Raw genomic sequence first — 57671 nt, 5'->3', positions numbered from 1 at the left:
AGATATTAATTCGATTATAGGGTTTTTACTTATTTTCGGAATATTAATGTACATGCTTTGGCAAAATCAGCCAACTCCAGAAGAGCTAGAAGCTCAGGAAAAAGCAAAACAAGAACAGGTTGAGGCAGAGAAAAAAGCTTCAGAACAAAATCAAACAAAAGTAACCACCGCAGAGGATTTTACACCCGGAGAGGTTACAGATTCACTTCAATTAGTCAAATTACAAAACAAACTTGGGGCATTTGCATACTCGGCAGCAAAAGCTTCAGATAAAGAAACTCTGGTTGAAAGTGATTTATTGGCACTGAAATTTAATAATAAAGGGGGATATCTTTCTGAAGTAAAACTAAAAGCCTTTGTAGATTTTAAAGAGTCTCCTATTTATTTGGTAAAGGATAATAACGCATCTTTTAATATTAATTTCGGAACCACAGACAGTAGAATATTAAATACCAAGGATTTATACTTTGAGCCTACCATAACTAAAAATGAAGGTAACACTATTGTTTCTATGAAACTTAAGGTGTCCGAAAGTAAGTTTTTGGAATACCGTTATGAGTTAAAAGATGGTGATTACATGATGGGATTCACCATTCGCTCTCAAGGTTTAAGTGATGTTATTAACAGTTCTCAGGAAGTAAATCTAGATTGGAACCTAAAAGGGTATCGTCATGCCAAAAGTATTTCGTACGAAAACCGTTATACTGATATTCATTATGAATATGATGAAGGAAAAGATGATTACACCGGTATGAGTGATACTGAAGAAACTGTAGAAAATGTAACCTGGATAGGATATAAGCAGCACTTTTTCTCTTCTATTTTATTAACAGATGCGCCTTTTAAAAGTACGAAGTTAGCTTCGAAAAACTTGGTTGAAGATGAAGCGATAGATACTGTGTATACTAAAGATTTTGCTTCAAAAATTCCTTTAGAATTAAAAGGAGGCGAGCTTAATCATAACTTAAATTGGTATTACGGACCAAGTGATTTTAAAATTTTAAATGCTTACGATAGAAATCTAGATGAATTGGTACCTCTAGGCTGGGGGATTTTTGGATGGATTAACCGTTACATTTTTATGCCGCTATTTAGCTTTTTAGGAAGCTTCATGCCTTATGGTATTGCTATTGTAGTCATGACTATTTTAGTTAAAATATTATTGTCGTTTGTACAGTACAAGCAATTCTTGTCTCAGGCGAAAATGAAAATACTTAAGCCGGAGTTAGATGCTATTCGTGAGAAGTATAAAGACAATAAAATGAAAGCGCAACAGGAAACTATGGCATTACAGACCAAAGCAGGGGCCAGTCCGCTGTCAGGTTGTTTGCCGGCATTAATACAGTTACCCGTATTTTATGCCTTGTTCCAGTTTTTCCCATCTGCGTTCGATTTAAGACAAAAGAGTTTCCTATGGGCAGAAGATTTATCATCGTATGATTCTGTCTTAACTTGGGATGTTAATATTCCTTTGATATCTACTTTTTATGGGAACCATATGAGTCTATTCCCAATATTAGCATCCATTGCTATTTTCTTTTACATGCGTTTGACTACTGGGCAACAGGTAAATACACAGCCACAGCAGGAAGGTATGCCAGATATGGGTAAAATGATGAAGTATATGATGTACTTCTCGCCAATCATGATGTTGTTCTTCTTTAATAACTATGCATCAGGATTGAGTTTGTACTACTTTATATCTAACGTAATTAGTATCGGAATTATATTAGTTATTAAGAATTATATTCTTGATGAAGATAAAATTCATGCTCAAATTCAAGAGAAAAAGAAGAAACCTAAAAAACAAAATAGATTCCAAGCTAAGATGCAGGAGATGATGGAGCAGGCAGAAAAACAAAAGCAGGCACAGCAAAAAAGAAAAAAGTAAATATTTCTTTTCAAGAGAAATTGGAGATCTAAAAATTATTAAAAAGTTGAAATGTTACATCGAGCGCAGTCGAGATGTTTTATGAATAAATTCCTTAAAAGTTGTCATGTTATTTAAATATGGCAACTTTTTTGTTATACAATTTGAAAATAATATTTTCGTTTGTATAGTATCATTTCATTAAGTCAGGTAAAAATTAAAGTTTAATATAGTTAGTCTTTAAAAATGAAAAAAGTAATAATAACGCTTCTTGTTTTAGTTGTTTATAATTTAGGTTTTTCGCAAGCTATAAATCAATTAGATGAAAACGGAAAACGTCATGGCATTTGGAAAAAGAAATTTAAAAACACCGATATATTAAGGTATGAAGGTGCTTTTTCCCATGGTAAGGAAATAGGAGTATTCAAATTTTATAAGAATATTAGAAAGAAAGCCGTATTAACTGCCAGCAAGGAATTTAATGAAAGTGATAATAAAGCTAATGTTAAGTTTTTCACAGAACGCGGGACACTTTTAAGTGAAGGCCAAATGGATGGCAAATTATATATTGGTAAATGGAAATATTACAAAGGAGGTCCGGATAAACTAATAACTGTAGAAAACTATAACGATAAGGGTAATTTAGAGGGGGAGCGCATTGTATATTATCCTAACGGGCAAATAGCTGAAAAGAAAAACTATTTAGATGGAAAGTTAGATGGTGTTTCTATTTGGTTTTCCAGAGATAATATTGTTTTAAAAGAATTCACTTATGCTAACGGAGAACTGCACGGGCTAGCAAAGTCTTATAGTCCTAAAGGGGACTTGATTGTAGAAGGAACATACAAACAAGGAAAGAAGCATGGTATATGGAAGTACTATGAAAATGGAAAACTTACAGAGGAAAAAGATTATACGTATAAATCTAAGTACGTTAAAGTAAATAATAAATATGTAAAAAGAAGCTCCTTAAAAAATTAAGGAGCCTCCCTTTTTCATAGGCAATTTTAATCCAAAAAACGACTGCCTACAATCAACAAACCAAACTAATTTGTCAAATTTGGGATTGCAACTTTGTTGATAACATGTATCACACCATTTCCAGCCTGTACATCAACAGCTATTATTCCAATGTCAGACACACCAGACCCATCAGTTAAATACGCAATGTTATCACCGCTACCTGGTAGTGTTATGGTTAAGTTATCACCTTCTAAACTTGGAGCTGTAGTATCTCCCGGATTATTTAAATCACCAGAAGTTACATTCAATCCACCAATAGCATGATGCAATAATACTTGAGTTAATACCGGTTCTGCTGGAACCGTTATGGCAGCAAAAGCATCATTAGTTGGAGCAAACACTGTAAAAGGCGCAGGGTTTGTTCCGTTAGGAGTAGAAAGTGTTGCTACAAAATCTGTAGCAGGGGTTAATATGGTTAGAGCATCTACCAAGGTAGAAAATGTTGGATCTGCAGTGGCAAATGTTACTATGGTAGGTATATCTATTACAGCGTCAACAGCATGAATAACACCATTGGATGCAATAATATCTGGCAGAGCAACAGTAGAAACACCATTAAGGGTTACGCCACTATCAGTATTTATATATAAACTTAAATTGTTTGATGTATCACCAAATGTAGCAGCAGTTTTTACATAGCTGTTAGTTAAACCAGAAGATACGGCTGTAGCACCTGCAACAACGTGATTAGACAAAATATCATTTAAATCATTGCCATTCGGGTTTGTAAACGCTGTAAAGGCATCATTTGTAGGAGCAAATACAGTAAATTCGCCTGGAGTTGATAATAAATCTGTAAATGTTGTGTTGCCACCGTTTGTTAAAGCTCCTACTAAACTTGTTAGATTAGGATTTGCAACGGCATGATCAACAATGTTAGGAAGTCCAATTACGGCATCTACAATATGAATAACGCCATTGGTAGCTTCAATATTTGGTGTGTCAACATTAGAAATACCATTAAAGGTTACACCGCTGGATGTATCAAAAAACAGACTCATTTTATTGCCTCCGGCACCTGTCGCTTCAGTTGAAGTATATCCAGAACCCAGACCTGTTAAATCGGTAGATTTTAATGCCGACCCGGCAATAACATGGTTTAACAATACTTGGGCTAATACATCTGTAGGAACATCACCTAAAGAAGCAAAACCATTATCGGATAAGAAGGCAGTAAAAGCCTCGTTAGTTGGCGCCAGTACTGTAAATGGTCCAACACCATTTAATATACTTACTAAATCACCATCTGCAGCTTGTAATGCTGCAACCAAATTACTGAGTATAGGCGTATCTAAAGCAACACCTACTATATTTTTAGGTAATTCAGGTAAAACAACTTTATTTATTACATGTATAACGCCATTGGCAGCTTGTACATTAGTTACTATAATTTCACTTACTCTACCATTGGCATCAGTTAATGTTGCACCACCTGTTACATTAGCTGTGATATCTCCACCTAATGTAGTTACTGTCATATCATCTGTTAGAGAAGCGGCTAAAACATTAGCTCCAGCAACTGCATGAAGATCTAGGGTGGCTTTTAAGGTAGGCTCGTCTATATCATCTAAAGTAGCCGCACCGAGTTCTGTTAATAGGTCGGTAAATGCAGCATTAGTAGGAGCGAATACTGTAAAAGGAGCAGGATCTGTTCCGTTTGGAGTCGATAATGTCGTTACATAATCGAAGGTTAAATCATTTCTTGTTAGAGCAGAAACCAATGTGGAAAAGGTTTCATCTGCTATTGCAAAATCAACTACTGTTGGTAATCCTATTACTTTATCAACAACGTGAACTACACCATTTGAAGCTTTCAAATTAGGAGCAGATACGCTGGAGTTTCCATTTAGTTTAACGCCAGAAGACGTATTTATATAGATACTTAAGTTATTACTTGTACTACTTTCGGTAGCTAAAGTACTCTTGTATTCTGTAGTAAGACTAGAGGAGTTAAACTCGCCTTCAATAACGTGGTTTAATAATACCTGTTTTAAAACATCAACAGGTACATCATTAAGAGATGCGAATCCATTATCTGATAAAAATGCGTCAAAAGCTGCATTTGTGGGTGCGAATACGGTAAATGTATCAGTTTGTAAAGCACTAACTAAATCTGCACGTTGTAAAGCTGCGACTAAGTTAGAGAGGTCGGGTGACGATATTGCCAGTTCAACAATATTTAATGTGCCTACATCAGGAATGTTAGCATCATCATCATTACTACATGAGAATGCTAATATTAAACCTAAAGTAAAGAACATTGATTTTCTGAAAAAATTTAATGATTTCATGCTCTGAATATTTTTTTAGTTATACTTTGTTTAACAAATGTATTAAAAAGTTAAACAAAAATCCAAATTTTGTTTAACTTTTTTTAAAAATAAGTAAACAAATTGTTTTTTGACGATATATTCATTAGCATACTTGTCTATAAAAAATACACTAAATTATATGTATCTTTGTACCCTAATTTTTTTAAATGAAACGTGTTATAATTGGACTTTCAGGAGGAGTAGACTCCAGTGTTGCCGCTTATTTGTTAAAGCAGCAAGGGTATGAAGTTATTGGCTTGTTTATGAAAAACTGGCATGACGATTCTGTAACTATATCGAACGAATGTCCTTGGTTAGATGATAGTAACGATGCTATGTTGGTTGCCGAAAAATTAGGAATACCTTTTCAAACGGTCGATTTAAGCGAGCAGTATAAAGAACGTATTGTAGATTATATGTTCCATGAATACGAAAAAGGTAGAACACCTAACCCAGATGTGCTATGTAATAGAGAAATTAAGTTTGATGTCTTTATGAATATAGCTTTGGAGCTAGGGGCAGACTATGTAGCTACCGGTCATTATTGCAGAAAAGGAACGATTCAAAAAGACGGAAAGGAAATTTACCAGTTACTTGCTGGTGTAGACGGTAATAAAGATCAGTCTTATTTTTTATGTCAGTTATCTCAAGATCAATTGGCTAAATCGTTATTTCCTATTGGGGAATTAACAAAGCCGGAAGTGCGGGAGATAGCAACAGAATTGGATTTGGTTACTGCCGAAAAGAAAGATTCCCAAGGGTTGTGTTTTATAGGTAAGGTAAAATTACCGGATTTTCTTCAGCAGCAATTGAAGCCCAAAGAAGGGGTTATTGTTGAAATTCCAAAAGAGCAAAACGTTTTTAATCATGTTGAGACCGAATTTAGTTCAGAAGAAGAAAAACTAAAGTATTTATCGCGTAAAATAGATTATAAAGTTGACTACGGCAAAATAGTAGGGAAGCATCAAGGGGCTCATTATTTCACAAAAGGCCAACGTAAAGGACTTGCTGTTGGTGGTACTGCAGAACCATTATTTGTTATTGATACGGATGTGGACGAAAATGTTATTTACACAGGACAGGGCAAGGAACATCCTGGTCTTTTAAAGAAAGCACTATTCGTTACCAATGAAGAATTGCATTGGATTCGTGAGGATTTAGAGCTAGGCTTAGACGAAACCATGGAGGTTATGGCAAGAATTAGGTACCGACAACCGCTTCAAAAAGCCGTATTACATAAAGTTGAAAGTGGTTTATATGTTGAATTTAAAGCTTATCAGTCTGCAATCACAGAAGGACAGTTTGTAGCCTGGTATTTAGAAGATGAGTTAGTAGGTTCGGGAGTAATTTCTTAAATTGCCATAACTTAATCTTTTGGCTATGAAGAAACCTCTACTAGTTTTGGTGCTATTGAGTTATCTGTTTAATGCGTCTGCGCAAGAAGATGCATGGGTGTATTTTAAAGATAAACCAAATGTTGCCGCTTCAATAGCTAATCCTATTTCTATACTAACTCAAAAAGCGATAGATAGAAAAAATTCCCATAATGTTTTAATTGATGAAAGGGATGTGCCTGTTAATGAGAATTATATTTCTCAACTTAAAGGAGCAACAGGTATAACGGTAATGGCAAAATCGAAATGGTTTAATGCAGTCCATGTAAGAGGAAGCGAAACAGATATTAATAGTTTGTCTGCCACATTTTCCTTTATAGACCGTATAGACTTTGCTAATAAAAGTTTAAACACGATTAAACTTGTCAAGAGAAAAAGTAAATCTAAATTAGAAAGCGCCTTTACAATATTTACATATGGCAACGCAGCCAACCAAATAGAAATGTTTAATGGACATGAATTGCATTTGGCAAATTATACGGGTACGGGAATGACGGTTGCTGTTTTAGATGCCGGTTTTCCGAATGTAAATACCATGACATCATTCCAAAGACTAAGAGATGCCGGAAATATTCTGGATGATTACGATTTTGTTAATAGAGATGCCGATGTTTATACTAGTACAGCTAGCAATCATGGTACTTTGGTATTAAGTACTATGGCTGGTTATGTTGAAAATCAATACGTTGGTACGGCGCCAGATGCGTCCTATTACTTATTTATTACAGAAGATGCCTCAAGCGAAAATCCCGTAGAAGAAAGTTATTGGGTAGAAGCGGCAGAACGCGCCGATAGTTTGGGGGTAGATGTTATAAATACGTCGTTAGGATATACTACATACGATAATGTTAATTATAGTCATACAACTGCTAACATGGATGGCAATACCACTTTTATAACCAAAGGTGCGAATATTGCTTTTGAAAAAGGGATGTTGTTGGTAAATTCTGCAGGAAACTCAGGTGGTGGTAGTTGGGGTATAGTTGGCGCACCGGCAGATGCTGCTGGCGTTTTAAGTATAGGTGCTGTAAAGGCAGATGGTACATATGCAGCGTTTAGCTCACGGGGAAATAGTACACAGCCCACCCAAAAACCGGATGTTGTTGCTCAAGGTCAGGCTAGTTATGTTATAACCGAAAGTGATGTTATAGGAACATCAAACGGTACCTCGTTTAGTTCTCCCATTTTGGCAGGAGGTGTTGTGTGCCTATGGCAGGCATTACCAGATAAAACCAATGCAGAGATTATGCAGTTGGTTCGAGAGTCTGCATCGAAATACAGTACTCCCGATAATTTTTTGGGGTATGGTATCCCAGATTTGCAAGCAGCGCTTAACACTACTCTTAGCGATGTGGATAATTATGATGAGGATGAAGATTTAAAACTATTTCCGAACCCAACTAACGGAGTGATTCGCTTTAACCAAAGTGAATTATCTGTAACTATTTTTAATATTTTAGGGAAACAAGTGCTTGAAACTACTACAGGTACTAATAACCAAATAGATGTATCTTCATTGTCGAAAGGGGTTTATGTTGCCAGAATTCAATCAGAAAACAAGACAAAAACAATAAAATTTATAACATATTAAATGAGCAATAGCATTACGCAATTATTCAATATTGAATATCCCATTATTCAAGCAGGTATGATTTGGAATAGTGGGTGGCGATTGGCTTCGGCTGCAAGTAATTCAGGTATTTTAGGGTTAATAGGTGCGGGATCTATGTATCCTGATGTTTTACGGGAACACATTCAAAAATGTAAAAAAGCTACCGATAAACCTTTTGGGGTTAATGTTCCTATGCTGTACCCCAATATTGAGGAAATCATGAATATAATTGTAGAAGAAGGCGTTAAGATCGTGTTTACTTCTGCAGGAAATCCAAAAACATGGACTTCGTGGTTACAGGAACGTAACATTACTGTAGTACATGTTGTGAGTAGTGTAAAGTTTGCTATAAAGGCTCAAGAAGCTGGTGTTAATGCTATTGTAGCCGAAGGTTTTGAAGCAGGGGGACATAATGGTAGAGATGAAACGACCACATTAACACTTATTCCAATGGTTAAAGAACATATTAATATTCCTTTAATTGCGGCAGGAGGTATAGCTACAGGAAAAGCCATGTTGGCAACTATGATTTTGGGAGCCGATGGTGTACAAGTGGGAAGTCGGTTTGTTGCCAGTGAAGAAAGCTCTGCACATGATGCGTTTAAAAAAGTAGTGGTTGATGCCAAGGAAGGAGCAACCCAATTAACACTAAAGGAATTAGCGCCTGTACGTTTAATAAAGAATAAGTTTTTTAACGATGTACAAGCATTATACAAAACAGGCCCAACAGTTGAAGAACTTAAAACCTTACTAGGGCGTGCAAGAGCTAAAAAAGGCATGTTTGAAGGCGAATTGGAAGAAGGCGAATTAGAAATTGGACAAATTGCTGGCTTGATTCATGATATTAAACCAGTATCACAAATTGTTAAAGACATGATACAGGAATTTGAAGCAGCTAAAAAAGTGGTTGCTGGTTTGTAAGAGGTCATTTAAAAAATAGAAACTAAGTTATTGAGTCGTTAGCTATAAGGGGGCTTTATTTGTACCATACTCGATAGACTCAGGCTTCCCTTTGTTAATATGAGCTTTTGATAAAACTTAAGTACAGACCAGACCTGTCAGGCTTTAAAACCTGACAGGTCTACAGAACATAAGGTTGCTGGTCTAGCTTCAAAATATAGTCGAATTAATATAAAACGATTATTCATTTTTAGGCAATTCGTTCATAGGAACCTTATACAATCTACTTGAACCGTTATCTGGTTTATCAAACTCTTTTAATAAGGCATCGATTGACAATGGATTTTCAAAATCTACTTTGGTGTTATCCTGTTTGCTAGTAAAGTATAGCGTATTCGTACTGTTGCTAACAAAAGGACAGTAATCCATTTTATTAGTGTTTATGGTATTTCCTAAGTTTTTTGCCGGTGTCCAATTGCCATCAAGATGGTAACTAATATATAAATCGCCACTGCCAAAACCATCTTTTCTTTTATAGCAACCATAAATTATATAGGACTCGTCTGGAGCTATAAAAGCATTGTATTCGTAACCTTCGGAGTTAACGGTATCTGGTAATACTTTAGGTTCGGAATAGTTTCCGTTCGTATATGTACTCATATAAATATCGTCCTTGCGTTTTAAATTTGGATCATCTCTTGTAAAATAAAAATTACCATTATCGGCTATCGAAGGATAAAATTCACCATGTTCTGTATTAATAGGACTGCCCATGTTTATAGGCTGCGACCAATCGCTGTTAAGTGTTTCTCGTTCTGCATACCAAATATCAAAGTCTTTGGGTTTATTCGATGTTGGATCTATGACTCTTGTAGAAGCAAAATAAATTTTTAAACCATCAGGAGAGAAAAAGGGCTCCAAATCAAAATACCGACCAGAAAAGGAAGCAACTTGCGGACTGCTCCAGGTGTTACCCTCTTTTTTCACGGTTATTATAGCAGATAGATTTCCCATAACACTCTGCGCAGTAAACATAATCTCTTTTCCGTTAGGAGAGATTGCTAAATCTCGAACGTTTGGAAATTGTTTAACAACTTCAGGAATAAAAGGTTTTGTGGTTTGTTGCGTAAAGCCTAAAAAAATATTAAAAACAAGAATAAGAGAGCATATGGATTTCATAATTAAATATTTGTTACAAGATAATAAACGAGGCTATTTGGATTTCTAAAAGGAATGTTAATATTAAGTATAGGTTAACAGTATTAAGCTTGTGTTAAACACCTCATAAGAATGATGTAATGATTTAATGGATGTTTTTTGTCTTATCAATTCATTGTGAGGTGTTTGGTTTTAAGTTAGAAAATACATGAAATTAATGTAGCAAAAGTATGTTTCAGAATGAAGTTTAATGCTCCTTTTTTTGGTTTGAAACTTGATGCTCAATAGACTTAATTCTAAAAACTTTTAAAATGAAAAAATTACTGTTTATTGCTGCAATTATTATCAATGGTGTAACATTCGGTCAGGGATCAAATAAAAAAATGGTTATTAAAAAAGGAGCTTTTAATTTAGGGGGGAGGGTTGTTTTAGTTTTTGACAATTATAAAAATAGAGACAATACCTATAAATCTGATCGAAACAGTTTTGAAGTTAATCCTAATTTTGGTTATGCAATTAAAAACAATTTACTTATTGGTTTGGGGATGGGTTATGTGTATTCCAAAAATAAATCTTACGATATCGATGATTTGATAATTGATGAAAGGTCACATTCAACTACAGAAGGTGTAAATATATTTCCTTACGTTAAAAAATATTTTTCTTTGGGATCTAAACTATTAATACATCTACAAGGTGAATTTAAGTATTCGGAATATAAACAAAAGTTAAGTAACACTAATATGCTAAATAATAGTAATAGATTTAGTAACAGCATTTTTGTGGGGCTACGTCCAGGTATCACTTATTTTTTTAGTAAAAACCTAGCCTTTGAAACAAATTTGGGGGCAATAGGTTACACAAGGGGGAAAAACCAATATGCTTCTATTAATAATGGTGGTAATAAATCCAAATCTTTCAGTTTTAATTTAGACTCTTCAAACTTACAATTTGGGTTTTCCTACTTTTTCTAAATAAGTATTTCCAAATACAGTTAAAAATAAAAAGGAGGAATATAATTCCTCCTTTAAACATTAAAACATGTTAGCTATATCAATTTTGTTCTCCCTTTAAAATGAAAAAGCTAAATGTTTCTTGTGCTATTTCTTATTCAGTTTGCCTTTAAGGCGGTGCAAATGTATGAAAATGCTACGCCATATCGTTTAAAATTTGTATATAATTATAAAGAGTTATCAACAACTATTAACATTTGTTAATTTGTGATTAAAATCAAAATAAGATTGAAAAATTCGTAAAAGAATAACCCCTAAAGATTATTTTTGCCAAATGCAATTAAAAGACTATACCAAAGAATTTCAATATAATTGGAAGTTAGCCTCCCCAGTTATGCTTGGTATGTTAGGTCATACCTTCGTAAGTTTTATCGATAACATTATGGTAGGACAGTTGGGAACGGCAGAACTCGCTGCGGTATCTTTAGGTAATAGTTTTATGTTTATAGCCATGTCTTTGGGCATTGGTTTTTCTACGGCTATTACACCTTTAATTGCAGAGGCAGACGCATCGAAAGATTTCATAAAGGGAAAATCTTCCTTTAAACATGGCTTGTTTTTATGTACTGTTTTAGGTGTGTTACTTTTTTTAATGGTGTTTTTTGCAAAACCACTCATGTATTTAATGAAACAACCGGTAGAGGTTGTAGAACTAGCAATACCATATTTAGATTTAGTAGCTTTTTCGTTAATTCCTTTAATTATTTTCCAAGCATTTAAACAATTTAGCGATGGGTTGTCTATGACTAGATACCCGATGTATTCTACATTATTGGCAAATATTGTAAATGTAGTTTTAAACTATGTATTAATTTTTGGAAAATTTGGGTTTCCCGAACTCGGTATAGTAGGAGCAGCTTATGGTACTTTGGCGTCGCGTATTATTATGGTCTGGCACTTATGGTTCTTGCTTAAAGGAAAAGAAAAATCTAAAGCATTTGTAACCAACATTAAGTTTTTTGTATTAGATAAACTGATGCTTAATAAAATAATCAACCTAGGGGCACCAAGTGCGATGCAGATGTTTTTTGAAGTAGCCATTTTTACAGCAGCCATATGGTTAAGCGGTTTATTGGGTAAAAATCCGCAAGCAGCAAACCAGATTGCCCTTAATTTATCGTCTATGACATTTATGGTAGCCATGGGATTAAGCGTCGCGTCTATGATTCGTGTTGGAAACCAAAAAGGATTAAAGGCTTATTTTGAATTGCGCCGCATTGCGTTTTCTTTATTTTTAATGGGAACATTGCTCGCCTTTGGGTTTGCTTTACTGTTTTTTATATTTCATAACCAGTTACCTAAGCTATATGTAGATTATGATGATGCAAAGAATTTAATCGATAATACCGAAGTGGTAAGCATTGCCTCTAAGTTGTTAATAGCTGCCGCTATATTTCAAATAAGTGACAGCATTCAAGTTTTGGTTTTAGGTGCGTTACGCGGATTACAAGACGTAAAAATACCAACCATTATTACATTTGTATCCTATTGGTTGGTTGGATTTCCAATAAGCTGGTTTTTTGGAAAAGCGGATGCTTATGGTAGTTTTGGTATTTGGCTAGGTTTATTAGCGGGGCTAACTACAGCAGCTATTTTGTTGTATATTCGATTCGATTATCTGACAAAAAAGTTGATTAATACTTGAAGCGCCTAAAGTGAGCTAAAGTACTTAGTACTTAAAGTTATAAGCAAAGTTAATAACTAATAAATGTAGGGTTTGCAGAAAAGTTAGAAACTGAACAACTAAATTTGAAATAGAAATTATAAATTTAACACCAGAAAAAAATGATTGTCACATGGAAATGATTAATGGTTTTATTCTATAAGAATTGTATAGAATCAAAAAAGAGTTTTCAGTGATTTTCAACTCAATATATATTGACTAACAAACTTTAAGTACTTAAAACGTATAACTAAGACAGATGACACTTCCAAAATTTATACTTGGCGATAATACAGAATTCCCGAACGCTATTTTTGTAATTCATACAGAATTCCCTAGGTTTATTATTAATCTTGAAGACGATGAGGTAGAGTGGTTTGAGGATTTTGATGCCGAAGACCAAAAAGAGCTAGAGGCAGAAACAGAAAATGCCATAAAATTGGCAACCGAGTTTTATGATAACGAAGTAGCTAAGTACCAAGATTAATTTTGTAAAACAGTATAAATGATCGACCAGCTTTTAAAACACGACACAGAATTATTTTTGTTTTTAAATAATTTAGGCGCCGAACCTTGGGATAATTTATGGTTAATAATAACAAATAAGCTTACGTTTATACCATTATATGCCCTGTTACTGTTTTTGCTTTATAAAAAGTTTGGATTAAAATCATTGCTAGTGTTTGTCGTGGTTGTAGCGTTAATGATAACGTTTACAGACCAAATTACTAATGTATTTAAACGAGGCTTTCAACGCCCTAGACCTTGCGGAGAAGCAGACTTAATAGATCAAATGCGCTTTATTGCAGTACGTTGTGGAAAATACGGGTTCTTTTCCGGGCATTCATCTAACTCTATGGCGGCAGCTGTTTTTGCAGGTTTAATGTTAAAACAACACTATAAGAACCTTATTTTTATTTTACTTTTTTGGAGTGCCGTAGTAGCATACAGCAGGATTTATGTAGGCGTGCATTACCCCTTGGATATTGTATGTGGATTAACCTTTGGTGCAATTTCCGGATTTCTGTTTTATAAATTAGGTCAGTACCTTCTTAAACGATTTATAACGTCTTAATAGTCCAATTTCAACAAATTACCACTGTCTAAAGCCATAGTTTTTAATCTCCAAACCTTCAAACAATGCTTTAGATTTATTCACCATGTCATTTTGATCGTTCACCAGTTAAAATGAATCACTGACCATATTAATTTTATTACCACCCAATAAGGCGATAATTTTAAAAGAAAAGAAATGGCAGATAAATCTATTATCAAAACAAGCATGTTTATTAAGTCTATCAATAGAAATTCCTGTACTAACAGCTAATTCTTTGTAGACTACAAATCATATCACTCCTTAATCAAACAAAATACGAACGATAATCTTGTGGCATACTTTATTGGCTTCTACAGGAAATGAAAATTAATGCAATCTAAATAATAGAAATATGATGTAAACCAAATAAAAAGAGGCTTTTAGCTACCCATCAATCAACAGAGAAACGGAATGTGATTTAAAAAATGCATTCCTAATAAATCAAATCAAATATTAATAACCTATTTATTATAAAATACAAATACCCCTCAAATACAATGATTAAAAAAACAACAACAATTTTAAAAGTGTTCTTACTTTTATTATTTACCACAAATACATTTTCCCAGAATTTTGAATGGGCCAACAGAATTGGATCTGCTACGCATGATGAAGGAGAAGAAGTCGTAGTAGATAACAATGGCAATGTTTATGCTATTGGATATTTTAAAGGTATATTGGAATTTGATCAACCTAATATTCCGCAATTAGAATCGAATGGCGATAGAGATATCCTTATTCAAAAAATGGACTCTAACGGAAGCCTGATCTGGGCTAAACATATTGGAGGAACAGAAGAAGATCTTGCCGCTTCAATGGTAATAGACAACTCAGATAATCTATACATTACGGGATCATTTCGTGGTACAATGGATTTTGATCCGGGAACAGGACAAACGCTTTTATCTTCGCAAGGAGAAGAAGATATTTTTGTTCTAAAAATGAATTCTGATGGCGACTTGCTATGGGCTAAAGGTATAGGAGGAACCGGAAAAGATGGCGGAAATAACCTTGCTCTAGATTCAGCAGGTTATGTATACACTACTGGCGAATATGTTGGAAGTGTAGATTTTGATCTGGGAGCAGGAGAAGCTATTTTAACAACAACGGCTAGACTCTCTTTTTTCATGCAAAAATTAGACACAAAAGGAAACCTTATCTGGGCAAAAGATTTCGGGTTTACACCTGAAGGGGCCATTGCTATAAGTGCTAATGGAGATATTTACAGAACAGGATATTATAGTGGCACTGTAGATTTCGATCCGGGAGCAGGAGAAACCATTTTGTCTCCAGTATCAACGCCAAATGCCCCGGGGCCTCTTCCAGATGCATTTATTCAGAAATTAGATGCCAATGCAGATTTAATCTGGGTAAAAAGTTATGGAGGACCAGGCTTTGAAGTTGGAGCTTCAATTGGTTTAGATGCTAATGGATATGTTTACACTACTGGTGGATTTGAAGGAACGATAGATTTTGATTTAGGACCTAAGCAAGTGTTTTTAACTGCCAAAGCTAATAACCCTCACTTTTGGTTACAAACCATGTTTATTCAAAAACTGGATGAAGACGGAAACCTTATTTGGGCTAAAGCTTCAGATGTAACCCCAGATGTTTCCATGAAAATTGACGATAATGGAAATATTTACAGAACAGGATACTTTTTAGGAACACAAGATTTCGATCCGGGATCTGCAACTGTTAGTTTAACAACAAAAGGAGGAGCGCAGGGAGATCTGTATGATGGCGATACCTTTATTCAAAAGTTAGATACTAATGGTAATTTTGTATGGGTTTCAAGTGTTGGAGGTAAAAGAGATGATTTTTCATATTCAATTGCCTTAGATGGAAATAACATATACACAACCGGTTTTTTTGGAGATACGGTAGACTTTAATCCAGAAATAGGCTCTTTTGATTTAAAGGCGAAAGGTTCTGGTGATATATTCGTTCAAAAATTGAGCGAAGTTGTTAAAGGAACTGGATCGGAAGAAGATGAAATGCCTATAGTGTTTCCTAATCCTGCAGACAAGATTCTTCATTTGAGCATGCCAGATTGTCAAGTAGCTGATAAGGATGGGCAGATAACTATTTTAGATGCCAATGGAATTGTCATTCCAATTACACCAATAGTAAGTAAAAATTCTAAGGCTTGTTTGGATTTTGAAGTAAGAGAGTTGGTACCAGGTTTATACTTTGTTAAAATAAGAAAAGGAGATCAAGTAACCATACTTAGGTTTATTAAAAAATAATCTTATTTAGCCTGAGTTCGATTTAAAATAAGCTCATTTAATATTGTTGCTTGTTATCTTGAGCACGCAGTTGAAAGGCTCAACCTAACATGTAGATATGTTGTTGAATCGAACTCAGGTTATTTACTTTAATATCGAGATTTCTTTTTATAATTTATCGTTTTAAAAATATTAACGAAATTCATACAAAGCATATAAAATATTAAAACATAGTATTTTACAACGCTTTAAAATCCATTCACCCTTTTTTTAGGATCATTCACCATGAAAAACAGAGTATTCACCATATTTTTTTTGTTTGAATTTTAAAAGGTATACTTTTGCTCTCTTATATATATCCCAAAAAAAATGAACAACGTATTTAAAATAAGTGCCTTATTGCTAATTACCTTACTTATAGGTTGTAGTTCTGATGATAGTGAAAATCCAGAAACAGATGCCGAAGCAACAAAAGTAGATTTAAAGACTGCATTCTTAGATGATTTTAAATTGTCTGAAGTTGCGTATACAGATATAGATTTAACTCAGCCAGAAATTGTTGATGAGAAAGAAAAAACACCAGGTAAAATTGTTATTACCGTTCCTGCAACTGTAGCTAATCTTAATTTAAGTTTGGCTTCTGTTAATTTTGATAAATCTAAATTTGAAATATCCCCGGCAGTTGAATCAGTACAATCTTTTGAAAATGGCAACTCCGTTAATTACACTATTACATCTAAAGAAGATGCTAGTAAAAGTATTCACTATGCAGTCTCTGTAATAAAAGAGAAAGTAGAGTTTAATATTACAGGCTTTAAATTTGAAAAAAGTAAAAATAACTTATTGTCTTCAGATATAGAAGCAACTAAAATAGTTGAATATAAAGTTAACAACTCGAATGCTATTTATGTTTTTGTTCCTGTGGGGACAGATTTAACAGCGCTTATTCCAACTATAAATTTTGAAGGCGAATCGTTAGAATACAAGCAAGGAGGTGATGCTTATAAAACATATCCAACAACAGACCTTAAAATTAATTTTAAGAGTGATTATAATAAATTAAATTTTACTGATAATAATGAATTAACCCTATTGCTTAAAAGTTCTGGGTTGAGTAAACTTTATCGTGTTATCGTAGATGTAGAGAGCCCGATCTCATTTAAGGAAAGTTCGGTAACAACACCGGATATAGCAAAAGGAACTGTTAAAAACATTAAGTATAAATGGGTAAATAATGGAAACCATCCCGTATGGGATCGCCTGGATGCTTCAGAATTTGTAGATAATACAACCGATAAAAAAGGAAATATATTTAGTGCCACGTTGCGAAAAATAACAACTCCAACAAGTTTGGATGTTTTAATTATGCCTGGAGAAGAAGGAGATGTAATAGTTACTGTTACGGCCGATGATGCAAATGTTAACACAGGAGATTACGATACAGGTATTGTATTTACTCCAAAATACGACGTGAATCGGGCAGTTATTAATGATATAGAAGATGATTTAAACCCGATAGAAGATATATTTACGCCAGTAACATTGAATGTTAAAGCAACGATTATAAGCAATTGATAGTTATGTTTTTAAAAATATAAGACTAGATAAATCTAAAAATTGTTAATTTGGGGGTTAACTTTATTTAAAGATTAACCTCTTTTTATAAATATATGCTATAGTGAAAAAGTAAATTAGTATTTATCCTTAAGTTTAAATATTAATTTACTTTTTTACAATCAGGTTTTTCTTACTCAAGACAATATTAGCATTTTTTTATAGTTTTGAGGTTTACTATTTGAATAGTTTCCTCAAATCTAAAATGTATTTATGGTAGTTGGTAATAAAAAAGTACTTATTGTTGAAGATGAATTTTCTATTGCGTTAGACATTAAAATTAGTTTAGAAAAATTAGGATATGTTGTTGTAGGTATAGCCAGTAATTATAATGAAGCAATAGGATATGTAGAAGAAACTACACCAGATGCAGTTGTTATGGATATTAATATCTCCGGAGAAAAAAATGGCATCGTAACAGCTACAGATATCTACGATAAATATAAAACCCCAATTGTTTTTTTAACGGCCTATGGCGATGATAATACGTTTAAAGAAGCCCTACAATCTAGACCTTTTGGGTTTTTACTAAAACCATTTAATATAAAGGAACTGTCTTTTACAATTCAAATAGCGTTACAAAAGCATCAGGAAAATAAGGCGCCTAAAGAAACGAAAACCAGTAATAAATTATCCGAAACCATATTTGTTAAGGACAAATCATTACTTATAAGAGTAAAAGTAGATGACATTTTATGGGCTGAAGCGATGGATAATTATACCCAAATTGTTACTAAGGAAAAAAAGATTCTGGCAAATATGTTTTTAAAAGAACTATATGAAAAAGTGCCGCAAGATAAATTCTTAAGAATTCATAGGTCCTATATGGTGGCTTTAAATAAAATCGATAAAATAGAAAATAGATTTGTTTTTATTGAAGAACATAAAATTCCAATAAGTAAAGCCTATAAAAGTCAATTATTAGAACGATTAGATATTTTATAATATGAAAAAAGTAATGCCCCTTTTAAAGAGATTTGTTTATCTCTTTTTTTTGTTTTTTTATGTTTCGGTGGTTGGTCAGGTTGATAGTTTAGAGCAGAAATTAATCGATGCCCCAAAGAAAGATAAAATTGAAATATATCTACAATTAGTAAAAAAGTATAGTAACACTAATGTAGAAAAAGCTATAGACTATGCCAAGCAAGGCTTAGAAATTGCTAAGGAAGAAAATAGTAAGGAAAGAGGCACATTTTATTTAAAACTAGGGTTTTTACATAATGATGTATCTGAACACCTAAAGGCACTATTTTATTATGAAAAAGCATTGGAAGTATCCGAAGAACTGGATTATGAGTTAGGTATTGGTAAATGTTATCAAAATATTGGGGTAACTCATGTAAAAATGGGGAATTTCGATAAGGCACTGGATTATGACCTAAAAGCACTTAAAATTTACGAAAAGCATAAAGAGGGAAAGTTAATTACCATGCTAACGGGTAACATAGGCTCTTTATACTCTTGTAGATTAGGAGATAATGAGAACGGCCTGTTGTATTATAACAAAGCATTAAAACTTTCAGAAAAAAACGAAAATTATCAGTTTAGATCACATATTCTGGGAGCTGTTGCCGAATTGTATATGAGGCAAAAGGACTTTGAAAAAGCAAAAAGCTTTATAAATAAATCTGTTGAAATAGCAGAAAAATCTAACTACCATAGAATCCTCATATCTGGTTTAAGTAACCTGTCTCGAATAAGTTTAGAAGAGAAAAAGTATAAAGATGCATTAAAGTACTCTAATGAAGCATTGCAAATACGCTTAAAAACGGGATATACAGAAAACAATATAGGAACATACCTCACACTAGCAGAAATCTATGAAAAGCTTGGAGATACCCAATCTGTAGAATCGAATTATAATCAAGCACTTACTCAAGCTTTAAAAACAAATGCCTCACCTCAATTATCCAAAGTTTATGAGGCGCTACATAAATATACACATCGAAAAAAAGATTACAAGAAAAGTTACGAGTATCTATTAAAATATAACGAAGCAGAAAATGCATTGTTTACCAAAGAAAAGGATAAACAACTAAAAGAAGTTCAGGCAAAATTCGATTTAGAAAGTAAAGAAAAGGAAATTTTGTTGCTAACTAATGAAAACAGAATTAAGTCGTTAGAGAATCAAAACCAGCGTAGAGCACAAACCATATTAATAATAGGGGTTGTGGCATTGATAATAATTCTAGTAACACTATTTTATGCTTATAAAAATAAACAAACGAACAATAAGACTCTGGCAGAAAAAAATAAAGTGATATCTCAAACTTTAAAAGATCGCGAAATACTATTAAAAGAAGTACATCATAGGGTTAAAAACAATTTACAGATTGTATCAAGTTTATTAAGACTTCAACATAAGTTTGGGAGTCATAAAAGCTCAGTTGAAATATTGCAGGAGATTCAAGATAAAATACAAGCCATGTCCATTATACATGAAAAGTTGTATAAATCCAGTGATTTATCGTTAATAAATTTAGAATCCTATCTTGATAATTTATTAACCTATTTTAATACGAGTTACGATCTACCGAAACAGAACATAAAAATAACGACAACAATAGACGATATCGATCTTAGCATGGATCGATTAGTGCCTTGCGGTTTAATTGTTAATGAAATAATTGCTAATAGTATTAAATATGCTTTCCAGGACAACTCCAGCGGATATATTAGTATTAAAGCTTCAAAAAATGAAAATGAATGTGTGCTTACTATACAAGATACTGGTGTTGGTTTTCCGGAAGACTTTAAAGTAGAGAATAGCCAGTCTTTAGGGATGCAGCTCATACAGGGGCTCACAAAACAAATTAAAGGTACCGTGGATATTATTTCCAATCCGGGCGCATGTTACACCATTAAGTTCAATATGGCATAAAAATAACTAAAGCAAATTTTACTCACCCGTAATTTGAATACATTCACCATATTGAATCATACGGTTCACCATATTAATTTCTTAATAGAACCATCGTTTAATAGGTTTGTATTTCATGTTCAATTTAAAAATAAATGAGAAGAACTATTAAATTGCTTAGTATAGGAGCTATATTGTTTTCTACGCTTTTTATAATGAGTTGCGATTCTAGCGACGAAAACATTAACACATCTCTCAATATAGAAGAGGCTAAACTTAAAGATTTTCGATTAACATTTATAAAACGGACAGGGATGGAACTGGAACACCCTGAAATTGTAGATAATGAGGAAGTAGCTTATGGGAATATTAAAATAACTGTACCAAGTACAACTTCTTTAGATGAAGTGCACATATCTATCACTTCAGAAGAGCTAAACCTGAGTAAGTTTAGTATGTCACCTAATAATATTGCGTTGTCTTTTGAAGGCAATAAAACACACGTATTTACAATTAGTGAAGTAGGGGGAGATAAAGAAGCCTTATTACATTACAATGTTAGCGTTATTAAGGAGCAGCCACCTGTTCTGGAGACTTTAAAACTAACAAGCTTTACATTTGAAGAAAGTAAAAATAAGGGTGTCATACCTAACGATATTACAATTTCCAGAAGAGCAGACGTTAACCCAAGTTACGAAAAAGTATATCTTATAGTTCCAGTAGGAACCGATTTCACCAAATTAGTTCCAACCATTACTTACGAAGGGTCTAATTTGTATTATAGCCAAGACTCCTCGCTATCGTCGGGAGATATGAATGAGAAATATCCTGATGGCAACCCTAGTTTCGATTTTAAATACCCCAAGCCATTTTTTCTGGCAATTAAAGATAAAGACAATGAAAAGGTACAATTAATCAAAGTTATAGTAGATGTTGTTAATCCAGTTAAGATAGAAATGCCATCAGTTACAACGCCAGACGCAACAGAAGGAAGCCCTGGATATTTTACAGGTGTAACAAAATGGATCAATGTAGGGAATCAAATAATCAATTTTCAAAAAGCGACAACTTATGAAGATATAAGCCCGGTTACAACCCCTCCAACAAATGTAATTACTGTGGACAGAGAGCTTCCAAGTGGCGGATTATTACCTGGAGAAAGTGCCAGTATAAATGTGCGCGTATTTCAATATTTTCCGGAAGAAACCTATAAAACAACTGCTGTTTTTTACACCAGAATGTATAACGATAATGATAGTGATGATTTATTTGAACCATCAAAAGTAGCCGTAACAACAAAGATTGTTAAATAATAAGATTAACCATTTGTTCGTACATATGTTATTGGTGCTAGAGGGCCAATAGCTTTGGTTAATCGCTTAAGCGAGGCTGAATTCCTAGGGTTTTTAACTTAGAGAATTCAGCCTCGTTTTTTTATAAAAGACAGATTATTTAGTTTTTAGTCCCAATAAATAATCGGCAGCAGCAAACGGTGTTGTTTGATTGGTTTCAATAAGATACAATTGATTTTCCAGTTCTTTTTTGATGTCCGAACGATTAAAAAAGTCAGATTTTAATTGCTCCTCTATGGTTTGGATAAGCCAAAATTTGTTCTGCTCATGGCGCTTCTCATTAAAATAATTGTTTTTAGAAGTCATGGTTACATACTCTAAAATCAATTCCCAGATAGCATGAATACCTTCATTTTTAAGCGCACTACAAACCATTACTTTAGGTTGCCAGTTAGAAGTTTTTTCTGGGTAGAGGTGAAGCGCTCTGTTAAATTCTATTTTAGCGAGTTTGGCATGTTTTAAATTATCGCCATCTGCTTTATTAATGGCAATAGCATCGGCCATTTCTATAATGCCTCGTTTAATACCTTGTAATTCGTCTCCAGCACCAGCTAGTTTCAATAGCAAAAAGAAATCCACCATGCTATGCACTGTGGTCTCACTTTGACCAACCCCAACAGTTTCAATAATAATAACATCAAACCCTGCGGCTTCACATAAAATTATGGTTTCCCTAGTTTTTCTGGCTACGCCACCTAAAGAATCTCCAGAAGCAGACGGACGTATAAAAGCATTATCATCTTTTACTAAATCTTCCATTCTGGTTTTATCACCTAAAATACTCCCTTTTGTAAGCGAGCTGCTAGGGTCTATAGCTAGAACAGCAATACGTTTACCCTTAGCAGTAAGGTGCTTGCCAAAGGTTTCAATAAAGGTACTTTTTCCAACTCCGGGAACCCCTGTAATACCAATACGAATAGATTTGTTTGCATGGGGTAAACATGCTTTTATTATAGTGTTCGCTTTTTCTAAATGCGCTGGGTTTTTGCTTTCAACCAAAGTAATGGCTCTACTTAAGGCTGTAATGTCTTTATTTAAAATAGATGAAACTAAAGTATCTGTATTAATTTTAGATCTGCGCTTCTCTTTAATAGACTCTATACTGGATAGATTGGTAATTTCCGAAACCGAACTTCCTTTTTTTTCTTTAAGTGCAGATTTTTTCTCCTTGGCCACGAGTAAACAAATGTTTGTCTAAATTACTATTTTATTTGATAAAGTTACGGGATTACTACCTTCAATTACAAACACTGAGTACTATTTATTTATTGTTTATTTGTGAAATATTTTGATGAGGCGCAAAGTCGCGAAGGTTTACTGTTTGCTAGTGATGAATATTGTTAATTGAATATTGTTTACTCAGAAATAAATAAGTTTACTTAAAAATAAATACTGTTTATTCAATGTTAAATGCTTTGCACTCTATTTTTATTTAGTTTGTTATTTTCCTCGCAGAGGCGCAAAGACGCAAAGAAATACTGTTCACAGTTACTGAGTACTGCCACTGAACACTGTTTACTGAAAACTAAAAAAAGAAAACTTACTTAAGCGGCACAGCAACTTTTACATCATCCCATGCCATGGTTAAAAACAAATTGTCGGTAGAATTATCGAAAGCAATAGTAAATTGCTCAACCGTAGAAGTTAATTTCTGAACTGGGATTTCAATATTTAAAACATCAAAATCAGGATTCCACATAGGTTTCATGTCAGAATCAACACCCCATGTATATTGTTTAGAGTTAAACATGACTGTCCATGTTGTATCCTTAGGAACCGTCCAAAGCGTATATTTACCCATAGGTAACAACTTACCTTGTATTTCAAGAGGTTGATTGGTTTTAAACGTAGTAGCTTCGTTTGCACCTGTACGCCATACCTGATCAAAAGGCACTAAAGCTCCAAAAATCGCTCTGTTTTTTTTGGAAGGTCTGTTATAAAATACCTCTAATTTTAAATCATTAAGTTTAAATTCTACTATATCTTTAGGACTTAAACGTTGTGCAAAAATATTTTCAACAAAAAACGAATATAAAAATAGACCTAGTGCTACTATAGATAGAAAAAACAATATACGTTTTAAGAAAGTGTTCATACGAGAGGTTTTTTTCGGATATAAATATACTTTAAAAAGTAATGATTATTAAAAAAGGAGGTTTTTTTTAACCATTTTTAAGATTTTAAATAAACCCAAATAATAAAAAAAAATATTTTTTTGCAACACTGCATTTTTTTTATCGTCTTTTAAACGAACTAACTTAAAACCAAAAGTAAAATTAGCATGTTTCAAGTTGACATTATTGAACAATGTAAACAAAACAATCGCAAGGCACAATTGCAGTTATACAACCAGTACTGCGATGGGATGTATATTGTTGCCAAACGATTTTTAAAGGATACTGCTGAAGCCGAAGATGTTGTGCAAGAAGCTTTTATTAAGGCTTTTGCCAAATTACATCAATTTAAGGCCGAAGTTACTTTTGGGGCTTGGTTAAAACGTATTGTTGTTAATAAAAGTATAGACCTATTAAAATCTAAAAAACAACAACTTGTTGAGTTAGATGAGGTGCACCTAAAAGTGGTCGATACTACACAAAACGACGAATGGTTGGTAGATGATGCAATTACATTAAACGATGTAAAAAAAGCAATTAATGAATTACCGGATAAGTATCAATATGTTGTGATGCTTTATTTAATTGAAGGATACGATCATCAGGAAATTTCGGAGATTTTGAATATTTCAGAAGTCGCATCACGCACACAATTATCCAGAGGTAAAAGTAAACTACAAGAACTGTTAACACTTACAAAAGATGGCACAAGATATTAGAGAGTTATTTAAAAATGATAAAGTGACGCATGAAAAAATGCCTAAAAACCATCAACAACGATTTCTTGAAAAGTTAGATGAGGCCATGCCGGTAGCGAGCAAACCCAAGTTTAATTGGATGTATATGGCTGCAAGTGTTGTATTGCTTATAGGTTTGAGTTTTGGTGCTTTTAAATATTTTCAACCCGAGCCAGATAAACCTATAGAGGTGGTAAAGGCCAATATTGATGAAACAAAAACCCTTGGAGATGTTTCGCCAGGACTTAAAAAAGTTGAAGATTATTATTTGGCAAGTATTAATTTAGAATTATCTAAAATAGAATACACTTCGGAAACCAAAGATCTTTTTGATGGGTATTTACAGCAATTGGATGAACTTGATAAGGAGTATAAACGCCTATCGGAAGAATTAACCGAGTCTGGACCTAGCGAGTTAACAGTAAATGCATTAATTGACAATTTAAAGTTTCGTTTAAATCTTTTGTATCGCTTAAGAGCACAATTAAAAGAATTAAATACTTCTGATAATATTACTGAAGAAGTAGAGTCGTCAATCTAAAAAATCAAAAAATGAACAAGTTAATTATAAAGATCAAACTTTTTGCTTTAAGCTTTCTTATTACAGGAGGTTTGGTGGCACAGCAAAAGTTGACTAAAGTATCCCAATCTATTAAGGTAGATAAGGACGTTACAATCGATTTAAACACGAGTCATTGTAATGTGGTGATTGATACATGGAATAAAGATGTTATCGAAATTGAGGCATATATTGAAGGTGATGGTTTAAGTAAAGAAGCCTTGGAAAATGCTTTAGAGCTTTGGAATGTTGATGTTGATGCATCGAATAAACAAGTGGAGATAAAAGCAAAGGGGTCAGGGACTAATACTTGGGTTTATAGTGTTGGGCATGGTGATGATGAGGCTGTACATGCGCTATTGGAAGAATTAAAGTTTGAGTTGGCAGATATTCCTGAACTTGAACATTTAAACTTTGATATAAATGTTGAAGTGCCAGAACTTCCGGAACTTCCAGAATTGCCGGAGCTTCCAGAATTGCCACCTCTTCCCGAATTGCCTCCGCTTCCTGAATTACCGGAAGATGTTAATAGTATTCACTTCGATTATAATGCTTATAAGAAAGATGGCGAAAAGTATTTAGAAGAATACACTCAAAAATTCGAATCGCAATATGGTAAAGACTATGCGAAAAAAATGGAAGCATGGGGACTAGAATTTGGAAAAGAATGGGGTGAGAAGTATAGTAAGCAAATAGAGGCATGGGCCAAGAAATATGATGGGAAATGGGAAGAAACGTATGGGGAACAAATGGAAGAATGGGCTGAACGTTTTGCAGAAAGAATGGAAAGACAAGCCGAACGTATTGAAGCTAAATCAGAACAAATAGAAAGAAGGCAACAAGGGCGCGAAAAGGCACTCCAGAGACGTATAGAGGAACGCCAAAGACATATTGAAGCAAGGAAAAATCATATTGAAGCAAGAAAAAAACATATTAAAGAAAGAAAAAAGCATATTGAAGAAAGAAAAAATCATATTGAAGCAAGAAAAAAACATATTGAAGAAAGAAAAAAGCATATTGAAGAAAGAAAAAGACATGCTGAAAAACGAGAGGCATTAGCGAACAATAGGAGAGTTTTAGTGGAAAGATTGGTTAATAAAGAATCTAAATCCAAGGTTAAAAAGACTATTAAAATTAAAATGCCCAAAAAAGCGAAGCTAAAGGTTAATGTTAGACATGGTGAAATTGAATTTGCTGCTAATGTTGATGATTTAAAAGCAGAGCTATCGCATACAAAGTTTACAGCACATAGCATTAATGGAAGTGGAACTTCCATTAATGCTTCGTATTCGCCAGTTAGTGTAGTGTATTGGAATTTAGGGGAATTAAACCTTCGTTATACGGATCATGTTGCATTGGATCATGTAAAACATCTGGTTTTAAACTCTAATTCATCCAATACTACAATACAGCATTTGTCGGGAAGTGCCATTATAGATGGTAATATTGGCGATTTGAAAATTTTAGATATAGGAGATACGTTTTCTAATCTAAATATTATAATTCAAAATAGTAATGCTGTTATTAAACTGCCTAAGGTAGATTATAATTTTCAGTATAAAGGAAACCGTTCGCACGTAAGTTACCCCAAAAAACAAATTAGTAATAATACTTCTAATTTCTCTGCAGGCAGTTTAGCTAGTGGAAAGAGCATTGTTATAAATGCCAAATATAGTAAAGTGACTATGCATTAATACAAGTATTGTATTACCATAATCTTCATTGTTTTTTACGATGTATTTTCCAGAAACTAAATTTTCTTCTTGTAATAAATCCTAGTTTTTTATATAACTGTATTGGACCAAGGTTGGTTTGATCTACATGTAAAAACGGAGTTTTCCCTTTTTTAAATATTTCGTCGGCAGTATGTGTAATAAGTTGTTTTGCATACCCTTTACCTGTGTGTTCGGGATGTGTTATTACCGCACTAATTTCAGTAAAATTATTGGTTTGCATACGCTCTCCAGTTACCGCAACTAGCTTTTCATTTTTATATATACCGTAATACCGACCTAGTTTATTGGTTTTCGACTTAAAATATTCGGGATATACCAGTTTTACTAAACCAATTAAGTCGTTGTAATGAGACTCTGTTAGTTCTACAATAGCCTCCATAATAGGATAGTTTATAGGATTATATATAATCATTTGTAAACCTATATACTCAATAGGAGCGTCAAAATGCGGAGGCATTTTGGGCTTGTCGCCAACTATAAAAAATTCATCGATTAATTTCGCGTATTCTTCTATAGCAGCGCTAGTATCTGCATTATTTATAAAAGCTCCAAATGGTCCGTAATCGGGATGAAAAAATTTCACGTCACCGTAATCGATAGCCTGATTAAAATGGCAATCGGTTAATGAGAACCAAACGGGATTATTTAAAGCGTCTTCAGGAATTATCATTATTAAAACTAATACTTTTGTTTATATCGCTAATAATTTCTTCTACTGGTGTTGTAAAATCAAACCACATGGTTTCCTCGTTCTTTTTAAACCAGGTTAACTGTCGTTTTGCGAAACGCCGCGTGTTCTTTTTTATTTCAGAAACAGCAAAATCAAGTGTCCATTCATCATTTAAATAATTAAATAATTCCTTGTAACCTACCGTGTTTAAGGCGTTAAGATTTTTAAAAGACTCTAAGTTTTTAACTTCATCTAATAAACCTTCTTGCATCATGATATCTACCCGTTTATTAATTCGGTTGTATATGGTTGTTCTTTCCGCAGTAAGCCCAACAGTAACCGTTTTAAAAGTCCGCTTTATGTTTCCTTTTCTTAAAAAAGAGGTATATGGTTTGCTTGTACCGATGCAAATTTCTAAAGCGCGAATAACACGATGTGGGTTGTCTATAGCAATAGTGTTATAAGCCGTAGGATCCAGCTGTTTTAATTGTTCTTGTAACTGTAGTAGCCCTTTTGTTTTTAAGTCGTTATTAAGCGTTTCTCGAATACTGCTTTCAATCTCTGGAAAATCATCCAGACCTTTAGTAACAGCATCAACATACAATCCGGAACCACCAACCATAATTACAGTATCATAGGTTTTAAAAAGTATATTTAAAGTACTGATGGCATCTTTTTCAAAGGCGCCAACATTATAGCCATCCTTAATGGATTTATGATGGATGAAATGGTGTTTGGCAGCTGCTAGTTCGTCGTGAGTAGGAGCTGCGGTTCCAATATGCATCTCTTTAAAGAACTGTCGGGAGTCGGCAGAAATAATTTCAGTATTAAAATAATTTGCCAATTTTATACTTAATGCTGTTTTTCCTATGGCTGTAGGACCAACTATGGAAATAAGTGTTTTATTCATCATGTAAATTATGCCCACATTTATAGCAAAACTCGGCATCATCTTTATGCTTTTCTGCTATACAATTTACACAAGATTTAGAATTTAACGGTATATCTTTATCTTGTTCTTTACTAGCTTTACTTTGCGAAACATACTCTGCAGATACAATTCCAGTGGGTACGGCTATGATACCATAACCCAATATCATAACTATTGAAGCTATAAACTGTCCGAGTGGAGTTACGGGCGAAATATCGCCATATCCAACTGTAGTAAGCGTTACAATACACCAATACACACTGGTTGGAATACTTTTAAAGCCAGCTTCATCGCCTTCAACTAAATACATGATAGTTCCCAAAATAATGGAAATGATTATTACAGCAAAAAGAAAGACGGATATTTTTACACGGCTAGCTCTTAGAGCTTTAGCTATGGTGTTGGATGCTCCTAAATAGCGTGCTAATTTTAAAATCCTGAATATACGTAACAATCGTAATGCCCTTAACGCTGCTAAGGCATGTACGCCTCCAAAGATTATCGATATATATTTTGGGATGGTCGCCAATAAATCCACAATACCATAAAAGCTGGTAATATACTTATACGGCTTTTTTACCGTAATAATTCTGGCAATATATTCAATAGTAAATAGTATGGTAATGACCCATTCTGATATGTTGAGGAAGTTATGGTATTTAGCATCGAAAGATTTAACACTTTCTAGCATTACGAGTATAATACTAGCTATAATTGTAATAAGTAAAATAATGTCAAAAAGCTTGCCTACACGGGTATCTGCTTCATAAATAACATCATGAAGTCTAATTTTCCAATGTCTTTTTTTTGGTTTATCCATGTATTCAAATGTAAGAAAGATAGATTACTTTTTCTTAATAAGTAGTATTGAATTCGTTTGAATAGTTACAATTTTGCTCATAAACTCCTTTAAGGCCTGATAATATTCTGGTTCGTAAATGGCTTGGTTAAAGTTTATTTTCATCATCATAACTAAACTGTTGCCTGCAAACTTAGTTGAGAAGAGCACACGGCCGGCGTTATTGGGTAAGGCTATACTTCTTTCTTTAGGCATTTCAACAATGCTGTAGTTGTCATTTAAATTGAGCTTAAGCGAATAGAAATAAGTGTCTTTATAACCAAAATCGATAGGGTAGGTTCTTTCTTGAAGTTTAAAAGGGTTTTCATTAAAAAAGACAACAAAGAAAGGGTTTAAATAGATATGGTCTCCAGTGTCTTCGTAATTATATTCTATGTGATAAGATTCATTAAATTCCTCGCTGGTTATATCTTTGTCTGTTACCTTAAAATCTGAAATATCAATATAAGGAAACTCATTTTCAAGCTTTAGCAAATGGGCATCTTTGTTTTGGTAATATGATTTTTTATAGTTTAAAGCATGGTATCCTGTTCGTCTTGAGGCGACATCACCAGAGAGTGTTTCGTTTTCATCAAAATTCAATTCTACCTTATAAAGCACATTCGAAGGTCGGCTTGGTTTTATGTCTATCCATTCGCTGCCTTTTTTAAAATCCATAAGCCTGCCATAGCCGTTTAAACATCTAAAGGGAATATCACCAAAATTCAGGTATTTATCTGTAGCATCTAAATAGTAGATTTTATCGTTTATGGTTGCCTGAACGATTATATAATTAAAGTCTGAAATAACTGGAAAAACTTTTGTGGCAAACCCATTATTTCTGGTTGATAATAAAACAGGTTTTACATTTATTCCAGACTCTTTTAATAAATTATGGAGTAAAATGTTTATGGACGATACGTTGCCCGATTTACTTTTAATTAGATTTTTAATAGAGACATCCTGAAATATTTTATAATCTCCGTTCCATATATAATTTTCTTGAACGTAGCTGTAAATACTGTTTGCCTTTTTAAGCATATCACTTTCGTTAATAACTTCAGGCTGCAAAAAGTCTTCTAAATTTATTGATTTTCTTAACTGTTTCCCTATATCTTTATCTGTCTTAAATTCTCTATCGACAGTTTTCCATGTTTTTGCATAATTATGTATTATGCCATCGAAGCTTTTAAATGTTTGCAATTCATATTCTACCCTTGCTAAATAATTATCTCTAGTAGTCATAAAGTCTTCTTCTATAAAAGCAGGTATGTCTTTCATGGCATATACACTAACTCCACAATCGGAATAGCCGCCTCTGGAACTTTCCAGACAGTGTTTTTCTACTTTCGATGTATTCGTGGTCAATTTTTTGCCCCCTACTAACTTTATGTTATAAAACCAGTTTCCCGGTATACTTGTCCTGTATTCGCTGTACAACGTTGGGATGTCGCTTTGAAAACGCCATCCTTCGTATTTAAACATAAAAGGAGAGATACGTTTGTAGCTATAAGTTATTACAGATCCTGGTTTTATATTGGGTAAAGTGAATTTTACCAGAGTGTGGTTTTCGTCATACTTCTCTCTAAAAATATCTTTTTCAAGTAGTTTTGTTTTGGTTACTTTTCCATTTACCAGATTGTAGGTGGTTGCCACGATGTTATCTACTTTTTCTTTTCTGTCATCTTTGTTATAGAGGTGAATAGAAACATTAGCTTTATCAAAACCTTCTTTGTTTAATATTTTTATTTTTTGCTTTATTTCGGTTCTTAAATCATAGTCATATCTATCTACATAACTATTTCCAAGTTCGTATATGGTTAGGGCATTGGCTGTGGAATCTTTTTCGAAAGTGTTTGTTTCCAGATCACCTAAAGTAACCTTGTAATGTTGGGAATTGAAATTTGATTGTGAAAAAAGTGCTAGGCTAGAGAGAAATAAATAAAGGTAGATAATTTGCTTCATTATTTGTCAAATATGATTTGTTTTACTTTTTTGTTTTTGCGTAAATAACTTTGAATGATGTGTTGTGTATCCCTATTATTATTCATAGGGGTTATAATAGACTCAAGAACTTCTATATTGGTTATTTGATAGTTAAGATTAACGAAACCTAAGCCTTTAAATACACCATTTTCAATTAGTATAGCACTGCGTTCGTCAATGTCTCTCCCTCTGTCTATAATAACCATGTTTTTGTTGGCATAACTGTTCTTCGATAGGAACAATTCAACCCTTTTGTTATAAGATTCTGCAGGTTCTTCTTGAATACAGGCGCCTTCGCATGTTTTTACGTCGTAATTAAAACAGCTGCTTTTGGTTTTATAGATGCCTGTTAGTTTTTGGCATAATTTGTATTCTTCAATAGCTCTAACTATAAAGCTTTTACCACTTTTTTTATTGTTAAAAGTCGTGATCGGTTTTTTACGTCCGTCAGCAATATCAAGTTTTAAATTAATATAATTGTTTTCGTCTTCAAAACTGTATAAGGCGTGCGTAAAGCTTGATCGTCGCAAGGCTCGGTTTAGTATGGGTTTAACACGTTTTATTTCTTCATTTTCTTTTAAAAGGGCAACTAGCTCACTACCCGTAGCTTCGTAGGTTACCGTGCTAACCTGAGCTTGTATTTTTTTGGATTTCGGATTCGTGTTTGTGAAGTGCTGATTGATGCGTTTTTTTATATTGTTGCTCTTTCCTATATAAATAATATCACCATTGGCTTTATGGATGTAGTAAACACCTGTAACGGCAGGTAATTCTTTTATAATATCTATATGTTTTGGCTCTAATTGGTGCTTCGGATTTAATCGTATGGATTCTTTGATAATACTTTTAGAGGAATCTTTATCTAAAAGCATTTTGAAGAGTTTTACTGTGGCTAATGCATCACCAGAAGCACGATGCCTATCTGTAACCGGAATACCAAGAGATCTAACTAATTTGCCCAGACTATATGAGGGTTGGTCTGGAATTAAGTTTTTTGACAGCTCTACAGTGCAGAGCGATTTCCTTTCGAAATCGAATCCCAGACGGCTAAATTCTGTTTTTAAAATGCGGTAATCGAACTGTGCGTTATGTGCCACTAGAATACAATCGTCTGTAATCTCTACAATGCGTTTGGCTACTTCGTAAAACTTTGGGGCATTGCGCAGCATATTATTGTTTATACCGGTTAGGTTTACTACGAATGGCTGTATGTCGCGTTCTGGATTAACAAGGCTAATAAATTGATCGGTAATTTGATGTCCGTCATGTTTATAAATTGCAATTTCTGTTATACCTTCTTCGTTGTATTTACCTCCGGTAGTTTCTATGTCTAATATTGCGTACAAAAAATATTTAGGCGTTTATTTGTTTGCTTTAGGTGTTATTATTCTAATACTTTTTTGGTTAAAGGTAATCTGTCTTACTAAGAAGCTTTAATGGGTAGGTTATTTTGTCTCACTACTTCTTAATAGTCTGTATTAACTATAATTTCTTATTCCAAATATACTACTTCCAACTCTAACCATAGTGCTTCCACAATTAATAGCTAGTTTATAATCGCCACTCATGCCCATACTCACCGTGTTTAACAGGCAGTTATCCTTTTTTATGGACTTTAAGTTTTCAAATGCGTTTTTTAAATAGTCAAACTCTTTTTTTACCTGATTTTCGTCATCAGTAAATGTAGCCATACCCATAAGCCCGACTATTCTAATATTTTTTAATTCTGAAAAGGCTTCCGATTTTATTATTTCTGAAGCTTCTTCTGGAGTCATTCCAAATTTAGAATCTTCTGATGCAATTTTTATTTGAAGCAAACAATCGATAACCCTATCGTGTTTTGTCGCTTGTTTGTTAATTTCCTTTAAGAGTTTAAAATTATCTACGCCATGAATTAAACGAACAAAGGACGCCATATATTTCACCTTGTTGCTTTGTACGTGTCCGATCATATGCCATTCTACATCATTTGGCATAACTTCATATTTATCCACCATTTCCTGGATTTTATTTTCTCCAAAAACACGTTGCCCCGCATTATAAGCTTCCATTAAGTCACTTACGGGTTTCGTTTTAGATACGGCAACAAGTGTAACATGTTCGGGTAATGATGATTTTATACTTTGAAGATTTTGTTGTATGCTCATTATTAAGTGAAAATTAATCCCAAATTTTGGGTCTATCTATATTAGCAGCTCTTAAATAGCTTAGTAATTGTCCGGTGTGTACTGCCTCATGATACGCTATGCGGTTAAGATAATCGCCTAGTGTTTTGCTTTGTCCAACTTCTGTACGTTCAACCCTAATCTGTTCCAGATTTGATGGACTAAGACTCTCGATCATGTTAATAAAATCTTTTCTGTAAGGTTCTGCAAACTTAAGTTCTGCTTCAATATCACTGTATGGCAAATCTTGCCAAGGGGATTTATAAGTCCCTAAGTTGCCTCTGTTCTCAATGATTTTATGAAATAAATGTTCGCCTTCCAGTACATGTCTTATCATTTCTATTATTGAAAAAGCCTTGTCGTCTGGTTTCCAATGCAAGTGTTCTTTAGAAATGCCTTGCCATAATTTTATACTTCTTCTTCTAATTTCGGAGAAGTTTAATAGAATAGTTTCGGTTGCGTTCATTTAAATCTTTTTTTGATAGAAAGGGGAGATCAAATTTATGCTAATATATCAAAATTCGTAGATAGTAACACCACTTCGTAATTTTGGTTCAATAAATGTGCTTTTAGGTGGCATGGTTAAGTTGCTGTCTGCTATAGCTTTTATTTCTTCAACCGTAATAGGAACTAAACCAAAACCAACTTGAAATTCACCACTATCTACTTTATTTTTTATGGTAATTAAATCATTTTTACCATGTGAGTAGTCTATACGGGTGTCGTTGCGTACATCTAAAATACCAAGGATAGGTCTTAGGATAGTTTTGTAAAGAATTTGAGTATCCAAGGCTTCTAAAGCGTCACTAAACTCATAATTACTTTTTCTGAGAAATAAAGAATAAAATTCACCATCAAGATACATACTAAAATGATGTTTACGAGTTGGTTTATATAACGAGTGACCTCTATTTTCAATGCGATACATGGTATCAAGCTTTATTAAAAAAGCCTCTTTGGTTAGCCCATTTAAGTCTTTAACCAACCTGTTGAATTCATGAATTCTTAAATCCGATTCGGGAATAAGGTAACTCATAAAGTAATTATAAGGTTCGTTTCCAGTATGGGTGTCGTTTTCAGATTTCAAATCTTTAGAGAGTAGACATGAGGAAGCCGACCTATGATGCCCATCTGCAATATATATGGTTTCAATTTTTTCGAAGGCACTACTAATTTGATTAACCAATTCCGGATCGTCGAGTTTCCATAAATAATGGGTGTCTCTGTATGTGGTAGTAAATTCGTATTCTGATCTATCTTTTTGAACTTCAGAAATGATGTTAGCAATTATAGTGTTGTCCGGATAGGTTAGGAGTACAGGTTCCGCATTAAAACCAACAGTTTTTAAATAGTCTTTAAATACATTTTCTCTATATTCAATAGTATCTTCGTGCTTTTTTATAATGTCTTTTTCATAATCTTCAGAACTGGCAGCAGCTACTATTCCAGAAAAAACGTGACCTTCTCTGTTTACAATTTTATACACATAGTAGCTTGGTTTTTCATCTTGGGTAAAAATGCCATCTTCTTTAAATTCCAGATACCTGTTTCTTACCAAGTTGTAACGTTCCTTTCCGGAAATAGCTTTATGATATTTATAACCCGGATTTATAATATGTAAAAATGAAAATGGATTATAACCCATTCTGGATTCACGTTCTTCTAGGGTGTATGTTTGATACGAACGAGCAGCAACCAGACTTACTTTGTCTCGTGTTGGTCTTACTGCTTTAAAGGGGATTATTTTTGCCATGTTTTAGTGTTCAGTGTTCAGTGTTCAGTGTTCGGTGTTCAGTGATCAGTATTCAGTAATCAGTGTTCAGTACTGCTGCCAACTGACCACTGATTACTGATCACTAGTTTTCTGATTGCACCCAAATTTTCCTGGATTTTGAATCATATAATTAATTAACTTACCAACCTCACTACTTTCAGTCATAAGGTTATTGTAAGTTTCTTTTGAAATATATTCACAATGCAACGAAAACTCTAACCATGTTTGGGTTTCTGAGTTTTCTGCATCACTATCTGTTAATTTACTTGTAAAATGTTTGGGATACAGTCTTTTGCGATAAGCTTCAGATATATTGGCGCATACACTTCTGGATGATCTTCTAACTTGGTCGGTGAGTGAATATGTTTCCTCTTTTGGAAAATGTTTCGATAGATGAAAAATTTCCATTGCCAAATTAAAAGATTTTCTATAAGCCAATAAATCTTGAAATCTCATTACTGGAATTTTGATTAAATGATAACTAATACAGGGTAAATGCTAGCAGAACAAGAATCACTGTTCACCAAGTACTGATCACTGATTACTGAATACTGATTACTGAATACTGCCAACTGAAAACTGCCAACTGAAAACTGCTCACTAATAACTCCCTACTTCAAAAACTGCTTAGCAACTTTCTCAGCCTTTCTGCTCTCAGAATAATCATAAAACCCTTCGCCCGATTTAACACCTAATTTACCAGCTCTAACCATATTTACTAATAATGGACAAGGTGCGTATTTAGGGTTTTTAAATCCGTCGTACATCACATGAAGTATCGATAGGCAAACATCTAGGCCAATAAAATCTGCTAATTGTAATGGTCCCATAGGGTGTGCCATTCCTAATTTCATAACCGTATCGATTTCATGTACTCCAGCGACACCATTGTAAAGGGTCTCAATGGATTCGTTAATCATTGGCATTAAAATACGGTTTGCTACAAAACCAGGGTAATCGTTAACTTCTACAGGAACTTTACCTAATGTTTTCGACATATCCATGATGCGCTTAGTCACATCATCACTCGTATTATAGCCGCGAATAATTTCGACTAATTTCATAATAGGTACAGGGTTCATAAAATGCATCCCTATAACTTTATCTGGTCTGGATGTTACCGCTGCTATCTGTGTAATGGATATTGACGAGGTGTTTGTAGCTAAAATGGTGTCTTTTGAACAAGCTTCGTCTAATTGCTTGAAGATATTTAGTTTTAAATCTACATTTTCGGTAGCAGCTTCTACAACTAAATCGGCAGAAGCAACGCCTTCTGGAATACTTGTAAAAGTAGTAATGTTCGATAACGTATTGGTTTTATCCGCTTCAGAGATTTTTTCTTTAGCAACCATTCTATCCAAATTTTTGGAAATGGTTTCCAGGCCCTTTTTTAGTGAAGCTTCACTAATATCGATAAGTTGAACTTTAAAACCGCTTTGCGCGAATGTATGAGCGATACCATTCCCCATAGTACCTGCTCCTATAACAGCAATGTTTGTCATGTATATATTTTTAAAAACAATTTATTATTTGAGTGGCTACTCTTAATGCTTCTGTACCATCATGTAGTGTTACGATTGGGGGAGTGTTAGAGTTTATTGCATCAGCAAACGTTTCTAATTCATCGAGAATAGCATTGTTTTCTGAAATATTAGGGTTATCAAAATAGATTTGTTTTTTTACACCTTCGGCATTTTGTAGTATCATATCAAAATCTCCAGGGTTTTGCGGTGCGTCTTTCATTTTAACGACTTCGCATTTTTTCTCTAGGAAATCTACAGAAATATAGGCGTCTTTTTGAAAGAAACGTGCTTTACGCATTTTCTTTAACGATATTCTACTGGCGGTTAAATTTGCAACACAACCGTTTTCGAATTCAATGCGTGCGTTGGCAATATCTGGAGTGTCACTAATTACAGAAACACCGCTTGCCGAAACGTTCTTTACTTTAGAATTTACGACACTTAATACAATATCAATATCATGAATCATTAAATCCAACACTACAGGTACATCGGTTCCTCTAGGGTTGAATTCTGCCAAACGATGCGATTCGATAAACATGGGTGATTTAATATCGTCTTTTACAGCAATAAATGCCGGATTAAATCGCTCTACATGTCCTACTTGGCCGCGAAGATTGTGTTCTGCCAGAAGTTCTCTTATGTGTTCGGCTTCTTCTACGGTATTCGTTATGGGCTTTTCTATAAAAATATGTTTGCCTTTTGCTATGGACTGTTTTGCACAGTCGTAGTGCGAGAGTGTAGGCGTAACGATGTCTACAACGTCAACAGCATCAATAAGTGCTTCTATAGAATTAAAAAATTTGTAACCGAATTCTGTTTCTACTTTATTACCGTTAGTCTCATCAGCATCATAAAAACCTACAAGATTATATTTTTCGGATTGATTAAGGAGTCTTAGATGAATTTTTCCTAAGTGACCAGCACCAAGTACACCAACTTTAAGCATATATTTTACATTTTCAACAAAAATAAGATATTTAGAACATGAATTTAATTATTTAGAGCTAATTTTTTGCTTATTTGATGTTGGAAATAATTTTGCCTATTTTGTTTTCATCTTGCAAATGTTTGACTAATTTTATCATTCAATAAACTTCCCTAACATTGAAAGATACTTTTAAACACAAAGGTTTACGCCAACAATTGGTTAATGTAGTAAAGGCCAAAGGAATAACAGATGAAAATGTTTTAAATGCCATTGGCAAAATACCAAGACATTTATTTATGGATTCTGGTTTTTTAGATCATGCTTATCAAGATAAAGCCTTTCCTATTGCAGCCGATCAAACTATTTCGCAACCTTATACGGTAGCTTTTCAAAGTGAATTATTGAAAATTAAAAAAGGCGATAAGGTTTTGGAGATAGGAACCGGAAGTGGTTACCAAACAGCAGTTTTGTGCGAATTGGGAGCTAAGGTTTACAGCGTTGAACGCCAACAAGAATTGTTTAAAAAAACCAGTAATTTTTTGCCAAAGCTTGGTTATCGTGCTAAGAAGCTAGTTTTTGGAGATGGTTATAAAGGTTTGATTGACGAAGCGCCTTTTGATAGTATTATTGTTACTGCAGGTGCACCTTTTGTGCCAAAACCTTTATTGAGTCAGTTAAAAGTAGGAGGTAGGCTTGTTATTCCTGTTGGTGGTGATGTGCAAGTTATGACGCTTTTTGTTAGAAAGGGCTCCAAGGAATTCGAGCAACATGAGTTTGGAGAATTTCGTTTTGTGCCTTTGTTGGAGGATAAGAATTAATTGGAAAGAAAAGGAGGCAGTTAAAACGTTTCATTCTGAATGAAATAAACCTGTTGGCCAAGCAGGTTGGGAATCTCAATATTGTTATTACGCTAATTTAGATTCTTCGGTCGCTTCGACTCCGCTCAGCACAAGTCCCTCTGAATGACAAAATAGCCTGTTTTTAAATGCTATTTATAATTTTCCAGAGCTTTTTTTGCTTGAACTATATGTCTTTCGTTATGGTAAATAACTACTCTAAAAGTATCGCCAAGTTTTAGTTTGAAAAGTTTGGAGATGCTGATACTTGTTTTTGTTTTGTTAAGGCTAACTTTTCTAGCCTTGTGTAAGAGCTCAAGCGTTTTTTCTTGTTGTACTAAAAAACGTTCTAAAGTTGTTTTATCCAGATTACTACCGTTTGGATTTTTATCCTTAAAGGTTTTCATTTTGTTAAGCTTTTCTTTTGGTAACATGCTTTTGGCAAAATAATTACCTAAAAAACCAGCTTTAAAATTTGTTTCGGGGTTAAACGTGCTTTTTAAGACGTTTTCTTCTATTTCTGGTAAATAAAAATCGCCGTATAAATTTAAATGCTCAATACATTCTAGTACACTCCAAGTCTCCTTGTTCGTTTTCCAGTTGAGTTCTTCAATTGGTTTTAATCTAAGAGCTTCAACTTGATTAATGTTCTGCCTTGTCTTTTCAATTAATTCTGTAATTAATGCTTCTGATGTAACCTTCATAAGATTTTTTTACAAAGGTTTTAATTTAAGCCGATATAAATATTGATTGAAATTAAGATTTTTTAATTCTTGAAAGCGTTTCAGGCGTCATTCTTAAGTAGGATGCAATATACTTGTTGGGTATTTCCTGAAAAAGTTGCGGACTCCGTTTTAAAACACGGTTGTATCTCTCAACTGGTGATGTGGTTAAAATATCCCGTTCGCGTTCCATTTGCTGTAGTGCAAAATTCTCTAAAACATGTTGCCATATTTTTGTGTTTTCTGCAGATTCTGAAACAAAATTCATATAGGCCGCTTTATCCATAACTTTTACAGAAGTATGTTTTAGAGCTTGGATGTATAAATCGGATGGTTTTTCACTTAAAAAAGAGTCGAGCGCGGCTATTAAATTATTTTTGTAACCAAACCTGATGGTGTGTTCTTCAAATTCATCTAAGACAAAAATTCTAACAGCTCCGGTTTCTATGAGATACAAGTTGGTATCTATACTACCTTTTACTTTTAAATATTCGTTCCTTTTTAACTCTAATGTTTTATGCCATAAGTTTTGCTTGTTTAGCTTTTCTATTAGGGTTGGTATAGGGTTCATTTTAATAACAGATTAGTTGTGGTTTATACATTTTCTTTTTTAAAAGCCCATTTCTTTAATCCGCCAATTAGAAACAAGATGCCTATGGTTAAAGCGATAAGAGAGTATATTGTCTCGGCTATTGGATTTGCTTGCTGTTTCGATAAATCGAATATTAACTCACCGATTCCGCGAACAATATATATACCGGAAATTATGAATATTGCAGGTTTCAAAAAAGGGAGTTCTTTTAATTTACCATCGGCAGATAATCCATAAAGCCCAAAAACAAAAAAAATGATTGACACAAAAATGGTTAATACATATGGTAATGAAAAATGAGATTGTGCTAGCGCAATCATTTCTTTGCCAATTCCCGTGACCTCGAACATTTGCTCTGCCCATATTAATCCAACTAAATGAGCTATAGCAATAACTATATTTATGTATCCGCCAATTTTAAGCATTTCTTCTCGATTTTTTAATTCCTATAATCCCCAATACGCCTATTGGTAGTAATAATATCCATTGTGGTGCAAATACCGAACTGAACGCACTTGAAAGTATAAAAGCGAGTGAAAATGCAATGTATAGGAAACTTATGAAATAAATTAACTCGAAATGCTTTTTATTGTTGATTCCGTATTTAAGATAGATAATGGAAGAACCCAACAGAATAATAGTTACCATATGCCAAACGCCTAATAGTTCTGTTTTTATTTGAGAATTAATATCGCTTTTAAGAAATGGATCTATAAGATCGGTTTGACCTGCAATAAGGTGAATAAATAGTGTTATTACATTAATGATTCCTGTAATGATCCAAAGCGTATTTTTTGTTTTTGTCATCTTATATAATTTATAAATTGGCTAAGTTCCTTTTTAACATCGTTTACATAGTTTTTATCTTGTTTTTTGTAACGTATCATTTCATGATACCCGATTAGGTATTTATAGAATAGGTTTGATTTGATTTCTGCTTCGTTTGCAGAAAAGCCCATTTCTAACAATAGCGTTTTTGTGTATTGAATTCTTTGTTTGTCAATTTCGTCAATTAACGACTGGATTTTCTTGTTTTTTAGGGCATACCTTTTTAAGAAGAAAATAAAATCTAAATGAGGTTCTTGTTTAAAGGATAATTCTATGAGTTTTTCAAATTTCTCTTTTCCTGTTTTTTTGTTTTCTGTAGCTGCTATTATCTCATTGGTCTCTGCGGAAACCCAAAAAGCTATTATATCATTAATAAAGTCTTTTTTAGTTTTAAAATGCCAATAAAAGCTGGACTTGTTTACTTTTAGCTTAGCGGCCATTTTTTCAACTATAATGCCTTTAGCTCCTTGCTCGGCAAATAGTTTGTATCCTAGGGCTATCCAATCTTCTTTTTTGGCAATGATTTTTGGCATAATTAGACGTTAGCGTTTAATAACGTCAAATATATAAATAATCTTTTATTGAACGATAACGTTTAATTAAAAGTTTATATATTTTTTTGCCTATAGCTTGAAGAAGGAGTGCCCGGAGTGTTTATGAGGGAAGCCGTTTTTTAGGAACTTTATAAGTGGCCGAGTACAATAATGCTTTGCCGCTTTTTTTAAATTCTTGGAAAGCTCTTCGATACCATTTTGGATCGGTTGGAACGGTATTGAAATCATCAAAACCTAAGACATCGTAATAAGTTCTATTTAGCCAAGGTTCAATCCCATAAATTCCAATCCCGTGTTTTTCGACCCTATCAAGCACAATTTCAAAATCAGATTCTGAAAAATAATATATGGATTCTGAGTCGAATCCATCATTCATATTTTTAAGACCATTAAATATATTTGTCTTTAAATATGCTAATTCTTTGTCCATTTAGATTGTGAAACATCATGTTTGATGTAGGTTTAAATAAGATTTTATTCCTCCAAAGCCCCATTAAAAGCCTTAGCACCTCCAACCACAGGTAGCGTTAAGTTTGTACCATCCAAATCAATTGTCAACTCAGTTCCAGCTTTCGGATGTAATGTAAACTCCTTATCACTGGAAAAAATCATAAAACCAATTTGTTGCCCTGCTTTAATAACCTGATCATCCGGCATTAAGTTAAAAGACATGTCATAAAACTTACCAGGTTTTAAAGGCTCGCTTTCAGTTAATGACTTATAGTTTTGCGGATCTGCCCAACCACGAGTAATAATGTTTTCTGTAATGGATGCGCCATTTTCCTCATTCCATGGAAGTGATACTAGCCAAACGGATAAATTAGCAGCAGGTTTGCTACTGGCTAACCTTACAGTGACTTTAGGTATTCCGGAAATATGAATATCCTTGGTTAATTTTGGAGTTACATAAAGTAAACGATGTTGCGAAAGCTCAGCTGTTGCCAAATCTTTACCAGAAAACGAATAGTCGTCTATCAAGGTTTCTTTTCCTTGTTTCTTTACTTTAGAAGCGCTCAAACCACCAGCCTTAGGAGCTCCAGATGTTAAATAAAGTTTTACACTAGACGCTTCCGGATTTGGATAATCTTTATAAGCAGTAGGCTCGTCTATTTCGTCATCTTCACGAACGATCCATGCTTTAGCGTCGTTTTCAACATCATTTTCAATACCGTGTAAATAACGTGTGAACCAACGATTCATCATTTTAATAGGAGGAGGACCCCCATGACCATTTTGATGGTAGAATATTTGTGTTGGAACACCAGCTTTTTTTGCTCTGGCGTAAAACTCATAACTGTGTTCGGTCATCACGTTCCAATCGTTAAAACCATGCGACATGAGCAAGGCCGCTTTTATGTTTTTGGCATCATCTATAAAATTACGAGTATCCCAGAAATCGTTATAATCGCCTGTAATTCTATCTAAGCCATTTTTCATTTCGGTATCTCTAACGGTTTTATTATTATATGGACGGTTAGCCTCGTCGCCACTATGTATAAAGTCGTAAAGTACATCAATATCTTCGCCTAAATAACCTCCGGGAGATCGTACTAAGCCATTTGATCTGTAGTATTGGTAAAATGAAGTAACTGGAGCAATCGGTATAATAGCTTCCAAACCTTCTACACCTGTAGTGGCTGCAGCTACGGGTAGCGTACCGTTATAGGATGTTCCGGTCATACCTACTTTTCCGGTAGACCAGTAGGCGGTAACAATTTCATTTCCGTTTAGGGTTTTATAACCTTTTGCACGACCACATAGCCAATCGATAACCGCTTTACACGCTAAGGATTCATTTTCGCCTCCAACAGTTGGTGCGCCTTGCGAAAGCCCGGTACCAGGAGAAGACGAGTGTACTACAATATAGCCTCTTGGAACCCATTTTCTTATATGGGAATTGGATATAATAGGACGTTCGCCAACACGAGTTACTTCGGCATGAACACGTGCTTCTGTAGCTTCACCAAGTTCATGTTTTACATTCCAAAAAAGCCCATTTACCTGTGGTGCTACACCAGCAAAATATGGACTCGAAATATAAATAATAGGAAGTTTTAATCCTTCACTTTCTGTTTGTTCAGGTCTTGTAACCGCTACGTGCATACGGTCTAATTTACCATTGCCATCGGTATCGAAGGTAGTTTCTACCCATAAATCGTGTCTTATCCATCTGCTAGGGTCTTTAAAGCCCTCTACGATTTGAGCTTGTCCGTCTTTAAAAACGGGAACTGCTTTTATTGGCTTTTGTCCAAAGCTGGAAAAAACGCCAGTAATTAATAAAACAGTTAATGCTATGTTTAATCTTAAGGAATTGTTCATATTTTATATTATAATCTATTGTATAGGGAGGTAATGGCCTGGGATGGGATTTTCTTTGGTTTCTGGAGCCCAATAAATATTGATAATCCACCAACGATTTCCATCATTAAAGAGTTGGATACTGTTAATCCCTCTCATAAAAGGCTTTTTGTCAGATTTACTATAATAAGCCTCGTAGGTACTGAATATTTGAGCAATATTGCCAAAGGTGTTCACTTTTCTATGCACTTCTTTTTCAAAAAAACCATTTTGAACCAACCATTTCCCAGAGCTTTTTACATAATCGTCTGGAGACATAAAACGTACTTTTAGTTTGCCCTCTTTGTCTTTTCCGGTTGGAATTAATTTGGCATTTGGTTGAAATAAAAACTTGAATAAAGCCCAATCTCTTTCAGCGCCCTTTTCGCCAGAAATAACACTGTATAGTGTTTTTATTGTACCATCTAAGGTTTTTACTTTTTTTGAATAGTCTTTTGCTTTTTCTTGAGATTGTGAAGGTAAGGCCACTGCAAGCAGTGCTAAAATGCATATGATTTTTTTCATCTTGAATATGGTAAATCTTAATAAGCTAAGAAAACTTAAGTTGGTCTTAAATCTGTTAAAGCTTTTTTATTTAAAAATATATCTTCGATTTTATTTTTGTATCAAAATCCCTGCCAAATGTTGATTTTTATGTTGGTGACGAATACACTTCTAGCAAAACCGAGAATTACTTATAGCTTTTTTTAATTCTATCTAAATCACGTTTATTGTCACGATCCTTAATAGTTTCCCGTTTATCATACAGTTTTTTACCCTTGGCCAGGGCAATGTCTAATTTAGCATAACCTTTGTCGTTAACAAATAAACGTAATGGGATAATGGTAAGCCCTTTATTTTGAACATCTTTTAGCAGACTTTTAAGCTCCCTTTTGTTTAATAGAAGTTTTCTTTCTGCTTTAGGGCGATGGTTATAATAGTTTCCAAAAGCATATTCTTCAATCGTCATATTAATAACAAAAAGTTCGCCCCGATCATTAAACTCACAAAAACTTTCGGCTATGGATGCTCTGCTGTTGCGTATCGATTTAATTTCCGTTCCGGTTAGCACAATTCCAGCCGTGTACTTGTCCAATATTTCATATTGAAAGCGTGCTTTTTTGTTTTGTATGTTAATGTTTTTTTGCATGGAGCACAAAACTACATAATTTTATGAAGTTATTGGTGCGTGTAGTTACCGAAAAAAACAAATTAAAAAATCTCTAGAGATAGGGAGGCACTTAATAGTATTATTGAGGTTTTCTCTTGATTTTATCTTTTTAAGAGATCAAAATTCTATATTTAGATTCCTGTTTTTACTGAAACTAGTTCAGCACAAGCATGGGAATGACAATTTCAACAGAAACCTCTAGGTAAAGGCTAAAGGAATTCTTCTTTAATTTAGGCGTTAAAGAATTACTAATTGATTATTCATTTAATTAAATACATTTACTTTAGCGGGTAGAATTAAAATAACAGATGAAAAAAACGGTTTTATTAGTTTTGGTTGTATTGATTTTAGTGTCTTGTACAAGCGTTAAAACCCATAACGAACAGATAACCAAATTACATCCCGTAGTAGATTTACATGAAGACATTGATAAGGTTTACAATCAATTAAAAAGACATCATCCCAAATTATATCAATATACTCCTAAAGAAGTTTTAGATTTTAAATTCGACAGTTTAAAAGAAGCTATTAAAACACCCATTAATTCTCGTGAATTTTACAAAAAGCTAGCGCCTGTAGTTTCTCAGGTGAAACAGGGGCATATTTCGTTGGGTTCTGCAAATAAATGGTACACAAAAAAGGAACGAAAACAGTTGCTTAAGCGTAAGTTTGAATTTTATGCTTTAGATTTTGAATACTTACAAAACAAACTTTGGGTTAAAAGCACCAGAGGCAAGGACTCTACTGTTGTAGGTTGCGAAGTGGTTAAAATTGAAGACGATTTGGTTTCAGATTTAATAGATGTATATAAAACACGTTTTTCATCAGATGGCTATAATACCACATTGCATAACAGATATGTGGGACGCCGTTTTTCCAGTTTTTATTACAAGGATAAAGGTTATGTAGATAGCTTAAGGGTTACCTTTAAAAATGAGGACTCGTTATTTATAAAAACTTTGAGGCGAATAGAAAAGAAAAAGAAGTCTAAGAAGAAAGATTCTACTAAAATTGTAAAACCTGTAAAGTTAACTTCCGCAGAAAAAAAAGCCAATCGCATAGCAGCTAAAAAGAAACGAAAGTTTAACAGAATGCACGGCTTTATAAAAAAGTATAAAACGTATACACGAAACTTTCGTTTTGTAGAGGAAGCCGAAGATGTGGCTTATATGAAGCTAAGAGGGTTTACTAATGGTAATTACAAACGGTTCTACAAGGAAAGTTTTGCGAAGTTGGATTCTGCAAAAACGAAATATTTAATTTTAGATTTAAGAGATAATGGTGGTGGTAGAATAGCCGAAATAGACTATCTGTATTCACATTTAACCAATAAACAGTATAAGTTTATTGAAGATAGCGAAGTGAATAGTCGCATACCGTTCTTGAAATTTTTAATGAGTAATACTACGCCTAATAGTATAAAAGTGCTGTCTGGTTTGGCTTCTCCTGTAATTGTTGTTCAAAATTTAATAAGGACCAGAAAACAAGAAGGAAAGTTATATTACAGGTTTAGACAGACGAGACTTAGGGGCCCTAGACCTTTACATTTTACGGGAGATATTTATGTGCTGATTAACGGGAATTCATTTTCGGCTTCCTCATTAATATCCACACATTTAAAAGCTACAAAAAGAGCCACTTTTGTTGGTGAAGAAACAGGGGGCGCTTATAATGGCACTGTTGCCGGAATTTATAAGCTATACGAACTGCCAAATACCAAACTAAAAATTAGGATGGGTATGATGCAAATAGAAGCACCACAAAAACAAAGTCCCGATGGTTATGGCGTAATGCCAGATATTGAAATTTCATCCTCAATTATTGACAGAAACCTAAAAAAAGACCCCGAGTTTGATTGGGTTATAAAAGATATTGAGCGTAAACGATAAGAGTCGTATTTTTTATTGCCTTACCATAAAACATTTGTATTTTTACGATCTGTATTAAAAAAATAAAAAACTTCAAATAAACTTTATGAATTCATACGATGTAGCCGTAATAGGTTCAGGTCCTGGAGGATATGTAGCAGCAATACGTTGTGCGCAATTAGGAATGAAAACAGCCATTATAGAAAAGTACTCAACGTTAGGGGGAACTTGTTTAAATGTTGGTTGTATACCAAGTAAAGCCCTTTTAGATTCTTCCCATCATTACGAAGATGCGGTAAAGCATTTTGAAGAGCATGGTATAGAAATACCAGGGGATATTAAGGTGAATTTAGAAAAAATGATTGCTCGTAAGCAGGCTGTAGTTGATCAAACTATTGGTGGTGTCGATTTCTTGATGAAGAAAAATAATATCGATGTTTATCAAGGTTTAGGAAGTTTTAAAGATGCCACACATATTACGATTTCGGGAGATGAAACTACCGAAATTGAAGCCAAAAACACGATTATAGCAACTGGAAGTAAACCTTCAAGTTTGCCATTTATAAATATTGATAAAGAGCGCGTTATAACATCTACAGAAGCTTTAAAACTTAAAGAAATACCAAAACATTTAATTGTTATTGGTGGAGGTGTTATTGGTTTAGAGCTTGGACAGGTATATAAAAGATTAGGTGCAGACGTTTCGGTTGTTGAATTTATGGATCGTATTATTCCAACCATGGATGCAGGCCTATCTAAAGAGCTTAATAAAGTTTTAAAGAAGCAGAAGTTTAAAATTAACGCATCGCATAAAGTAAAATCTGTGGAACGTGTAGGTGATGAAGTTATCGTAAAAGCAGACAATAAAAAAGGTGAAGAGGTAGAGTTTAAAGGCGATTATTGTTTAGTGTCTGTAGGACGTCGTCCTTATACAGATGGTTTAAATGCCGAAGCAGCAGGCGTAAAGTTAAATGATAGAGGACAGGTTGAGGTAAATGATCATTTACAAACAAGTGCTTCTAACATTTATGCTATAGGAGATGTTATAAAAGGGGCTATGTTAGCACACAAAGCGGAAGAAGAAGGTGTATTTGTTGCAGAAACGTTAGCAGGACAAAAACCACATGTAGATTATAATTTAATTCCAGGAGTCGTTTATACATGGCCAGAAGTTGCTGCTGTTGGAAAAACAGAAGAGCAACTTAAAGAAGCTGGAATCGAATACAAAAAAGGACAATTCCCTATGCGTGCTTTAGGAAGAAGTAGAGCGAGTATGGATTTAGATGGATTTGTAAAAGTGCTTGCAGATAAAACAACCGACGAAATTTTAGGTGTGCACATGGTAGGTGCCCGTGCTGCAGATATGATTGCAGAAGCCGTTGTGGCGATGGAATATAGAGCGTCTGCTGAGGATGTATCGCGTATGTCTCATGCACATCCTACATTTACTGAGGCTATCAAAGAAGCAGCTTTAGCAGCTACTGATGATAGAGCGCTGCATATGTGATTTGATAAAAAGCTTTTAAAATTTTTAAAAAGGTGTCCATTTAGGCACCTTTTTTTTTCAGTTCATTAGATATAGTCCTTTTTGTATAAGTGTTTATCCCTTACGATTATATTTTAATAGTTATTTTAAAATAGATATTAATATTGATTTTTCTTTGAAATTTCAAGTTATGTGCGACAGACAGAAATTAAATAACTTGATAAATATACTGCAGTCAGGGAGAAGACCGAAAACCTGTAAAAAAGAGTAGGTCATTAACTTTAAACGTCTATATTATGAAAACAAAACTTTTAAAACTTATTTTGCCAATATTTGTATTAGTACTGGCTATTATGGTTTCTTTTGCTTTTAGCTCTAATGAAAATAGTAGTGAAGAAGTAATACCAATTGCATGGTACACAGAATATACAGGTCATTGCTTTCAATTACCGTTTCCACCTGAAGATTGCGGTGTAGATTATGTAGGCCCCATTTGTACAACTCAAATATTGCAACCTGTGCCACCTTATTTAGTTACAAAAGACTTGTATCGTTATATTGGGTGTTCTGTACTTTTATTCCGACCCTTTTAGTCTCAGTAATTATTAATGAAGGATCCAGGTTTTAGGTTGGAGCCTCATTATAGGTACCTGTGCTGCATATATGATTGCAGAAGCAGTTGTGGCCATGGAATATAGAGCGTCTGCTGAGGATGTATCGCGTATGTCTCATGCGCATCCTACATTTACGGAGGCTATCAAAGAAGCAGCTTTAGCAGCTACTGATGATAGAGCGCTGCATATGTAATGTATTAATTTATATAAAGTAATAAGAAAGCGAACCTATTGAGTTCGCTTTTTTTATTGCTGTTTTTGAATATGTAAAGTATTCCCATTCATATAGATATTATTGGATTAATAATTTTTGCAGGGATTTGTTTTGGTCTTTTTAGATCCTATTTTCTAATTAGAAGGTTAACTAGTATTCGTGTCTTAACTAATCAAAAACCACCTTATACAACTGTATATGATGGTTTTTCCCGCGAAGTAATAAGTTATCAATTTTAATACAGGAAAACCGATGGTCTTCTACTAGTTTTTCTGAAAGCGCTTCCGAGATAAGCACTTTAGAATTAAATTTATTGCACTCTGCCTGTATACGTGCCGAGGTGTTTAAAATATCGCCGGTATGGATGAGGTCTTTTTTAATAACACCTATTTCTCCGGTTGTAACCATACCAATGTGGTAACCTGCTTTAAACTCCGGTACTAAACCAAATCGTTCTATATACTTATCTCTTTTTTTGTTTATGGCTTCAGAAATTTTTCTAAAACAATGTATACAGTTGTTTTTATAAACCCCGGGCTTTTCTTTCCAGGTAACCACAATTTCATCACCAACATATTGATATACTTCGCCAGAAGTTTCTAAAATAGCATTGGTCATATCGGCATAATAGGTTTTTAAAAGCTCAAAATATGCTTTATGACCTAGGCTTTCTGCTATTGTGGTTGATGATTTCATATCCAGAAACATAAATATACGTGTTTCTTGTTTGGGTTTATGGTACTTGCCAAGGTAGTTAATCATGACATTTTCACCTAAATAGTCTCTAATTTCCGAGTAAAATAAAGAAATGTCTAATATGATGCCTGAATATAATATGATGCTCCAAAAGGAGAACTTCTTCATAAACACCAGTAAGGTGCCAATAACAACCGACGAAAATATGGGAGCCTTGTGTAAAAATGAATTGTAAACAAGGGTTAGCGCTATGAGAAAAACAATAACAAAAAGCGTATAGAAAATGCTTTTGAATAAAATTTTGATCCAGAATGATTTATGTTTAAAATATGCTTTGAGCCATAAAACTTCAACACATCCCTGAACCAAGCCTATCAAAAAACTGCCACTACTAATCATAATTATTGAATTGTGCGGACTGTATTTGTTTCCTGTTGCAGGATATATGGTAAGTTGTCCCAAAATGCCATACTCGAGCATAACATAGGTTAAACCAAAAAACAACCAAATGATTCCGAAAGTAAAAATCTGCCAGAAATAGCGTTTGTATAACGGATGAAATTGCATAGGGTAAAGATAGGAAAATAGGAAGTTATTTGGCTTTAAACACTAAGGTAGTTTATGTTATTTTATTTAGATTTCCGGTCATTATTTATTTACTACGAAGCATAATAAAGACCAAAATATTATGTTACTTTGTTTAATGCTTAAACTTAAATGGTGATTTATATAGTTGGGATTTTTATAGCTGTTTTTCTTTCACTTCTTTTATTAATAAAAAAGAATAAATCGCGTGCGGATAAGATTTTGGTACTGTGGCTAATATTTATTTCTATTAGTCAAATATATAATTATGCTAATATTAGTGAGACGATTTATCAGTATCCAAACTGGTTAGGAACCAGTTTTGGAATTCCCATAATTATTGGAGCCTTTTTGTATTTCTATGTAAGGGAGATAACGGGAAACCCTTTAAATAATATTTTGGTAATACTATTACATTTTGTGCCAACTATTACTATTTATCTTTTAGCTACAGAGTTTTATTTATTGCCGGATGCAGAAAAATTATATGTTTATAAAAATGATGGTGTAGGGTTTGAGTGGTTTTTAATAACTAATAACCTAGTTATTGCAATTTCCGGATTGGCTTATTCTATTTGGTCTATCGTTTTGATAAAAAGGTATAGGATAAAAATTCAGGATGATTTTTCAAATACCGATAAAAAAGAATTACAATGGCTTTGGTTGCTTTCATTCGGATTTGTTTTTATTTGGATACTTTCAGCTTTTTTCGATAACCATATTATTTATCTGGCAGTTGTGGTTTTTGTATTATGCATTGCCGTTTTTGGGATTAATCAATTAAATATCTTTAATTCAACTCAAGTATTAGAGCAGCAAGCTTCAAAAGAAGATATTGGGAACACTGTTAAAAAAGATGCTATCAAAGCGCATTCAAAACCCAGAACCCCAGTTGGAAAATATGAAAAATCTGGTTTAACTGAGGATATGGCATCACAGATTTATGCTAAATTAAATAGGTTGGTTAATGAGAATGCTATCTATAAAAATGAAGAACTCACCTTGGTAGAGTTTGCAAAAGAGCTGGAGGTACATCCTAACCATTTATCGCAGGTTATTAATGAAATGGAGGGCAAAAACTTCTATAATTATATAAATGCGCTTCGGGTTAATGCATTTATCGAGCTGGCATCACTTCCTGAAAATAAGAAATACACCATGATTTCTTTGGCTTACGATTGTGGTTTTAGTACCAAGTCTACTTTTAACAAGCATTTTAAACTACAAACCGGAAAAACACCTACCGAATTTTTTAACGCTTAGTTATAAAAACTAAAATTTATAGCATTTGCCTGTAAACTCATACCTTAATTTTTACACATCAATAAAATCTTTAAACCTTAATGTTTATAAGGGTTTTTGAGTGCTTCCTTATAAGCGCATACCTCTTCTTTTTTCATCCTTGATACCTAAACCTTGTACACTTTAAAAGCGTTGCATCTTTGTCGAAGATTTAAGCGATATAGTATGGCATTTGCTTAATAAAGTCGATAATAATGATACATATAATTTTTAAAAGCGCAACAGAAATAACACAACTCATAAGAGATAAAAAAATCTCATGTGTAGAAGTTGTAAAGCAGTTTTTAAATCATATTGAAAGGCATAATAAAACGATTAATGCCATAACAGATATTAGAGACTATAATGACATTATTATAGAAGCGAGATTTAAGGATAAGTTATTAAATAAAGGAGGGGTCTTAGGTCCGTTACATGGGTTGCCAATAACAGTTAAGGATACCTATAATGTAGCAGGTTTAATAACTTCTAATGGAAACCCGAAACTAAAAGGCAACATTGTTGTAAACGATGCAGAATTAGTAACACGGTTAAAAAAAGCTGGAGCTATTATTATAGGAAAAACGAATTTGGCTTTATATGCTCTAGATTGGCAATCTACAAATCCGTGGTTTGGTCAAACCAATAACCCTTATAACCTTAATCATGTAGTAGGTGGGAGCTCCGGAGGATCGGCTGCGGCACTAGCTTCTGGTTTTACAGCATTGGAGTTAGGTACAGATGCGGGCGGTTCTATAAGAGTGCCTGCGCATTTTTGTGGCGTTTGTGGAATTCGTACAACAGAATCAGCATTACCCAACCGGGGTAATATGGAAACCCCCAAGATGCCTCGTTTTGGTCGTTATTTAACAAGTAATGGTCCGTTGGCTAGAAATGTTGACGATTTAATGTTGGCTATGGAAGTGTTATGGAACAATAAACAGCAATTTTCGGAAAATCCACCTGTGGCTTTAAAACAATCTCAATATAACGGAGAAGAGCTAAACATAGCCTATTCTTTAGTGCTGGACGGCTTATTTTTAGATAAAGAATATAATGAAGTATACCTGTCTTTTTTAGATAAGGTTCGTCAATCAAAACACAAACTGGTTCAATCTAAACCAAGCTATAGTCCGAATGCACTCATTAACCTTTGGGGGAGAATAGCGGGATTCGATTTTGGGGCAACCATGAAGCAGATGCCATTAAAGGGGTTGATTGCTTACTTGTTTATAAAGTTTAAATATAAAGATTCTCAATGGGCGAGAGGCATGCGGCAAGGTGCCAAAAGCTCTTCGAGTGGTTATGTAAAAGCATTACAGTTAAAAGATGATGTGTCTGATGCTTTTACAGACTTTTTTAGCAGACATGATGTTTGGATGACACCGGTTTCCATGGCTCCAGCATTTAAGCATCAAAAAACAGGAACACCTTTCGAAATTAACAAATGGAAGATTCCTTATACAAAAGCATTTGTGCCATATAATTTTCCGTCGACTATTCCCGGACATCCCATAGTGGTTATTCCAATCGGGATAACCAAAAAAGGATTGCCGGTAGGTATTCAAATTCACGGACAGAAATGGCACGATTACAAGTTGTTACAGATCGCTAAAGAATTAGAACAATTTACCAGTGGGTTTATAATACCAGACATGTTTGAGGCATAACGTTTTTATAAAAAAAAGTTAAAATGAAAAAAAAGAATCTATTTATGCAACCTTTCATTATTTCAGGTGTCAATACATAGAGTTTGACAGAAAAACTAAAAAAAACAATAATAAAAAAAACGAACAGATCAATTAATAAAACAATGGGAAGCACAAGCAAAAATCAATCAATTAAATCGTTAAATCCGCTTTTAGGGTTTGGCTGGAGTACAAACACAAAGGCTAAAAAAGAAATGTTAGTAAAACGTATGAATAATGCGTTTAAAACCGAATTAAATATTACTTAATCACAAATCATATCAAAATTCTCAAAAACAATCATTAATCAAAAAAAACAAATGAAAAATTTAGTATTGCTATTTATGTTATTCTCCGCAGTTTTATCCGCCCAGGAGAAATATACCGTTAGTGGTGTTGTTAAGGAGGCGAAAAACGGAGAAACAGCTTTTGGAGCTTCGGTATTTTTAAAAGGAAGCACTATTGGCTCTATTACTAATGAGTACGGATTCTTTTCAATTACTGCCCCTAAAGGAACTTACACTTTAGTCGTTTCATATATAGGCTTTGAAAATATGAGTCAGGAAATTACTTTGGATGCAAATCAAAAAATAAATTTTGAGATTAAAGAACAATCAACTAAACTAGACGAAGTTGTAGTAGTAGCAGAAGAAACAGAACGTGCCAGTCTTAAGAAACCAGAAATGAGTGTTTCTAAGTTAAACATTAAAACCGTTAAGCAAATGCCGGTGGTTTTAGGAGAGGTTGATATTGTAAAGTCTTTGCAAATGCTTCCGGGTGTTACTAAAAATGGAGAAGGTGCTAGCGGTTTCCATGTAAGAGGAGGAGCGGTAGATCAAAACCTGGTGTTATTGGACGAAGCGATTATATACAATACTTCGCATATGTTAGGATTCTTTTCGGTATTTAACGCAGATGCTATTAAAGACATTAAATTGTATAAAGGTGGTATCCCTGCTCGTTTTGGAGGTAGAACATCGTCTGTATTAGATGTACGTCAAAAGGATGGAAATAGTAAACGCCTTGCTTTAACAGGAGGTATTGGTTTAATTTCCAGTAGACTTGCTGTAGAGGGGCCTATGTTTAAAGATAAAGGCTCGTTTTTAGTAGCAGGTAGAAGCTCTTATGTTAATCTGTTTTTAGCAGCAGCAGATGAAGAGAACAGACTAGGTTTTTACGATTTAAACCTTAAAACCAATTATAGTTTAGGAGGTAATAATAAGTTATACCTTTCCGGCTATTTTGGAAGAGATGCGTTTAAGTTTGGTAGTAGCTTTAAGAGTACTTATGGTAATATCTCAGGAAATTTAAGATGGAATCATATTTTTAATGATCGTTTGTTTTCAAACTTATCTTTAATCTACAGCAAGTATGATTATGATTTGGAAATTACTGGTGACGAATTCGATTGGATTTCATCAATTAATAACTACAATGTAAAATATGATCTTAAATATTATGCAAGCGATAAGTTTAAATTAGATTTTGGAGTTAGTGGTATTTACTACGATTTTGATCCCGGTCAGGTACGTCCTACCTCAGAAACATCACCTATAAATCCTTTGGCGCTAGACAGAAAAAAAGCTTTCGAGAGCGGTTTATATGTTAATGCAGAGCATAAAATAACAGATAAATTAACGGCACAATACGGAGTAAGGGTTAGTGCTTTTAGACGTTTAGGAGGGCAAGCTATGGCAGATTATGCTAATGGACAACCCGTAGTATACAACAGTCTTTTAGGAATTTACGAACGAGGAACCGAAATAGGAGAGACGCTTTATAAAAAAGGAGAGAGCATTAAAGATTTTTCTAATCTGGAGCCGAGAGCATCCTTGGCACTTCAATTAAGTGAAAAATCATCTGTTAAAGCAGGCTTTTCAAGATCGGCTCAATATATCCACTTACTGTCAAATACAACATCGGTAACGCCTTTAGATGTGTGGACTACGAGTGGTAAGTATATCAAACCACAATTGTCGAACCAATATGCCTTAGGTTATTTTAGAAATTTTAATGACAAGAAATACTCTATGGAAATTGAAGGGTATTATAAAACAACAGATAATAGAATAGATTATATAGACGGGTCTAAATTAATTGGTCAGAATACCATTGAAACTGAAATCTTAAACGGAGAAGCCAGAGCTTATGGTCTGGAGTTGTTGTTGCGTAAAAACGAAGGAAGGTTTACAGGATGGATATCGTATACCGTATCTAAAGCAGAACAAAGAACCTTGGGAGGAATAGCGGGAGGACCTGGAATTAATAATGGAGACTGGTATAACTCTGCTTTCGATAGAACACACGATATATCAATTACCGGAGCTTACGAGTTAAATGATAAATGGACTTTTGGAGGTAATATGGTTTTTCAAACAGGAAGGCCGGTAACATATCCTAACGGTCAGTACCAATATGAAGGAATATCTGTAGCAAGTTTTTCTCCAAGAAATTCAGATAGATTACCAGCGTATCACAGGTTAGATGTTTCGGCAACATACAGACCCAACAGAAAACCGAATAATAGATGGAAAGGGGAATGGGTTTTTGGAATTTATAATGTATATAATCAAAAAAATGCAGCTTCAATTTCGTTTACTCAAAATGAGGATTTAGGTATTAATGAAGCTACAAGAACAGCTATTTTTGGATTGGTACCATCAGTAACTTACAACTTTAAATTTTAACAAAATGAAGACATATTTTAAACTAATAATACTCTTTTTAACAATATCGTTAGCATCGTGCGACGATGTTATTGATGTGGATTTACAAAATGCACCAAGCAGATTAGTTATTGAGGCTTCTCTCGATTGGGAAAAAGGAACAACCGGAAGTGATCAAACTATAAAATTAAGTAAGTCGACACCTTACTTTGATACTACAACTAATACTGGTGTTACTAATGCTTCGGTTATAGTTACTAATGATGACAATGGCAGTGAATTTGTCTTCACGCACCAAGGGAATGGAGCATACACAACTACTGAGTTTATCCCTATAGTTGGTCAATCTTATACCTTAGAAGTGATTCATGAAGGAGAAACCTATACAGCGAATGAAACTTTAACATCAGTTGTAGATATTGAAGAGATAACACAGTCTATTGATGATGGTTTTAGTGATGAAGAGTTGGAAGTTACTATTTATTTTACAGACCCTGTGGAAGAAGAGAACTACTATTTGTTTAAGGCCCACAGACGAGGCGATTTGCTACCTATACTGGAAGATGGAGATGATGAATTCTCTAATGGTAAAAGAATTCCTTGGTGGTTTGAAAAGGAAGAAGATGATGAAACAGATAAGAAAGAAGCTTTTCAACCTGGAGATATTTTGGATATTTCTTTTTTTGGTATTTCTGAAGGATTTTCGAACTATATAGGTATTGTTATAGAACAATCTGAAGGAGTTGGTCTTTTTAGTACAACACCAGTACCTGTAAGAGGAAACTGTGTTAATACTGTTAATCCGGATAACTATGCTTTTGGTTATTTTAGGTTAACACAGGTTGTAAAAACAACGTATACATTTCAATAGTTTTCTGTTATTGAAATAAAAAGAGGCTATCTAAAAGGTTTTAGTCGTTATATTGTCAAATTGAATTTATAGAAATCGATGTTGATCATCAATTATTTAAGATATTTCGACAAGCTCAATATAACATATGATTTACCTTTTTAGATAGCCTCTTTGTTTTATGAAAATTTAAATAATTTATTATAGTTCAAAATCGGCATGTTTCCAACTTGCTTTAAAAAGCTCGTTATAAATCTCGGTATTTTCCTTATCGTCCAATCCGTCATAAGCCATTTTTAGACCATGATATGCCCAGCCGTTTTTTGGTAAATATTCAAGGTCTTTAAGATATAATTTAATAGCCATTTTTTGTTGTCCGTTAAGTATATAAATACGTCCTAAATGATGACGAATAGAGAAAAACCAATCTGGTGGTTCGTTATAATTTAAAGCATCTTCCATTTTTACTGCCCCTTTTAAAAGCGTAATACTGGTTTCAAGATCGCCTTCATGAGCTAAGATTTCAGCTTTTAAAACTTTTTCGGCTATTTTAACTAAGTCATAAACCGAGTTAATATCCCAAACGGTAACTTCTTTTAGTGTTTCGTCTTTTGCCAAAGTTTC

The 57671-nt window shown here is 33.8% G+C and carries 52 protein-coding genes and 1 pseudogene (2 of these 53 only partly in view); 27 read left to right on the top strand and 26 right to left on the bottom strand.

Annotation, left to right across the window (positions count from 1 at the left end; genetic code table 11):
- On the top strand, positions 1 to 1891 hold the 3' portion of the coding sequence (gene yidC / locus C1H87_RS03125) for a membrane protein insertase YidC (protein WP_102754419.1). Its footprint begins 17 nt before the window's first position; only the last 1891 of its 1908 coding nucleotides appear in the window; the start codon falls outside the window, past its left edge; it ends in the stop codon at positions 1889 to 1891.
- A 225-nt stretch (positions 1892 to 2116) separates the two neighbouring features.
- Positions 2117 to 2851, top strand: a complete 735-nt coding sequence (locus tag C1H87_RS03120; RefSeq protein WP_102754418.1) for a toxin-antitoxin system YwqK family antitoxin — start codon at positions 2117 to 2119, stop codon at positions 2849 to 2851.
- 65 nt (positions 2852 to 2916) lie between these two features.
- On the opposite strand, the gene C1H87_RS03115 is transcribed toward C1H87_RS03120, so the two are convergent.
- On the bottom strand, positions 2917 to 5184 hold the full coding sequence (locus C1H87_RS03115; RefSeq protein ID WP_233783319.1) for a fasciclin domain-containing protein: 2268 nt from the start codon (positions 5182 to 5184) through the stop codon (positions 2917 to 2919).
- 188 nt (positions 5185 to 5372) lie between these two features.
- On the opposite strand from C1H87_RS03115, the gene mnmA reads away from it, so the two are divergent.
- From mnmA to C1H87_RS03100, 3 genes are read left to right on the top strand one after another with little or no spacing between them, the layout of a single operon-like run.
- Positions 5373 to 6560: a tRNA 2-thiouridine(34) synthase MnmA gene (gene mnmA / locus C1H87_RS03110; protein WP_102754417.1), complete on the top strand. Its 1188-nt coding sequence runs from the start codon at positions 5373 to 5375 to the stop codon at positions 6558 to 6560.
- Between the two features lie 25 nt (positions 6561 to 6585).
- Positions 6586 to 8190: a S8 family serine peptidase gene (locus C1H87_RS03105; RefSeq protein ID WP_102754416.1), complete on the top strand. Its 1605-nt coding sequence runs from the start codon at positions 6586 to 6588 to the stop codon at positions 8188 to 8190.
- A complete protein-coding gene (locus C1H87_RS03100) occupies positions 8191 to 9132 on the top strand; it encodes an NAD(P)H-dependent flavin oxidoreductase (protein ID WP_102754415.1) in 942 nt (313 codons plus the stop codon).
- A 219-nt stretch (positions 9133 to 9351) separates the two neighbouring features.
- On the opposite strand, the gene C1H87_RS03095 is transcribed toward C1H87_RS03100, so the two are convergent.
- Positions 9352 to 10290: a TolB family protein gene (locus C1H87_RS03095; RefSeq protein ID WP_102754414.1), complete on the bottom strand. Its 939-nt coding sequence runs from the start codon at positions 10288 to 10290 to the stop codon at positions 9352 to 9354.
- A 290-nt stretch (positions 10291 to 10580) separates the two neighbouring features.
- Between C1H87_RS03095 and C1H87_RS03090 the strand changes: the two genes are divergently transcribed.
- The 9 genes from C1H87_RS03090 to C1H87_RS03050 all read left to right on the top strand — a co-directional run bounded on the left by C1H87_RS03090 (position 10581) and on the right by C1H87_RS03050 (position 22056).
- Positions 10581 to 11243, top strand: a complete 663-nt coding sequence (locus C1H87_RS03090) for a hypothetical protein (RefSeq protein WP_102754413.1) — start codon at positions 10581 to 10583, stop codon at positions 11241 to 11243.
- Positions 11244 to 11556: 313 nt separating this feature from the next.
- The gene (locus tag C1H87_RS03085) at positions 11557 to 12927 is read left to right on the top strand and encodes an MATE family efflux transporter (RefSeq protein ID WP_102754412.1); all 1371 of its coding nucleotides are present in this window, start codon (positions 11557 to 11559) and stop codon (positions 12925 to 12927) included.
- A 277-nt stretch (positions 12928 to 13204) separates the two neighbouring features.
- Positions 13205 to 13432: a hypothetical protein gene (locus C1H87_RS03080; protein WP_102754411.1), complete on the top strand. Its 228-nt coding sequence runs from the start codon at positions 13205 to 13207 to the stop codon at positions 13430 to 13432.
- Between the two features lie 18 nt (positions 13433 to 13450).
- The gene (locus C1H87_RS03075) at positions 13451 to 14020 is read left to right on the top strand and encodes a phosphatase PAP2 family protein (protein WP_102754410.1); all 570 of its coding nucleotides are present in this window, start codon (positions 13451 to 13453) and stop codon (positions 14018 to 14020) included.
- 518 nt (positions 14021 to 14538) lie between these two features.
- Positions 14539 to 16290, top strand: coding sequence for a T9SS type A sorting domain-containing protein (locus tag C1H87_RS03070; RefSeq protein ID WP_102754409.1), 1752 nt, complete (start codon positions 14539 to 14541; stop codon positions 16288 to 16290).
- Positions 16291 to 16638: 348 nt separating this feature from the next.
- Positions 16639 to 17844, top strand: a complete 1206-nt coding sequence (locus C1H87_RS03065; protein WP_102754408.1) for a hypothetical protein — start codon at positions 16639 to 16641, stop codon at positions 17842 to 17844.
- A gap of 252 nt (positions 17845 to 18096) precedes the next feature.
- Positions 18097 to 18828, top strand: coding sequence for a LytR/AlgR family response regulator transcription factor (locus C1H87_RS03060; protein ID WP_102754407.1), 732 nt, complete (start codon positions 18097 to 18099; stop codon positions 18826 to 18828).
- A gap of 1 nt (position 18829) precedes the next feature.
- Positions 18830 to 20764, top strand: coding sequence for a tetratricopeptide repeat-containing sensor histidine kinase (locus C1H87_RS03055; protein WP_102754406.1), 1935 nt, complete (start codon positions 18830 to 18832; stop codon positions 20762 to 20764).
- Positions 20765 to 20898: 134 nt separating this feature from the next.
- Entirely contained in the window at positions 20899 to 22056 is a 1158-nt protein-coding gene (locus tag C1H87_RS03050) for a hypothetical protein (RefSeq protein WP_102754405.1), read from the top strand.
- Positions 22057 to 22191: 135 nt separating this feature from the next.
- On the opposite strand, the gene meaB is transcribed toward C1H87_RS03050, so the two are convergent.
- Both meaB and C1H87_RS03040 read right to left on the bottom strand, forming a co-directional pair.
- Positions 22192 to 23271 carry a methylmalonyl Co-A mutase-associated GTPase MeaB gene (meaB, locus tag C1H87_RS03045; RefSeq protein ID WP_102754404.1) on the bottom strand — a complete coding sequence of 360 codons (1080 nt, stop codon included), beginning with the start codon at positions 23269 to 23271 and terminating at the stop codon, positions 22192 to 22194.
- 364 nt (positions 23272 to 23635) lie between these two features.
- Positions 23636 to 24190, bottom strand: a complete 555-nt coding sequence (locus C1H87_RS03040; protein WP_102754403.1) for a DUF2911 domain-containing protein — start codon at positions 24188 to 24190, stop codon at positions 23636 to 23638.
- A gap of 186 nt (positions 24191 to 24376) precedes the next feature.
- Here C1H87_RS03040 and C1H87_RS03035 point away from each other — a divergent pair, with 186 nt between their 5' ends.
- Genes C1H87_RS03035 through C1H87_RS03025 form a run of 3 tightly spaced genes read left to right on the top strand, consistent with a single transcriptional unit; the run spans position 24377 to position 27199 of the window.
- Entirely contained in the window at positions 24377 to 24928 is a 552-nt protein-coding gene (locus C1H87_RS03035; RefSeq protein WP_102754402.1) for an RNA polymerase sigma factor, read from the top strand.
- A complete protein-coding gene (locus C1H87_RS03030; protein ID WP_102754401.1) occupies positions 24912 to 25487 on the top strand; it encodes a hypothetical protein in 576 nt (191 codons plus the stop codon). Before C1H87_RS03035 ends, C1H87_RS03030 begins: the two co-directional genes overlap by 17 nt.
- A gap of 11 nt (positions 25488 to 25498) precedes the next feature.
- Positions 25499 to 27199 (top strand): hypothetical protein, encoded by a 1701-nt coding sequence (locus C1H87_RS03025; protein ID WP_102754400.1) that lies wholly within the window; start codon positions 25499 to 25501, stop codon positions 27197 to 27199.
- A 25-nt stretch (positions 27200 to 27224) separates the two neighbouring features.
- On the opposite strand, the gene C1H87_RS03020 is transcribed toward C1H87_RS03025, so the two are convergent.
- From C1H87_RS03020 to C1H87_RS02970, 11 genes are all read right to left on the bottom strand, one after another.
- Entirely contained in the window at positions 27225 to 27911 is a 687-nt protein-coding gene (locus tag C1H87_RS03020; protein WP_102754399.1) for a GNAT family N-acetyltransferase, read from the bottom strand.
- Entirely contained in the window at positions 27898 to 28821 is a 924-nt protein-coding gene (gene miaA / locus C1H87_RS03015) for a tRNA (adenosine(37)-N6)-dimethylallyltransferase MiaA (protein WP_102754398.1), read from the bottom strand. The genes C1H87_RS03020 and miaA overlap by 14 nt, the downstream gene beginning before the upstream one ends.
- Positions 28814 to 29662 carry an ion transporter gene (locus C1H87_RS03010; protein ID WP_102754397.1) on the bottom strand — a complete coding sequence of 283 codons (849 nt, stop codon included), beginning with the start codon at positions 29660 to 29662 and terminating at the stop codon, positions 28814 to 28816. Before C1H87_RS03010 ends, miaA begins: the two co-directional genes overlap by 8 nt.
- Before the next feature lie 24 nt (positions 29663 to 29686).
- Positions 29687 to 31645, bottom strand: coding sequence for a DUF3857 domain-containing protein (locus tag C1H87_RS03005; RefSeq protein WP_102754396.1), 1959 nt, complete (start codon positions 31643 to 31645; stop codon positions 29687 to 29689).
- Positions 31645 to 33012 (bottom strand): exonuclease domain-containing protein, encoded by a 1368-nt coding sequence (locus tag C1H87_RS03000; RefSeq protein ID WP_102754395.1) that lies wholly within the window; start codon positions 33010 to 33012, stop codon positions 31645 to 31647. Before C1H87_RS03000 ends, C1H87_RS03005 begins: the two co-directional genes overlap by 1 nt.
- Before the next feature lie 132 nt (positions 33013 to 33144).
- Positions 33145 to 33813 carry a YggS family pyridoxal phosphate-dependent enzyme gene (locus C1H87_RS02995; protein WP_102754394.1) on the bottom strand — a complete coding sequence of 223 codons (669 nt, stop codon included), beginning with the start codon at positions 33811 to 33813 and terminating at the stop codon, positions 33145 to 33147.
- Between the two features lie 13 nt (positions 33814 to 33826).
- On the bottom strand, positions 33827 to 34297 hold the full coding sequence (locus C1H87_RS02990; protein WP_102754393.1) for a DinB family protein: 471 nt from the start codon (positions 34295 to 34297) through the stop codon (positions 33827 to 33829).
- Positions 34298 to 34345: 48 nt separating this feature from the next.
- Positions 34346 to 35584: a DUF1015 domain-containing protein gene (locus C1H87_RS02985; RefSeq protein ID WP_102754392.1), complete on the bottom strand. Its 1239-nt coding sequence runs from the start codon at positions 35582 to 35584 to the stop codon at positions 34346 to 34348.
- A 93-nt stretch (positions 35585 to 35677) separates the two neighbouring features.
- Positions 35678 to 36061 (bottom strand): four helix bundle protein, encoded by a 384-nt coding sequence (locus C1H87_RS02980; protein WP_102754391.1) that lies wholly within the window; start codon positions 36059 to 36061, stop codon positions 35678 to 35680.
- Between the two features lie 155 nt (positions 36062 to 36216).
- The gene (locus C1H87_RS02975) at positions 36217 to 37107 is read right to left on the bottom strand and encodes a 3-hydroxybutyryl-CoA dehydrogenase (RefSeq protein ID WP_102754390.1); all 891 of its coding nucleotides are present in this window, start codon (positions 37105 to 37107) and stop codon (positions 36217 to 36219) included.
- 10 nt (positions 37108 to 37117) lie between these two features.
- Positions 37118 to 38077, bottom strand: a complete 960-nt coding sequence (locus tag C1H87_RS02970; protein WP_102754389.1) for a Gfo/Idh/MocA family protein — start codon at positions 38075 to 38077, stop codon at positions 37118 to 37120.
- A gap of 158 nt (positions 38078 to 38235) precedes the next feature.
- Here C1H87_RS02970 and C1H87_RS02965 point away from each other — a divergent pair, with 158 nt between their 5' ends.
- Positions 38236 to 38877: a protein-L-isoaspartate(D-aspartate) O-methyltransferase gene (locus tag C1H87_RS02965; protein WP_102754388.1), complete on the top strand. Its 642-nt coding sequence runs from the start codon at positions 38236 to 38238 to the stop codon at positions 38875 to 38877.
- A 170-nt stretch (positions 38878 to 39047) separates the two neighbouring features.
- On the opposite strand, the gene C1H87_RS02960 is transcribed toward C1H87_RS02965, so the two are convergent.
- The 9 genes from C1H87_RS02960 to smpB form a co-directional block, all read right to left on the bottom strand.
- Positions 39048 to 39599, bottom strand: a complete 552-nt coding sequence (locus tag C1H87_RS02960; RefSeq protein WP_102754387.1) for a DinB family protein — start codon at positions 39597 to 39599, stop codon at positions 39048 to 39050.
- Between the two features lie 52 nt (positions 39600 to 39651).
- Positions 39652 to 40188: a Crp/Fnr family transcriptional regulator gene (locus C1H87_RS02955; protein WP_102754386.1), complete on the bottom strand. Its 537-nt coding sequence runs from the start codon at positions 40186 to 40188 to the stop codon at positions 39652 to 39654.
- A gap of 23 nt (positions 40189 to 40211) precedes the next feature.
- Positions 40212 to 40634, bottom strand: a complete 423-nt coding sequence (locus tag C1H87_RS02950) for a hypothetical protein (protein ID WP_102754385.1) — start codon at positions 40632 to 40634, stop codon at positions 40212 to 40214.
- Positions 40627 to 41016 carry a hypothetical protein gene (locus tag C1H87_RS02945; RefSeq protein ID WP_102754384.1) on the bottom strand — a complete coding sequence of 130 codons (390 nt, stop codon included), beginning with the start codon at positions 41014 to 41016 and terminating at the stop codon, positions 40627 to 40629. The genes C1H87_RS02950 and C1H87_RS02945 overlap by 8 nt, the downstream gene beginning before the upstream one ends.
- Positions 41013 to 41570 (bottom strand): TetR/AcrR family transcriptional regulator, encoded by a 558-nt coding sequence (locus C1H87_RS02940; protein ID WP_102754383.1) that lies wholly within the window; start codon positions 41568 to 41570, stop codon positions 41013 to 41015. The genes C1H87_RS02945 and C1H87_RS02940 overlap by 4 nt, the downstream gene beginning before the upstream one ends.
- 121 nt (positions 41571 to 41691) lie before the next feature.
- Positions 41692 to 41967, bottom strand: a complete 276-nt coding sequence (locus C1H87_RS02935) for a hypothetical protein (protein ID WP_158655106.1) — start codon at positions 41965 to 41967, stop codon at positions 41692 to 41694.
- 98 nt (positions 41968 to 42065) lie between these two features.
- Positions 42066 to 43910 carry a Xaa-Pro dipeptidyl-peptidase gene (locus C1H87_RS02930; RefSeq protein ID WP_102754381.1) on the bottom strand — a complete coding sequence of 615 codons (1845 nt, stop codon included), beginning with the start codon at positions 43908 to 43910 and terminating at the stop codon, positions 42066 to 42068.
- Between the two features lie 15 nt (positions 43911 to 43925).
- The gene (locus C1H87_RS02925; RefSeq protein WP_102754380.1) at positions 43926 to 44453 is read right to left on the bottom strand and encodes a hypothetical protein; all 528 of its coding nucleotides are present in this window, start codon (positions 44451 to 44453) and stop codon (positions 43926 to 43928) included.
- Between the two features lie 166 nt (positions 44454 to 44619).
- On the bottom strand, positions 44620 to 45078 hold the full coding sequence (gene smpB, locus C1H87_RS02920; RefSeq protein WP_102754379.1) for an SsrA-binding protein SmpB: 459 nt from the start codon (positions 45076 to 45078) through the stop codon (positions 44620 to 44622).
- A gap of 329 nt (positions 45079 to 45407) precedes the next feature.
- Here smpB and C1H87_RS02915 point away from each other — a divergent pair, with 329 nt between their 5' ends.
- From C1H87_RS02915 to C1H87_RS02900, 4 genes and pseudogenes are all read left to right on the top strand, one after another.
- On the top strand, positions 45408 to 46988 hold the full coding sequence (locus C1H87_RS02915) for a S41 family peptidase (protein ID WP_102754378.1): 1581 nt from the start codon (positions 45408 to 45410) through the stop codon (positions 46986 to 46988).
- A gap of 85 nt (positions 46989 to 47073) precedes the next feature.
- Positions 47074 to 48474 (top strand): dihydrolipoyl dehydrogenase, encoded by a 1401-nt coding sequence (lpdA, locus tag C1H87_RS02910; protein WP_102754377.1) that lies wholly within the window; start codon positions 47074 to 47076, stop codon positions 48472 to 48474.
- A 275-nt stretch (positions 48475 to 48749) separates the two neighbouring features.
- Positions 48750 to 49046 carry a DUF6520 family protein gene (locus C1H87_RS02905; protein ID WP_102754376.1) on the top strand — a complete coding sequence of 99 codons (297 nt, stop codon included), beginning with the start codon at positions 48750 to 48752 and terminating at the stop codon, positions 49044 to 49046.
- 31 nt (positions 49047 to 49077) lie between these two features.
- Positions 49078 to 49260, top strand: a pseudogene (locus C1H87_RS02900) (dihydrolipoyl dehydrogenase); the annotation flags it as partial.
- Between the two features lie 189 nt (positions 49261 to 49449).
- Here the strand turns inward: C1H87_RS02900 and C1H87_RS02895 are convergent.
- Positions 49450 to 50544, bottom strand: a complete 1095-nt coding sequence (locus C1H87_RS02895; protein ID WP_102754375.1) for an adenylate/guanylate cyclase domain-containing protein — start codon at positions 50542 to 50544, stop codon at positions 49450 to 49452.
- Between the two features lie 150 nt (positions 50545 to 50694).
- On the opposite strand from C1H87_RS02895, the gene C1H87_RS02890 reads away from it, so the two are divergent.
- The 5 genes from C1H87_RS02890 (at position 50695) to C1H87_RS02870 (ending at position 57068) form a co-directional block, all read left to right on the top strand.
- Positions 50695 to 51825 (top strand): helix-turn-helix domain-containing protein, encoded by a 1131-nt coding sequence (locus tag C1H87_RS02890; RefSeq protein ID WP_102754374.1) that lies wholly within the window; start codon positions 50695 to 50697, stop codon positions 51823 to 51825.
- Between the two features lie 233 nt (positions 51826 to 52058).
- Entirely contained in the window at positions 52059 to 53513 is a 1455-nt protein-coding gene (locus C1H87_RS02885; RefSeq protein ID WP_102754373.1) for an amidase, read from the top strand.
- 143 nt (positions 53514 to 53656) lie between these two features.
- Positions 53657 to 53800, top strand: coding sequence for a hypothetical protein (locus C1H87_RS02880; RefSeq protein WP_158655105.1), 144 nt, complete (start codon positions 53657 to 53659; stop codon positions 53798 to 53800).
- 51 nt (positions 53801 to 53851) lie between these two features.
- Positions 53852 to 56218: a TonB-dependent receptor gene (locus C1H87_RS02875; protein WP_102754371.1), complete on the top strand. Its 2367-nt coding sequence runs from the start codon at positions 53852 to 53854 to the stop codon at positions 56216 to 56218.
- 4 nt (positions 56219 to 56222) lie between these two features.
- Positions 56223 to 57068, top strand: a complete 846-nt coding sequence (locus C1H87_RS02870) for a DUF4249 domain-containing protein (RefSeq protein ID WP_102754370.1) — start codon at positions 56223 to 56225, stop codon at positions 57066 to 57068.
- 180 nt (positions 57069 to 57248) lie between these two features.
- On the opposite strand, the gene C1H87_RS02865 is transcribed toward C1H87_RS02870, so the two are convergent.
- Positions 57249 to 57671, bottom strand: partial view of a hypothetical protein gene (locus C1H87_RS02865; RefSeq protein WP_102754369.1) — the final stretch only. Its footprint extends 1287 nt past the window's final position; 423 of the gene's 1710 nt are visible here — the last part of the coding sequence; its start codon lies off the right edge, out of view — the gene reads right to left on this strand; the stop codon is at positions 57249 to 57251.

Origin of the sequence: Flavivirga eckloniae (assembly GCF_002886045.1) — a bacterium.
GTDB lineage: Bacteria > Bacteroidota > Bacteroidia > Flavobacteriales > Flavobacteriaceae > Flavivirga > Flavivirga eckloniae.
Note: the sequence above shows the minus strand (reverse complement) of the source record. Positions and strands in the feature narration are given on the sequence as shown.

What these genes read in the sequence shown, in the direction of transcription:
- C1H87_RS02940 (WP_102754383.1), bottom strand. Translation starts at nt 41,570, where the DNA reads ATGCCAAAAATCATTGCCAAAAAAGAAGATTGGATAGCCCTAGGATAC.
- C1H87_RS03025 (WP_102754400.1), top strand. Translation starts at nt 25,499, where the DNA reads ATGAACAAGTTAATTATAAAGATCAAACTTTTTGCTTTAAGCTTTCTT.
- smpB (WP_102754379.1), bottom strand. Translation starts at nt 45,078, where the DNA reads ATGCAAAAAAACATTAACATACAAAACAAAAAAGCACGCTTTCAATAT.
- C1H87_RS03090 (WP_102754413.1), top strand. Translation starts at nt 10,581, where the DNA reads ATGAAAAAATTACTGTTTATTGCTGCAATTATTATCAATGGTGTAACA.
- C1H87_RS03120 (WP_102754418.1), top strand. Translation starts at nt 2,117, where the DNA reads ATGAAAAAAGTAATAATAACGCTTCTTGTTTTAGTTGTTTATAATTTA.
- C1H87_RS03085 (WP_102754412.1), top strand. Translation starts at nt 11,557, where the DNA reads ATGCAATTAAAAGACTATACCAAAGAATTTCAATATAATTGGAAGTTA.
- C1H87_RS02950 (WP_102754385.1), bottom strand. Translation starts at nt 40,634, where the DNA reads ATGCTTAAAATTGGCGGATACATAAATATAGTTATTGCTATAGCTCAT.
- miaA (WP_102754398.1), bottom strand. Translation starts at nt 28,821, where the DNA reads ATGAATAAAACACTTATTTCCATAGTTGGTCCTACAGCCATAGGAAAA.
- C1H87_RS03050 (WP_102754405.1), top strand. Translation starts at nt 20,899, where the DNA reads ATGAGAAGAACTATTAAATTGCTTAGTATAGGAGCTATATTGTTTTCT.
- C1H87_RS03095 (WP_102754414.1), bottom strand. Translation starts at nt 10,290, where the DNA reads ATGAAATCCATATGCTCTCTTATTCTTGTTTTTAATATTTTTTTAGGC.
- C1H87_RS02960 (WP_102754387.1), bottom strand. Translation starts at nt 39,599, where the DNA reads ATGAAGGTTACATCAGAAGCATTAATTACAGAATTAATTGAAAAGACA.
- C1H87_RS03080 (WP_102754411.1), top strand. Translation starts at nt 13,205, where the DNA reads ATGACACTTCCAAAATTTATACTTGGCGATAATACAGAATTCCCGAAC.
- C1H87_RS02995 (WP_102754394.1), bottom strand. Translation starts at nt 33,813, where the DNA reads ATGAGCATACAACAAAATCTTCAAAGTATAAAATCATCATTACCCGAA.
- C1H87_RS02985 (WP_102754392.1), bottom strand. Translation starts at nt 35,584, where the DNA reads ATGGCAAAAATAATCCCCTTTAAAGCAGTAAGACCAACACGAGACAAA.
- C1H87_RS03020 (WP_102754399.1), bottom strand. Translation starts at nt 27,911, where the DNA reads ATGATAATTCCTGAAGACGCTTTAAATAATCCCGTTTGGTTCTCATTA.
- C1H87_RS02905 (WP_102754376.1), top strand. Translation starts at nt 48,750, where the DNA reads ATGAAAACAAAACTTTTAAAACTTATTTTGCCAATATTTGTATTAGTA.
- C1H87_RS02895 (WP_102754375.1), bottom strand. Translation starts at nt 50,544, where the DNA reads ATGCAATTTCATCCGTTATACAAACGCTATTTCTGGCAGATTTTTACT.
- C1H87_RS02930 (WP_102754381.1), bottom strand. Translation starts at nt 43,910, where the DNA reads ATGAACAATTCCTTAAGATTAAACATAGCATTAACTGTTTTATTAATT.
- C1H87_RS02955 (WP_102754386.1), bottom strand. Translation starts at nt 40,188, where the DNA reads ATGAACCCTATACCAACCCTAATAGAAAAGCTAAACAAGCAAAACTTA.
- C1H87_RS02990 (WP_102754393.1), bottom strand. Translation starts at nt 34,297, where the DNA reads ATGAACGCAACCGAAACTATTCTATTAAACTTCTCCGAAATTAGAAGA.
- C1H87_RS03060 (WP_102754407.1), top strand. Translation starts at nt 18,097, where the DNA reads ATGGTAGTTGGTAATAAAAAAGTACTTATTGTTGAAGATGAATTTTCT.
- mnmA (WP_102754417.1), top strand. Translation starts at nt 5,373, where the DNA reads ATGAAACGTGTTATAATTGGACTTTCAGGAGGAGTAGACTCCAGTGTT.
- C1H87_RS02880 (WP_158655105.1), top strand. Translation starts at nt 53,657, where the DNA reads ATGGGAAGCACAAGCAAAAATCAATCAATTAAATCGTTAAATCCGCTT.
- C1H87_RS02970 (WP_102754389.1), bottom strand. Translation starts at nt 38,077, where the DNA reads ATGCTTAAAGTTGGTGTACTTGGTGCTGGTCACTTAGGAAAAATTCAT.
- C1H87_RS02980 (WP_102754391.1), bottom strand. Translation starts at nt 36,061, where the DNA reads ATGAGATTTCAAGATTTATTGGCTTATAGAAAATCTTTTAATTTGGCA.
- C1H87_RS03035 (WP_102754402.1), top strand. Translation starts at nt 24,377, where the DNA reads ATGTTTCAAGTTGACATTATTGAACAATGTAAACAAAACAATCGCAAG.
- C1H87_RS03055 (WP_102754406.1), top strand. Translation starts at nt 18,830, where the DNA reads ATGAAAAAAGTAATGCCCCTTTTAAAGAGATTTGTTTATCTCTTTTTT.
- C1H87_RS02890 (WP_102754374.1), top strand. Translation starts at nt 50,695, where the DNA reads ATGGTGATTTATATAGTTGGGATTTTTATAGCTGTTTTTCTTTCACTT.
- C1H87_RS02875 (WP_102754371.1), top strand. Translation starts at nt 53,852, where the DNA reads ATGAAAAATTTAGTATTGCTATTTATGTTATTCTCCGCAGTTTTATCC.
- C1H87_RS02975 (WP_102754390.1), bottom strand. Translation starts at nt 37,107, where the DNA reads ATGACAAACATTGCTGTTATAGGAGCAGGTACTATGGGGAATGGTATC.
- C1H87_RS03100 (WP_102754415.1), top strand. Translation starts at nt 8,191, where the DNA reads ATGAGCAATAGCATTACGCAATTATTCAATATTGAATATCCCATTATT.
- C1H87_RS03115 (WP_233783319.1), bottom strand. Translation starts at nt 5,184, where the DNA reads ATGAAATCATTAAATTTTTTCAGAAAATCAATGTTCTTTACTTTAGGT.
- C1H87_RS03040 (WP_102754403.1), bottom strand. Translation starts at nt 24,190, where the DNA reads ATGAACACTTTCTTAAAACGTATATTGTTTTTTCTATCTATAGTAGCA.
- C1H87_RS03105 (WP_102754416.1), top strand. Translation starts at nt 6,586, where the DNA reads ATGAAGAAACCTCTACTAGTTTTGGTGCTATTGAGTTATCTGTTTAAT.
- C1H87_RS02915 (WP_102754378.1), top strand. Translation starts at nt 45,408, where the DNA reads ATGAAAAAAACGGTTTTATTAGTTTTGGTTGTATTGATTTTAGTGTCT.
- lpdA (WP_102754377.1), top strand. Translation starts at nt 47,074, where the DNA reads ATGAATTCATACGATGTAGCCGTAATAGGTTCAGGTCCTGGAGGATAT.
- C1H87_RS03075 (WP_102754410.1), top strand. Translation starts at nt 13,451, where the DNA reads ATGATCGACCAGCTTTTAAAACACGACACAGAATTATTTTTGTTTTTA.
- C1H87_RS02945 (WP_102754384.1), bottom strand. Translation starts at nt 41,016, where the DNA reads ATGACAAAAACAAAAAATACGCTTTGGATCATTACAGGAATCATTAAT.
- C1H87_RS03010 (WP_102754397.1), bottom strand. Translation starts at nt 29,662, where the DNA reads ATGGATAAACCAAAAAAAAGACATTGGAAAATTAGACTTCATGATGTT.
- C1H87_RS03070 (WP_102754409.1), top strand. Translation starts at nt 14,539, where the DNA reads ATGATTAAAAAAACAACAACAATTTTAAAAGTGTTCTTACTTTTATTA.
- C1H87_RS03065 (WP_102754408.1), top strand. Translation starts at nt 16,639, where the DNA reads ATGAACAACGTATTTAAAATAAGTGCCTTATTGCTAATTACCTTACTT.
- C1H87_RS03030 (WP_102754401.1), top strand. Translation starts at nt 24,912, where the DNA reads ATGGCACAAGATATTAGAGAGTTATTTAAAAATGATAAAGTGACGCAT.
- C1H87_RS02870 (WP_102754370.1), top strand. Translation starts at nt 56,223, where the DNA reads ATGAAGACATATTTTAAACTAATAATACTCTTTTTAACAATATCGTTA.
- C1H87_RS02935 (WP_158655106.1), bottom strand. Translation starts at nt 41,967, where the DNA reads ATGAATGATGGATTCGACTCAGAATCCATATATTATTTTTCAGAATCT.
- C1H87_RS02925 (WP_102754380.1), bottom strand. Translation starts at nt 44,453, where the DNA reads ATGAAAAAAATCATATGCATTTTAGCACTGCTTGCAGTGGCCTTACCT.
- C1H87_RS02885 (WP_102754373.1), top strand. Translation starts at nt 52,059, where the DNA reads ATGATACATATAATTTTTAAAAGCGCAACAGAAATAACACAACTCATA.
- C1H87_RS03005 (WP_102754396.1), bottom strand. Translation starts at nt 31,645, where the DNA reads ATGAAGCAAATTATCTACCTTTATTTATTTCTCTCTAGCCTAGCACTT.